Below are 54728 nucleotides of genomic sequence, written 5' to 3' on the forward strand. Positions count from 1 at the left end.
CTACCCGGATGATATTGAGGCTGGCTTGGCTAGGTGCAATGGACTTTGAGATCAGAAAATTTCTGACGCCCTTCCGTATCAGAGGCTCCACATAGTCATGACCATCATGATTGCTGCCGGGTAGAGCAATGAACAGCTCATCCGGTGCTCCTGTTGCCTTTCTGGAGTCATATACGATCGTTTGGATCTCCAGATCATCTGAGCTTTGGAGCAATCTTCCGTTTACGATGGTAGCGATCTGGCTTATGTGCATAACGCTAAATTATCAATTCCAACTCAAACTGATCGATCTCATTGACAAACCCAATAGCAGCTAATGCATCCAAGGTATTTACCTCTGCTTCCGGAATATTAAGAATCGTCAGGAAGGGATTTCTGGAACGTTGCTGGCATGCCATGACCAGTGATGTACCCACACCAATGTGTCTATACTCAGGATGGACGGCTAACTGTGAAATTCTGCCCAGGTCTGGCTGAAAAATCAAGTGACCCGCTGGTTGATTATCGACTTTGGCTTCTAAAATTAGCTCATGCTCCAGATTATGTACTAACTGGGGTGTGCTGTCCATAAAACATGGCTCAAAACTCATGTTTTCTGAAAACCGTTCGCACCATCCTGTATGTTGTTCAATAGCACAGCCAGGCTTGCCATCAAGCTCCTTGGTGAGTTTAAAGCATTTCATCACTCTGGTAAAGGCAAATCCCAGGTTTTCATAGAGCCGCTGGGCTCTCTTATTTTTGTCTATTACTTCCAGCAATATCCGTTCGGCACCCGTTTTCTTAAGGTTAGGAAACAGGTATTCATACAGTTGAAATGCCAGGTTCATCCCCTGATGGCTCATTCGAGTCCCGGTTCCTCCGTTATAGATGGTTTGCTTCCCTTCATACGTGTTGAAGGTGTGAAGAATAAAGGAGACCACCTGATGGTCCTCCAAGGCTAGCCCACTGAGCGATTGGTGGAGATTCAGTTTGGAGTAAATCCTTCGCTTGAATGCGGCCTGATCTGGTTTGAACGTGACTAGGTAATCGGAAAAGGCATCGATAAAAGCATCATGAAGTTGCTGGAAGTGCTCTTCCTGGTAAGCGCTAAATACAATGCTCATTAAGGCTTATTCATGAAAACTTAGTAGTGGGATGTCAATATCAATGGCAATGTTTTTGGTCACTGATTTTCTAAACAATTTTTGGAAAAATGAGTACTCTCTTGGGATCATCGCGAGCATGTCCAGATCATGTGATTTAGAAAAATCGACAATTCCTCTTGTAATGGAGTCAGCCTGAACGGTACGTGCTGAGCACTCATGCTCTTTAAATCTGGCAGCTATATCTTTCAATAGTTTCTGGTCCTGAGCGCTTAACTTGTCTGGGTCATCTACTATGGAGAACACATAGATTTTGGCGTCAAACATCGCAGCTATCATACCGATAAGATCTAGTCTTTTGGTGTTTTTGATCTCAGAAAGATCTGAAGCAAAGCCGATTTTTTTAGGGTTGAAATCATGCACATTTTCCGGGATCACAATCACTGGCACTTTGCTGGTTTCAATGATGTCAGTGGCCCTTGTACCGATGAGGTGCTCAATGGAATCGTGTTCGGCGCGTGTTCCCATCACGATCAAGTCAATGTTTTTTTGTTCAGACTCAGAGTAGATCGCATCAGTCAGATAAGAGATAAATCGATCCGCCTCGTGGGGCACTTCTTTGAGTTCAATGATTTCCGATTCTAATTCCTCAAAACTCTCCTTTACCTGACTTTCATAGTCCATCATGATTGAGTCTATAAGACTGCCGCCCACAAAGTCTGGGTGCGGGTGATGAACGTGCACCGCATTAACCATATGAATCTTGGCGTCAAATGATTTAGCCAGCTTGATCGCAGATTTCAAGGCGTTCTTTGAGCAAGTTGAAAAATCAATTGGTACGAGAATATTTTTGATGTTCATCTTTCTTAGACTTGTTGTTGTTAATAAAAGTAACCTTCCTCGGCCAATTTCCCAACGAAATTGGAGGTTCATGTGCATGACTTTTTTCAGTTGAAACGAGGCCTGACGACTTGCTGACTATTTTTCAGTTTCTTATTCAAATGAAACCTGTTATCTTCACCTTCTAATTCGAAATATTTTTAGTCATGCCAATTGAGATAGGTAGCTTCGAGGAGTTCCAGCAGTACATCGGTAAGGATTTAGGAACTTCAGAACCACTAGAAATCACCCAGGAACAAATCAACAAGTTTGCTGATGCAACTCTAGATCATCAGTGGATTCATGTGGATTTAGAAAAAGCAAAGGAAGGCCCATTCGGACAGCCAATCGCACATGGCTACCTTACTTTGTCACTTGTGCCACACATGTGGGAGCAGATTCTTAAAGCTAAAAATCTGAAAATGATGGTTAACTACGGGATGAATAATCTCAAGTTCAATCAACCTGTTCCCGTTGGTAGCAAGCTGTTACTTTCTGCACATCTGGAAAACCTGACCAATCTACGAGGTATTTGCAAGGCAGAGGTTGGAGCTAAAATGGAGATTGAAGGTCAGAAAAAACCGGCTTTTACTGCCACTATGATTCTCCTATATCACTTCGAATCTTAATAAGCACGTTTTTTGAAGAGCAAGGCATCTATAGAGTATTTGCCGGTGCCCAGAATGAAGATGGCAAGATAGGCCGTAAGGTACATTAGAGAGTGTTCTTTGTCACTCAAAGGATCGTCTGCATGTGCTACAAAAGCTGCTGTGATCATGGTGATGATCAGTGGAATGATGATCGCTCGAGTACAAAACCCAAGCACCAGTAGAATGGAGCAGACTAGTTCTGCGAAAATAGCGAGTATCAGAGAAGTAGAACTCCCTAGTCCCATAAAGTCCATAAATCGCGTGCTCAACCCCTCAAAACGTTCCAGTTTTCCATATCCATGTGGAATCATTAGAACTCCCATCCCGACACGGAGAATGAGAGAAGCCCAGTTAACCGATGAAGACTTGATAGCTGGTGTAAGTAGGTTGTATAGCATAGCGTTGGGTTGTTTTTCTAAAAGCGAAATTAGTCATACACGAATTTCCATTCCCCATTTTTCTGTTTTTTCCAGACTGTGTGGAAGATGCCCGTTGCGTTGATGGTGTCTCCTGAAATCTCCAATGCCTGGAATTCATACGAACCATAAGTGTAGGCCAGGTCCCCACTTGAGGAACATTCCACGAAAGTTGGTTCCCAGATGAGTTGAACACCGACCAACGAGGATGAATCAAAATAAGATGCTATGGCTTCATGTCCTTGGTAAACCTTATTGTTGCGAACAATCACAGCATCATCGGCTGCAAAATGAAGGAAAGCCGCTTTTACCCCATGTTCATGAGCATAGTCATTAAAAGCTTTTTCTACTGAAAGCACCTCCTGAATGATTTTTTCTCTTGGAGGATTGGAACAAGCACCAATAAAAGCGAGAATAAGGGCTATTAAAACGCGATGCATAGAAGTAAGTTTTTAAAGAGCAAAGGACACCCTCCAATCTAACGAAACAAAAAGGTGTTCTTACAGTAAACGGATAAATATCAAAAAGGCGAGTTAGATTCTCCCTTAGGAATGCCAGAGGCAGAACCGGAATGGTTCTTTAAGAACTAAAAAGTATAAGGTAAAAAAGTGGAGTGTATTGGATTTGATCGGAGTGGCGTACACCCAACAACCCTTGTCCTGAATCACTAACTAAAATAGGAATTGTAGAGGAGAGCATTGGAAACTCTCCCATGGGGATGCCTTTGTCAGAACCAATGGGTATCGACATAAAGCTCAAAGGGGGGAGATATGTGGGATATACTGGATTCTCCCTTAGGGATGCCTACGGCAGAACCAGGGAATATGATTCAGAAAAAAGTACAGGATTTAAAAAAAGTGGAGTGTATTGGATTCTCCCATGGGGATGCCTTTGGCAGAACCAACGGGTATCGACATAAAACTCAAAGGTGGGAATATGTGGGATATACTGGATTCGAACCAGTGACCTCTGCCCTGTCAAGGCAGCGCTCTAAACCAACTGAGCTAATATCCCTGCTGCAGGTCAAAATTATATTAACTATTGCCAATAAAAAAGTCCGGCTCTGCCGGACTTTAATCATTCGTCTACTTTCATCTTAAAGAACAACCTCTCCTTTAAAGAATAGGTACGTATATTCTTCAGAGCTCGAAGTTTTGATCTTGATGTTCTTTTTAAACACTCCTTCTTTCTTCGATAAGAAAGTGGCAGTGATGGAGGCTGTTTCTCCCGGTGAGATAGCTTCTTTTGGGAATTTTACATTGGTGCATCCACATGACCCTTTTGCTTCGAGTATGGTGAGCGGTTGATCCCCATTGTTGGTGAACTCAAAAGCTATGTCTTGGCTGATTCCGGCTTTGACTTCACCAAGATCCAGCAAGGTAGTTTTCCAAGTGATTGATGGGCTAATCGCTGCTAAAGCGGCTACCGCTATACCCAGCATAATAATTAGAGAGACTTTTTTCATTTTATTAGAAATTTAGTTGAGTCCAAAGCTGATCATCTACACACCAAATCACTGTTAATAGCTTCCAAATGAATGTTAATGAGATGTTAAAGATTCCTGAAAGGCTGAAATATCTGCTTATTTTAGACTGATGAAAAACTTACCCATCAGAATACTGGTGATAGTTGGCGCCTTGTCCATGGCTGCTATAGTGGTAGTCCAGATATTCTGGATCACCCAGGTGATGGACCGACAGGAGGAGATGTTTGATAGGTCAGTCCAGATGGCCCTGCGTAACGTGGTGGAATCTCTATGTGAAATCAACGGAAATGACATTCCAAGCAACGACCCCATTGATCAACTTTCTAAGAATTACTTCATTGCTCGCACCAACTATAAGATAGACCTGAGCTCCTTAGACTATCTGTTGAAGGCCGAACTCCAGAAACGGAGCATTGATCTGGACTATGAATATGGCGTGTATGATTGCCAGTCGGACCGAATGGTGTATGGGGATTTTGTGGAGCTCAACAGCAAACAGGGCAAAGTACAGCCAGCCGGGAAGCTCCCGAAACTGGTGAACGATGAATATTACTTTGGGATCTTTTTTCCGGGAAAAACGGCTGGATTGGTGAATATGCTGGGAATCTGGAAAGTCACATCAGTCCTAATTCTCATCATTCTCATAGTTTTTTCCTATGCACTTTTTGTGATCTTGAAGCAGAAACGCCTCAGTGAAATTCAGCGAGACTTTGTCAACAATATGACCCACGAGTTTAAAACACCATTGGCAACTCTACAAGTGTCAGCTGAGGTGCTGGGTAACGAAGTGAAAGAGCCTCGTCAGCAGAAGTATACGGAGATCATCAAATCGGAACTGGTGCGGTTAGAACAGCATGTGCATCAGCTACTGAAGACTTCCATGCTTGATCACCAGGTCATGGCTAATGAGCAGATAGAAGTGATCAATTGTTTGGAGACAATGGGTCAGAAGTTCGAACGGCTTCATCCTGGGAAGCTCCATGTACAAATCGACTTACCTCCTAAAACGGCTGTCAGAGGTGACCGGGTAGTTTTTGAGACCATGGTTTACAACTTGCTCGACAATGCTTTTAAGTATGGAACGGCTGCTGTCGGTTTCACCGTGAGACGGGAGGGAAGATCGGTGCTGATAGCCATAACCAATCATGGCCCTACTATACCTCCTCAGGAACGAAAGAAAATCTTCCATAAATTCTATCGCATACATCAAGGCGACCTTCATGACGTAAAGGGATTCGGTCTTGGCTTGTACTTTGTAAAGCAGGGAGCCAGGTCGATGAAAGGAAAAGTGACCCTCGTCAGTCAAAATAATGAAACAACATTCACACTAAAGATACCAATCGATGAAGCATAATGTCAAAGTGTTGCTAGTGGAGGATGATCAGAATCTTTCATTTGTCATTGCTGACCACCTGGCTCATGAGGGTTTTGAAGTGATCACAGCGGCTAACGGTGAAGAAGGGCTGCAGAAATTTCAACTCTTCGAGATTAGCTTGTGCCTGGTAGATGTGATGATGCCAAGAATGGATGGGTTTACACTGGCTAGAGAGATACGTGATCGAGATGAGTTTGTACCGATACTTTTTTTAACTGCCCGATCCATGGAGGAGGATCGACTGAAAGGATTTGAAATAGGTGGGGATGATTACATCACCAAGCCTTTTTCCATTGCGGAGTTGACCCATCGGATTCAAGTATTTATCAGGAGGAGTCAGCCTGTTGTTGGGTCCACCGCACCATCCGGTAGTATTTCCATTGGTCAGTTGGTATTTCATCCGATAAATCTCCAGATCATGTCTGGTGATAAAGTCACTAGCCTCACTCAAATGGAAGCAGACCTGCTTAAACTGCTTCTCCAAAAGAAGAATAAACTCGTTCGGAGGGAAGATATCCTGATTGAAATATGGGGCGAAAATGACTACTTCAAAGGAAGAAGCCTGGATGTATTCATCTCCAGGCTACGCAAGTATTTAAAAGACGATCCCGCACTGGAATTACGCAACCATCATGGTGTAGGCTTTTCCTTAATTGATGGCGATTTTGCGGGTTAGTCGCTTTCCATCCATCTGGATTTCGAGCAAATAGACTCCTTCAGATTGCCTGGACAGGTCTATCGTCTCAGAATACAGCCCACCGTACGACTCGAAATACCGGTTGAAAACTTCCTTACCATCCAGGTTGTAGATTTTGATAGATAATTCTCCTTCATTCGCAGTGTTGAAACGAAGATTGAATTTGCCATTGGGAGCTGGGTTTGGGAAGTAAGAAAGGTCTTCCAGCTCCAGCTTGTTCGATGCACTGACTTTTCCTTTTTGGCCAAACTCTTCGGTATCATCACTGATTTTCACTGTCTTTTTGATAATTACTTCCACTCTGTTCTCGTGCTTGTCATCATCCATCATGTCAGATAGACTGATCACATAAGCGTCCTCTATAGAATCTCCGAAAGCAAAGTTAAAGTTGGGTCCTGTTGCGATTTTGATGGCCATGTTTTCCTGCATGTCCTTCAGGTGTTCCGAGATGTCTATATCCAATTTTTTCATGTGCTCGTCGAGTTGTCTCATCTGCACTTCAAACTGCCGAGTAAACGCCGAATCTCCAGAGCTGATAAACGAAAATGCGTGGTTGCTTTCCTCATCATCATTCATTTGGAAAAATAGTTGCTGTGTTTTCTTGAGGTTATCTATGCTGAACGCATGGTCATCACCCCCAAACCAAAAGTTGATCTTCTGGTCCTCACCCATAAACTTTGAAAGCTCCTCATCATCACGCATGGCTTCTTTGGAGTCATAGGTCTTTTTGAAAGTTTGCTTCTCTCCATCCACTTCGCGGGAGATCTCCACTTTCACTTGGTCTTGGGCCCATGCAGCTGTGGTGAGCATCAGCAGTAACCCCATCAGTAGTGTAAAATTCTTTTTCATCAGATTGATCATTTAAATGCTAGATGAGGATACCAACGAGGACGGGGTAATTGCATCTGTTAAAACGCGGTTAATCAATGTTAAAAAAGGTTAATAGGGAACTGTAGGGCTACTTTTGGCGTAAATTTGACACCAGTTGAATGATAATCCGACATGAATAGATCAACTATATTCTGGGTTGTAGGCATGATGAGTGCGGCGCTTTTGGGCCTGATTGGCTTCCAGTGGTATTGGATAGATTCTGTCATCAGGGCCAATGAAGAGCGTTTTAAGAAGGATGTAATAGAGGCACTTCATACCGTTTCTGATAAGTTGGAGCGTCAAGAAGCGCTTTATGCATTCAACCAGACCTGGGTATACAACAAGCCATTTGGTCAATCCCGACCACTACGTCTGCGACAAATTGATCCAAACAACCCCCAGACGCTCGCCTTTTCAGACACCGTCCGAAGTGACCAAATGGGGTTCAACATCATCTTTGATTTCCAGGCAACTACCTCTGGCGGATACATGGAGCTAGTTACTGAGTCTCAAGTGCATGAGGTGAGACCGAAAAATAATAATCAGAAGCCAGAAAAGGAGTTGGAGTTACTAGAAGAGCGAATGGAAAAGGCAACTAAGAAATCAGAGATGGTGGTTCAGGTTATTGAAAACGTCCTGTCTCCTGAGCGATCCATTACGGCTCGTTTCAATCCTGCGCAGTTGGATTCCTTATTGTCAAATGAGTTTAACGAGCGCGGTATAGATATCGCCTTTGACTATGGAGTGATCTCTCCAATGCGTCAGCGGTTTGAGTTGATCAACAACCAGCAATCCAAAACGGACCTGGAGAAAAGCGAGCTAAAAGCCAGTCTCTTCCCCAATGATCTGGTGGGAGATCAAAACTGGTTGGTCGTGGATTTCCCAAACAAGCAGCAGTTTCTTCTCCGAAAGATTTGGCTCACCATGGCTAGTTCGGGTTTATTAGTGCTGGTCATAGTGGGCTCTTTCGGTTACTCGATCCATACCATCTTACGTCAGAAGAAACTGTCAGAGATGAAAAATGACTTTATCAACAACATGACCCACGAGTTGAAGACTCCTATAGCTACTATTTCTCTAGCGTGTGAGGCACTCAGTGACAAAGAAATAAAGCAGATGGAAGGCATGCGAGAGCGCTACCTGAAGATGATAGGCGAAGAAAACTCACGGTTGGGAGAGCAGGTAGAACGAGTGCTCCAGATGGCAGCCATTGATCGAAAGGATATTGAGCTGAAGGAAGAAGAATTGAACCTGAAAGAACTGGTGGACCGTGCTGTGGATAAAACAAGCCTACAGGTAGAATCCAAGAACGGCACGATCAAAGTAATCGACAATGCAGAAGATACCACAATTCAGGGGGATCGCACTCATTTAGTAAATATCCTTACCAACTTGCTGGACAATGCGAACAAGTATTCGGAAGAGTCACCTGATATCACCATTCGAGTATATAATCGCGGCAAAACCATCAATGTCAGCGTGCAGGATCGAGGTATAGGGATGACCAGAGAAGCAATCAGTCATATTTTTCAGAAGTTCTACCGGGTACCTACTGGCAATGTTCATAATGTGAAGGGATTTGGTCTGGGCCTGGCGTATGTGAAGAATATGGTGGAACTGCATCACGGAACCATCCAGGTAAGCAGTGAACCCGGAAATGGAAGTAAATTTACAATCACCTTACCTTTAAAAAATGGATAAGCCTAGAATACTGGTAGCAGAAGATGACGAAAACCTGGGACAGATATTGAATGAATACCTGGGTCTCAAAGGGTTCGAGACAGTACTGTGCCGCGACGGAGAGCAGGGGTCCGAGACTTTCAAACCGGGAAAGTTTGATCTGTGTATTTTGGACTTGATGATGCCAAAAAAAGACGGGTTTCAGTTGGCTACCGAGATCAAGGAAATTGAGCCCGATATTCCCATCATTTTCCTTACTGCCAAGTCACTGAAGGAAGATGTGCTCAAAGGATTTAAAATTGGAGCGGATGATTACATCACCAAGCCTTTCAGCATGGAAGTGTTACTTATGCGGATCAAGGCGGTGCTGAAACGCACGATGAAGTCTGAGTCGGATAAGTCCTTACCAGAGGAGGTCGTCATTGGCCAATTGAAATACCAGTATGCCTCCAACATGCTGGAGCTACCTTCAGGCAAGGTCAAATTAACAACCAAGGAGAACGAGCTGTTAAAGCTCTTTGTGGAGAACCTAAATCAGACAGTCACCCGCAGCATTGCATTGAAGAAAATCTGGAGGGATGATTCCTATTTTAATGCGCGAAGCATGGACGTGTACATTGCCAAACTCCGCAAATACCTCAAGGAAGAAGAGTCTCTTCAACTCCTTACTGTCCATGGTGAAGGATTTAAGTTGGTGCATTTAAATTAATCCACCCTTCTTATATCTTTGCTCGGCTTCATCCCCTATATTTAGTAGAAGCATAGACAATAATTGACCTAAACTATTTCTTTTATGCTATTAGTACCCTCTATTTCTGTAATCAAGGGCAGGACCATTCGTCTCTCTCAGGGTGACTACACCAAGGAGAAGCATTACGACAAGAGTCCGCTTGATGTGGCAGAGCAGTTTGCCGATCATGGCATATCCAGAATTCACTTAATTGATCTGGAGGGGGCTAAAAAAGGGACTCCAGTTAACTATCCGACACTGGAAATGATCGCAGGTCACACAGATCTTCGCGTCAATTTTGCCGGAGGTCTACACACCGATGGAGATATTCTCAAGGCGTTTGAGTACGGTGCCGAGAGTGTAGCCGCAGCAACTATTGCCGTATACAACAAAGAGCTCTTTGCCAATTGGATCATGTCTTATGGTCGTGAGAAGATCTCACTTAGTGCGGATGCTTTGGATGGAATGATCAAAGTGGGCGGCTGGCAAAAAGACACCAAAATCGAGTTGGAAGATCACATTGAGTTTTTCTATGACAGAGGCTTGAAGTATCTAAAGACCACCGACATTTCGAAAGATGGCGTGCTGGAAGGTCCTGCTTTTAAGCTTTACGAGCGTCTCACTCAGCGATTCCCAGAGTTGTGCATTTTCGCTAGTGGGGGCGTTCGACATATGGACGATATCAAAAAATTACAGGATATCGGAGTCTATGGAGTTATCTTCGGGAAAGCCTTCTATGAGGGCCAAATCACGCTACAGGAGCTGGCTCAGTTTCACCAATAGGTTTTAAAATTCGTAGTTGAGGTGCCCAATAGAATTGGGGTCTTCATCGTACTTTAGTTTGTAGATGAAGTAAAAGATGAAGTTAAACTTGCTCACGGAATTGATGCTGGTGCTGTCTGGTTTTTGACCAATAAACATGGCGCCATCATTGGCTTGCTGTACCTCTGTCTCTATTGGAGCTTCCAACTGGGACGACTCCTCTACGGCAGGCTCTGTAGCTTCTTTTTTGTCTTCCGTATTGTTATTGGTAGAGGTCGTACTGTTAGTGGATTCTGTAGAATTCGTGACTTTATCCGAGTTGGTGTTGGAGCCATTGGTAGACGCCAAGACATCACTGCTCAGCATGAACAGGCCCAGTAGAGTTAGTGATATGGTGAATAACCGCTTCAGAAAAGTGATTGATTTAGGTAAAAGTAACGAAAAACATCTGGAAAGGTTTAAAAATCCTAAAAAGATGTAGGTACCGATAGTTAACCAGGATCTCACATGCCGCAAGGATCAATTAAAGTATCCCATTTTCACCAGTACCAAACCAATGATAACCCCTACAATAGCCATAACTATCATAAAGATTAAATAACTGCTGATCCAGACTAATAAGCCCTTTAGAAACCCCCAGACATTGTTTTTCTGTGGATAAGTTCTCATGATTGCCCAACCGATGTAAGTGGTAGAAATAGCCATACCCCAGCCGGTGAACAATTGGCCAGTAAAATAATATATGGTAACCATTGCCATCGTGAACCATACACCATTGGCCTGAATGTAGGTAAACCGAATGAGGTGGTGTAGGTATGTATGCCTTTTGCGATAGTAGATCTTGCCGGTGAGCGCTAGAAAGGGGATCAGCACACCAGCAAACATTCTGAAGTGATCAGCGACCCACTGCATGTATTGGGCTTGAAATGCCACTTGTTTTTCAGAGGGTTTTTCGGGTACGAATCCCATTGATTTGCTACTTTCTTCCATGAATTCGTTAACGGTAATTCCAAGGAATTCAAAGAGTAAGAGCATCAGTGCTGTCATCACCAGGTAGTAGCCCAGAGGCCCAATGTATCGAATGGAATTACCCTGAAGGTAGGTTTCAATTACTTGCTCAGGGCGTCTAAACAAGTCTACGATTGTCCTGCCATATTTGGTGTCCATTCCCAACCAGCGATCCGCAAAATCTGAAAGAGCATACTTCCAGGTGATTTTTTGGAGGTGGAGTTTTTGTCCGCAATTCCAGCAAAAATTGCCGGTTGCTTCTACTTCACAGTTGATACATTGGTTAGGTTGATCCGCCATGAGATAAAGCTAATCAAAACCAGATTATTTCTGATCCTCCAGCATGACGCGCTGCACAGGCAAACTTTCAGGAAATTCTGATTGAAGATACTCCAGTAGCTTTTCTCTCACACTGCAGCGAAGGTCCCAGGCTGTAGGGGAGTTTTTGGCGGACATCAGCGCACGGACCATCATGGTGTACTCTTTGGTATCTACCACCTGTAGTGAGTCCACTGCTCCATCCCAGCGTGGTTCAGAATGAAGTATTTCGGTGAGTTTAGCTCTGAGTGGTGCTATGGGTGTACGATAGTCTAGATGAAGGATGACCGAGCCGATGATTTCTCCTTTGTTTCTTGTCCAGTTTTGGAACGGTTTTTCTACGAAATAGGTGATCGGAAGTATCAACCGCCTCCAATCCCAAATTCGCACCACCACATAGGTCAGATTGATTTCTTCTATCCAGCCCCACTCACCTTCCACTACTACAGCATCATCTATTTTGATAGGCTGGGTGAACGCTATCTGGATTCCGGCAAAGAAATTGGCGATGGATTTTTGAGCAGCCAAACCAATGATAATACTGGCCACCCCAGCTGAGGTAAGCAAGGTTTGCCCATAGCGTCTGCCTTCATCAAAACTCAGCAAGATAATAGCAAGGCCTATGAGCACCAGGGAAACGATCACTACCCGCTTCAGAAAGTTGAGTTGCGTGATGATTTTACGTTCCTTACGGTTGTCCTCCTTGTCTATGTTGTATCGGTCCAGAAAGATGTCCTCCAGAGTGTAGACCAGTCTGACCAGCAAGTTGATCACTGCAATGATCAATAGGATTCGAATGGTCATGATCAAAGCCTCTCGGTATATGGACTCATCTGCATACATCAATCCTATGAAAATGGTGAGGACTGGGACCATGAAATTGAAAGCTGACTTGCATTGCTTTCTCAGCATCAGCAGATCGTTGGACCGGGATCTTCTGACTGTTATGCTCAGACTGATGTGTACCAGCCAGTTGATGGCCAAGCCTACCACTAGGCCTATTATCAGATTAATAGCGGGAAAAGGAAGCTCTATCAGTTTGTTGATCCAGTCGTTTAGCATAAAAAAGTGGCTTAAATAATAGCAACAGCAGGAGGGATGAATTGTTGGGAAGTCCCGGTAAGTTCTCTAAATCCGTTAGGTTTATATGTATGAAAAGATTTGTGATGCTTTGTTGGCTTGTTATTGGTCTCTCTATTTCCGGATGGACTCAACAGAAGCTGACCGCCGAAGACGTGATTGGGCGGTTTTTAGAAGCTACAGGTGGAAAGGAAAGGTGGCTCAATTTGGACTCCAGAGTTGAAAAGTGTTTGATTACCAAATACGAAACTGATGGATCCTTTGGGGTAAACCAAAGCATCAAAGCTCAAACTATCTATTACCAATCTCCCGATCAATTTTTGGAGCATACGTTTTCCACAAAGAATCTGTATCATTCTGAATCGATACTCTTCAAGATAAGAACATGTGCATGGTATTATACCAGCAATACCAACTCCGTTGTTTTCTTCGAACCAGAACCGATTACGTTTGCGAAAGAATTTCCGAGAACATATCTGATGGAAGCATTGAATCTGGAACCCATAAAAAAAGTGAAAGAGGAAGATGGGATGTATCGTGTGGATTTTAAGGATGATCGACAGGATGGAGGTGTACAGAGTTTGTTTTTTGACAAAGAGACTTTCCTGATCAAAAGGAGAAGCTATGTAACCAAATCTACCATGACTCCCTGGACGTTTACATTTGAGGAATACCAGAGTTCTGGAGGGTTTAAGGAGCCGAGAAAGGTAGAATTGAAAGGAGGTGGCGAGCCTTTCATGACCATTGCGGTGAGTGAAATTAGCTATGACGTAATCCTCAACCCTGATTTGTTCAAACCTCCAGTTCCCTGTGATGGAGGAGGTAAAATGGTTTCATTGGATGCTCCTTATCAATTGCCGCAGGCAGTTGTGGATTAACGAAGTTGAATGAACTAATCGATCAACACCTATAACGGATTTTACAAATTGCGGATATGACTAATTTCAATAAGTTCAGTACTCTCATTATTCTTTTTCTGGGGTTTTCTTTTTCAATTTTTGCTCAAAGAAAAGGTTACATCATTACAATGGATAAGGATACGATTCAAGGGGAATTTGAGGCGCCTAAAAATCCTGATATTCTTTATCGATATGTAAAGTTCAAATCAAATGACTCGAAGTATAAGAAGTTCAAGGCCAATAAAATCAAAGGATATACCATTGGAACTGATCGATACTTTTCAGGTCAAAATGTCCTAGATGATTTATTGTTTGTGAAAATTGAATTGGAAGGTAGGGTCAATCTGTTCACTTCACTCGTTAAGTCATACATTGTGACACCAAATGGTAGTGCCCCTAAGTTTGATAAAGTGTACTTCTGGTCTAAGGATAAGGGTTTAGTAAGGGTTTATTCACGAGATAAAAAGTCCTTGCTGGAAGTAATTGGAGATAATCAGCGCTGTATGGAGATCATCCAATCTTCGAAAAAAAAGGATATTGATATTCCTCAGCTTGTTAAAATCTACAATCAATAAAGGGCTTATTGAGTTAAAATCCCTGATTAACTTCTACATTGATCAAATGAGTTTATGAAAGATTCATTTCCACTCTGGTTAGTTGTTAGTTTCATCATTTGCATCAGTTCGTGTAAAGAACAAAGTGAGCCAGCAAAGTGTGGGTCATGCGATGGAGAAGTACTAGAAGTGCTCGATTCTGGAGTCTATTCCGTCCAAGGTGTGAAGCCTCTGAGGTTAATTGGCAAGGAAGAATTAGTAGCATGTGATACAGCGTTTGAGAACAACCTTGAGGTGGGTAAACGAGTGGTAATTCAAGGTCAAATCCTAGAAAGTTGCGTGGACACGTTTTCTTACCGAAGAATTAGAATCGATGATTTAAGCGTAATAGACTTCTGTTTGCCACCTATTGACACGTTGGCCAATGCGCAGTTTGAAATCTTTGGGAAGTGGAATCTCTTCGGAATAAAGAATGAGCAAATGATCTATCCTCCATGTGAAGCGGGTCAGCCATTTATCGAGATTTTCTATTCTGATGGTGTTTTGATGATCAATGCTTTTTTGGGTGATAATTCTTGTCTGGGACAGCTATCAATTGATGGACAAACTATGTTGATTTCCACAGATAAGATTTGTACACTTTCACTTCCTCAGACCGAAGCGTTACGCGAATTTGAATCCTTGTTTGGTTCATTTTTATATTGCCATGAAGAGCAGTGCTCATTGACTTATGCTATAGAAGAGAACTTTCTGACTTTGGAGAAAGCAGATGGTTTGACGGCTACTTTCTTCGCATATTGACTTGGAGATCAGTTAATAAAAAAGCAGTTACATTTCTGCAACTGCTTCCAAATTTTTGGGCCTGTCAAGACCGTAGTGTCTTGATGGAAGATCGGTTGCTGACGCTGCGGTCAGCATCAAAGCTTTCGTCTTGACTCGAACCTAAGAATACTTATCTATGAAGGATTTCAGTTTTAGCCTGTTCATATTCTTCAACTTCTTCTCCAGAATTATAGCTTCACTTCTAGATTCCTTTTCAGTGGACCACACCACTTTCCAGGGTCTTCCTTTGACGGTCGCCACCTCAGCTCCGGCATTATGTCTTTTCAGACGATCTTCCAGATTGTTAGTCTGTCCTTTGTAGTATTTGTCAGCGGATTCAGAGTATAGGATGTAGACGAAGAAAGGCATTGCTATGAATTTAGCAAGATGCGTTTGAAACAAAAAGCCCTGACGAAGACAAGCTTGTCAGGGTAAAAATTTGTTCCAAATTTTTGGGCCTGTCAAGACCGAAGCGTCTTGATGGGAGATCGGTTGCTGACGCTGCGGTCAGCATCAAAGCTTTCGTCTTGACTCGAACCTAAGAATACTTATCTATGAAGGATTTCAGTTTTAGCCTGTTCATATTCTTCAACTTCTTCTCCAGAATTATAGCTTCATTTCTAGATTCCTTTTCAGTGGACCACACCACTTTCCAGGGTCTTCCTTTGACGGTCGCCACCTCAGCTCCGGCATTATGTCTTTTCAGACGATCTTCCAGATTGTTAGTCTGTCCTTTGTGGTATTTGTCAGCGGATTCAGAGTATAGGATGTAGACGAAGAAAGGCATTGCTATGAATTTAGCAAGATGCGTTTGAAACAAAAAGCCCTGACGAAGACAAGCTTGTCAGGGCAAAAATTTGTTCCAAATTTTTGGGCCTGTCAAGACCGTAGTGTCTTGATGGAAGATCGGTTGCTGACGCTGCGGTCAGCATCAAAGCTTTCGTCTTGACTCGAACCTAAGAATACTTATCTATGAAGGATTTCAGTTTTAGCCTGTTCATATTCTTCAACTTCTTCTCCAGAATTATAGCTTCACTTCTAGATTCCTTTTCAGTGGACCACACCACTTTCCAGGGTCTTCCTTTGACGGTCGCCACCTCAGCTCCGGCATTATGTTTTTTCAGACGATCTTCCAGATTGTTAGTCTGTCCTTTGTAGTATTTGTCAGCGGATTCAGAGTATAGGATGTAGACGAAGAAAGGCATTGCTATGAATTTAGCATGATGCGTTTGAAACAAAAAGCCCTGACGAAGACAAGCTTGTCAGGGCAAAAATTTGTTCCAAATTTTTGGGTGGAAGATCGGTCTCGAACCGACGACCTCCTGAACCACAATCAGGCGCTCTAACCAACTGAGCTACAACCACCGTTTGTTGGGTTGTGGCGCTCTAACCTCCCGAAACTTCGGGATGAGCTACAACCACTGTTTCCCATCTCAGATCTCAAGGCTCTGATTTGGGAATGCAAAGTTAACTGCATTCATGAATTTTGCAAAAAATTAATTGCGATCAAAAGTAAGTCTTTCACCTTTTTTAGACTCGTCAAATTTCCCCTCATTGAAAGCCAGGTGGCCAGAGACCCAAACTTTCTCTACCGAGGATTTGAATTGGTGTCCTTCGAATGGTGACCAGCCGCACTTCGCCAAAATATTTTCCTTGGAGACCGTCCATGGTTTATTCAGGTCTATCAATACTAAATCCGCGAAATATCCCTCACGGATGTAGCCTCTTTTTTCTATTTCGAAGCATCTGGCTACTGCATGACAAGCCTTCTCTACAATTCGCTCGAGTGAAATCTTGCCTTCGTGGTAGAAGTCCAATAATGCTGTAAGCGAGTGCTGAATTAATGGTCCACCAGAAGGTGCACTGGTGTATGGACCTTGCTTTTCTTCGATAGTGTGTGGGGCGTGATCCGTGGCGATCACGTCTATTCGGTCATCCAATAGGGCTTTCCAAATGCCATCACGATCTGCGGCTGTTTTTACTGCTGGGTTCCATTTGATCCACTGCTGCTTTTCTTTATAGTCTTCATCGCTAAACCATAAGTGATGAATGCAGGCCTCTGATGTGATCCGCTTTTGCTCCAGCGGGATGTCGTTGGTGAAGAGGTTCGTTTCTTTGGCGGTGGAGATGTGCAAGATGTGAAGTCTGGTGTTATGCTTTTTCGCCAGTTCTACTGCCATAGAGGAGGATAGATAACACGCCTCTTCGCTTCGGATGATTGGATGCATCTCAAAGGGAATGTTATCCCCATACTTCTCCTGGTAGATCGCCAGGTTTTTGCGAACTGTTTCCTCATCTTCACAGTGGGTTGCCAGTAAAATGGGTGCATTCGCATACAATTTATCGAGCGTGTCCTTGTCATCTACCAGCATGTTTCCAGTGGATGATCCCATAAATACTTTGATACCGCAGACATCTTTCGGATTGGTTTTGAGCACTTCATCCAGGTTATCATTCGTGGCTCCCATGAAGAAACTGTAGTTGGCCAGGGATTTGGCTTTGCCAATCTCGTATTTAGCTTCCAGCAGTTCCTGAGTGACTGTTTGAGGAACTACATTGGGCATTTCCATGTAGGAGGTCACTCCTCCAGCTACCGCCGCTTTGGCTTCTGTGTAGATTTCTGCTTTGTGTGTGAGACCTGGCTCTCTGAAATGTACCTGATCATCAATTAGGCCAGGAATCAAGTGTTTTCCATTGGCGTCTATTTCTTCAGCTGCAGGATCTGACAATCCCGAACCTATTTTAGCGATTAGTCCATCTGAGATTAAAACATCTGAAGAGATGATTTTCCCCTCATTGACAATCTGTGCATTTTTTATCAGGTATTTTTTGGTAGACATGGCTATCTGTTTTGCATAAAAAAGGGGTTGACAGCTTGGTGTCAACCCCTCAAAATTAAGGATGTTTTGCTGATCAATCTAGCTTCACGCGGTTTTCACGATTAGCCAATTCCCACGCGGTGTAGTAAACCAATAGTGCTCGCTTTTCCATCGTCTTGAAATCGATCTTTTCTATGGTGTCTGTGGGTTTGTGATAATCTGCATGCGTACCGTTGAAGTAGAAAATGATCGGAATGTTCTTTTTTGCAAAATTGTAATGATCTGATCGGTAGTAGTATCTGTTCGGGTCATTCTCATCGTTGTAGGTATAATCCAGATCTAAATTAACCGTTTGCTTGTTGACCATTTCTGAAATCTCGTTCAACTCAGATGATAGCTTGTCTGCTCCAATAACGTAGACGTAATTTGGATTTTCCTCATGGTCAGGATCGATTCGTCCTACCATGTCCACGTTTAGGTTGGTGACAGTGTTTTCTAGTGGGAAGATCGGGTTGTTGGAATAGTATTCGCTACCAAGCAATCCTTTTTCCTCACCTGAAACAGTCATGAAAAGGATACTTCTTCTCGGCTTACTGCCTTTTTTAGCTGCTGTAGAGAATGCCTGAGCCAACTCAATTACAGTGGAAGTGCCTGATCCATCGTCATCTGCTCCATTATTTACCTGACCGTCAGAGCCAATACCAATGTGGTCATAGTGTGCAGTGACTACCAGTACTTCTTCTGGTTTTTCTGTCCCTTCCAAGAATCCCAACACGTTTTCCACTTCAATGTCCTCTATCAGTAGGTCAGAGTTCAGGATCAAATCTTTAGAAGCCGTTCCTGGTTCCAATTGGTCATATTCTGTGTTGAACATCCAGGTAGCTAGTTTCGGATTACCGATGATCACTTTGGTTCCAGAATCATTTGATTTTGTGGAAAGACGTGTGCCACTGAGGTATCGAGAAAAGCGTTGTTTCACGAAATCGTACGAAGACGAATCTTCCACGATCAACACAATGCCTTCCGTTTCAATGTCACCAAGATCGGCTAATACTTTACGCCAGTTGGACATGTCCTTCTGAGGAATAGCGATGAACTTTCCTGCCAGGTCTTTTTCCTTTAAGGATTCGATGGTCTCATCGCCAGCGTAGACAATGTTCACATACTCTTCACCTTTAGTCTCAGTGCGTGAGAAGTAAACAAAGTCTTCAAAGTTGACCATTTTCTCATCTCCTTTTTTCAAATAAGCAGTTCGGTAAGTCGACTTCTGCAAAGGGTATTTTTGAAAATAAGAGTTTCCAGTAGCGGTTTCAACCGGTGGCTCCAGGCCAAACTCCTTGAACTTGCCAGCAATGTAAGCTGCTGCCATTTTTTGTCCGCGTTCACCCGTTTCTCTACCTTCCAGACTATCAGATGCCAGTACGGACAGGTATCCTTTCAGGTCATCCGCTGAAATGGTTTTGGCAAACTTTTGTGCCTTTTTGTCCTGGGCGAAACCCGAAAGGACTACTGCCAAAAGCAGTGTTAATGTTGTTGTATGCTTCATATCAAAAGAAATTTCAAGCTCGCAAATTAATGGATTTCATTTGGTTGCCATGAACGATCCATTTAATCGGTCGATTCTGTGTTTTATTGGTCATAAAAGTGGACCGGTTTCATTGGCCTAAAACTTTGGTCTTCTGAGAATTATGGATCATTTGGAACTATCGTTTGTGGGCTTTTCATTATACATTTGCAGCTTCAAAAAATCGATTCAAATAAATACCCGGTATGACTGTTGATTTAAAAGAAAGAGTGGCATTCGAATCCCGCCACAATGGTCCTTCGCAAGCCGATATTCAAGACATGTTGGCGGCATTAGGTCAAAGCTCCATTGACAATCTGATTGCTGAAACCATCCCTAACAAAATCCGATTGAAAAATGGTTTGAAACTGAGTGAGCCGCTCAATGAATACGAATACATCAACAAGCTGAAAAAAACGGCTTCCAAAAATCACATCTTCAAGTCTTACATCGGTCAGGGATACTATCCATGTGTAGTCCCGGCTGTGATTCAAAGAAACATCCTGGAGAACCCAGGTTGGTATACTGCCTACACCCCGTATCAGGCAGAGATCGCTCAGGGTAGATTAGAAGCATTAATCAACTTTCAAACAGTGGTCATTGACCTGACCGGAATGGAGATTGCCAATGCTTCGCTACTAGATGAGGGAACGGCAGCTGCAGAGGCTATCTCCATGCTTCATGCCACTAGAAAGAAAGAAAAGAAAAGAGCCAACAAGTTCATCGTGGATGAGCGCACTTTTCCACAGACACTTGACATCATCAAGACCCGAACCAAGCCAATGGGAATCGAGTTGGAAGTGGCCAAAATAGAAGAAATTGACCTGACGGATCCAGAGCTATACGGAGTATTTTTCCAATACCCTGATAATTATGGGGAGGTTTTTGATCGAAAGAATTTTGTGGCTGCAGCCAAAGAAAACCATGTGACCATAGCTGTAGCCTCTGACCTACTAAGCCTATGTCTACTAACTCCTCCTGGAGAATGGGGAGCAGATGTAGTCGTGGGAACCTCACAGCGATTTGGTGTGCCGATGGGCTACGGTGGGCCACATGCAGCCTTCTTCGCCACTCGTGAGGAGTACAAGCGAAACGTACCGGGACGAATCATCGGTGTGTCTAAAGATGACGAAGGACATCCCGCCTATCGGATGGCTTTACAAACTCGTGAACAACACATTAAAAGAGAGCGAGCTACATCCAATATTTGTACGGCTCAGGTATTGCTAGCTGTCATGGCTTCTATGTACGCCGTTTATCATGGTCCTGAAGGGCTCAAACGCATTGCTTCTCGGGTAAGAGGTTTTGCTATTGCGGTGGATAAGGCTTTAGGAACAATTGGGTTGAGAAATAAAAACGAACAATACTTTGAAACCCTTCGCTATGAACTGGCAGCACCAACAGTGGCTGAGATCAGATCATTAGCTGAAGCCAACGGCATCAACTTCCGTTATCCAAACTCGGAGACCGTGATGATCTCATTTGACGAGACCACTACTCCTGCAGACATTCAGGAAGTGATCACCTTATTTACCAAGGCTTTGGATCATGAAGCAATCACCTTCGACTCGCAAGTGGATATATCTTACCCACAAGGGTTGAGCAGGACATCAGACTACCTGTCGCATGAAGTATTTCATGAGAACCAGAGTGAGCACGAGATCCTTCGCTACATGAAGCGATTGGAAAACAAAGACCTTTCCCTGGTTCACTCCATGATTTCACTTGGGTCATGTACCATGAAGCTCAATGCCACCACCGAGATGATTCCGGTGACCTGGCCCGAGTTTGGAAATATCCATCCGTTTGCACCTGGATCGCAAACAGAAGGGTATAAAGCAATGATCAGTGAGTTACATGATTGGCTCGCCGAGATCACAGGATTTCACTCAGTATCTTTCCAGCCCAACTCTGGTGCGCAAGGAGAATATGCCGGTTTGATGGTGATCAGAGCATACCATCAGGCAAACGGCAACCACAACAGGGATGTCGTTTTGATCCCTTCATCAGCCCATGGTACCAATCCAGCCAGCGCAGTGATGGCCGGTATGAAAGTCGTCATCGTGAACTGTGACGAAAATGGCAACATCGATGTGGATGACTTAAAAGAAAAGGCAAAAGCCAACAGTGAAAATCTGTCAGCCCTGATGGTCACTTACCCAAGTACACATGGCGTGTTCGAAGAGAGTATCATGGAGATCTGTGAGGTAATTCACCAGCACGGTGGTCAGGTCTATATGGATGGGGCGAATATGAACGCGCAGGTTGGCTTGACCTCACCGGCGATGATTGGTGCTGATGTATGTCACCTGAATCTGCACAAGACTTTCTGTATTCCTCACGGAGGAGGTGGACCAGGTATGGGTCCAATTGGGGTAGTAGAGCACCTGGCTCCGTACTTGCCGGGTCATGAAGTGGCGGATATCGATGAGGTGAATGTATCAAGCGCGCCTTATGGCAGTGCGAGTATCCTACCAATTTCTCATGCGTACATTGCCATGATGGGAGCGGAGGGCCTGACCAACGCAACGAAAATCGCGATCCTCAATGCGAATTACATTGGTGCGAAACTGAAGGATCACTTCCCGGTATTGTATGCCAATGAAAAAGGAAGAAATGCGCATGAGTTGATCATTGACTGCCGTGACTTTAAAAAGTTTGGAGTGGAAGTAGAAGATATAGCCAAGCGAATGATGGACTATGGCTATCACGCACCTACGGTATCGTTCCCGGTGGCAGGTACCATGATGATCGAGCCTACCGAAAGTGAGACCAAGTCGGAGATCGATCGGTTCTGTGAGGTGATGATCTCGATCAGAAAGGAGATCGAAGAAGTAGCCACTGGAGCTGCAGATAAGGAAAACAACGTGCTAAAGAATGCGCCGCATACACAGCGTGTGATCGTTTCCGATACCTGGGAGCTTCCTTACAGCAGGGAAAAAGCAGCCTTCCCGATGGCTGAGCTGAAGTACAACAAGTTCTGGCCATCTGTCAGTCGCATCGATAGTGCGTATGGTGACAGAAACCTGATGTGCAGCTGTGTGCCTGTGGAGGAATATCTGGAGGCTACTGAGTTGGCTTAAAAATTTGATAACTACATTAAATTAAATAGAATAGTCCGGCTGAGCAGTCGGACTTTTTTTATGGATTTTAGCTAATAGGGCTACCCTATTTCTGGTATTTTCTAGTTAACTGTATAATTATTCCGATTTGATACTTGCGAAAATGGTTATGAAGGAGGATTTTTCACTTGAAAGAAGTTGACTCTCAATGAACATTGTCTTTAATATTCTTTTTGTTGGAATGTCATATCTCTTGGGTCTATCAGTCCAAAACCCCTCGATTGTAGGTACATGGGTCAATGAATCTGACGCAAAAGACAAATATGTTTTTGAAAGTTCTGGTTTGGTTTATTCGTATTATGACAACCAATTAGTTGCAACTTACGATTACTCCATTTCGAATTCTAGCCCGCAGTGTGGGGTTAAGGTGCCAATTGACATGCACACAAGTTATTTGAAACTGACACCAAGCATCAAAAAGTTGGGTGACCACACAATTAGCAAATACGATGATCCAGAGCCGTTGTGTTATGAAATCAATGGAATTACAGAGGAGCATCTTTCTTTGAGGGTAGTAGATATGGGTGGATATACTTTATTTAGAAGGCAATAAGGCTGAGAAGTTGGACTTTTTAATTAATCAGTCGAAACTATTTCTTACAATTATGAAAATTGTAATGCTCACCATAATCCTCTTAGCTTTTCAGTCTTTTGCTTTTTCTCTAGACTCTTTAATTAAGCAGCAGACCTTTCTTCTGGATGAAATCCAGCTGATGCGGAATGACCAGTCTGTAAACTTTGGAGCCACCTACGAGGAGGTACTGGCGGCATTTGGTCCTCCTACTTCCAGCGAACCTTACGAATATGAAATGAAGGGCACGACCGGGTATCTTCTTCAGTATGGCAAGTGCAAGATTTACATTGAAGAGGATTCACTTTATTCATGGGAACTCCAAGACGGGAGTATTGCTCTAGGTAGATTTGATCAGTTTTTTCGAATAGGCGATGATGAACAAAAGATTCAAGAAGTTTTTCCTGAAATCCTTCAACGAGGTTCTGTCAGCATTAATCTAAAACTGAAAGACTTACCATTGGAATGCACTTCCATGGTCATCAGAAGCATAGATGGGAAGATATCGAAGGTGTCCAAGTTTGAATGTTAGCCTCTTAAGTATAGAGCTTCCAACCTAGTCACAAATCCGTACCAAAAAGCTGCCCTGCACATTGTTGTCTTCATCAAAATCTGCAGAGATAAAACCAATGATTTCAAAGCCGTTTACCTCTACAATTTCTAGGAAACCACTAGTTGCTGTGTAGATAGGACCACCATTTGGGGTGACGAATTTGATAAACCCGGTATTGTTGATGAACGGCAGGTTATAGTTGCCTCGCTCGGTGGGAAAGGCCACATCCAAATGAGCAAAGATGGTATTCACTCGAGCACAAGGATCTGTCAGGTTTTCATTGAAAATCTTTCCTACGGCCTGGTTGGAGAAGTTGCTGTAGTCCACTCTGCCGCCAGTATATTCCCATTCCACTCCATCGATCTTGCCTTTGAGCGGATCTTTGTCCAGATCAAACTGGTTGACTTTATCATCGCAGCTGCCGATGGTCACTAGTGAAATGATTGCTAACCCAAAAAGTAGTTTACTCATGCTATTTTGAAGCGAAAATGCGCTGTTCCTTCCTTTCGTTCCCCTACAGGGAAAGATTTCTCTGTAAAATTAACCACTCCGTCCCGATCTACAGTAATCACCGTGCTGCAGCAAGTGCCGTAGTTTTCCATCCGGATGCACATAGCTGAAAGTTGACGCTCCATTTCTTTGGGTACCCCCGTGTCTGGAAGCTGTTCGTCCGGCGCTATCGTGGTATTGGTCATCACTTCCAATAACTCTTCATGTGTAAAACTATTGTTGATCGCAGTTTCAAAGTTCATCTTAGCGAGCTCTACTTTGGGCCATGGAGTATCCAATAGTGCATTGCTCAGCCCATAAATGCCTGGCTTCAGGATGTTGATTTTGCGCTCATAGTTGGAGTAGTGACCCATTTCTCTAAGGTCCGAGACCAGCACATTGAATCCGTTGTAGTCTTCTGCATGCTCATGAAGTGTCTGAATGAATTTTTCAGGCCTTAGTTGGCCATTCACAAAATCCGTCGGTATTTCGCCACGAGATGCGGCATCTTCGCGGATATTAGCCAGATCCCGATAGTTAGTAACAGCTGCGAATCGTCCATTTTTGGTAATGGTCATCCAGGTGCCTCCAGCTTGGAGATCTCGTCCACCAAGTAAGTTGGGTTGGTCTTCCCAAAAAGCAGCTTTGGCAGTTGGTCGCTGGTAAAACTCGTCGCGGTTGGCGGCAAGGATCAGTTTATATTTGGGGTGCATGTCCCATGCAAGAGCGATTAAGCACATATTGGGGTCAACTAATAGCTATGAAAAAACTCTACGGTTACTTAATTGAGTTTCAAAGAAAACACTTTGATCTAAGACTCTACCTCTTAACGGCGCTGTTTATTAGTTGTTGGATAGCTTTCAACTATTTGCTGGATTTTGAAGATAGTTATCTGGATCCTCTGAGAGGTAGCTTCTATCACTGGCCAGCTATGTTCGGTTGGATGTTGATGCCTTTTTTATCGGTGGTGGGCATTCTGGCACTTTCGGGCAAGATTCCCAATGTGCTCGGTGATGCTCGTTTTTGGATGATGGCTATTCTGGGCTTTGCTATTTTGGCCGCCGATCGAACGTTTAATCTTCATCGACAGCTAGCCTACGTTCTGGACACCGTGGATTATCGATTTGCCTACCGCTGTGTCAATTGGTCCATGAGCTTGCTGGTCAACGTGTTACCGATCTTCATGGTTTACCGAATTTTTGAATCTGAGCAGCCAAGGAGTTATTACGGGTTGTCGGTTCAAAAAACGGATTTCAGGCCCTATTTTCAATTACTCTTGATCACAGTTGTGATCATAGGTATAGGGTCATTCTTTTCTGACATCCAGTCGTATTATCCTCGATATGCCAAATCCGGAGGTGACAAATTTGCCGAGGCACACGGTTTTCCTGTCTGGGTGTCAGTTCTCATCTACGAATTGGCCTATGGCAGTGATTTTGTAGCGGTGGAACTGTTCTTTCGTGGCTTTCTCATCCATGCGTTTGTGAAATGGCTCGGAGGGTATGCAGTGTTGCCTATGGTAGCCACTTATGTGTTCCTTCATTTCGGCAAGCCGCTCACAGAAACGATCAGTTCAGTGTTTGGTGGATATCTCCTTGGTGTGGTTTCCTATAAAACAGAGAATATCTGGGGAGGAATCATTATTCACCTGGGCGTGGCCTGGAGCATGGAAGTATTCGGGTATCTGCAAAGATTGATGTAAATTTAAGTTTATGGAGTTGGATTCAATAATGGTATTAGTGATTGGTTTGCTGGCAGGAGTTGCCATCGGATATTTGGTGGCCAAGTTGCAGACCAAACAACCAGAAGATCGAACTCCCGAGCTCAAAATGGAACTGCAACTAGAGCAGGAACGCACACAGAAATTATCAGAAGAATTTTCACAACTCAATCAGGAACTACGTCAGGAACGAGAGAAATTCATCGACCTCAGTAGTGCACATTCCAGCCTGAAGGCCAATTACCAAAACCTGCAGGAGCGACTGAACGAACAGAAGGAAGAGGTTAAAACCTTGCAGGATCGATTTGCAGCGGAATTCAAAAATCTGGCAAATGAAATCTTCGAAGAAAAGAGCAAGAAATTCACCGATCAGAATAAGACCAATCTGGATCATTTGCTTAAGCCTCTTGGTGACAAACTTCAGGAGTTTGAGCGTAAAGTAGAGCAGACCAACAAAGACAGTCTGGAGCGCAGCACCGCACTTCGCGAGCAACTACTGGCCCTTCGTGAGCTAAATCAAAAGATGTCTAAGGAAGCTGAGAACCTGACCAAGGCGTTGAAAGGCGATACCAAAGTGCAGGGTAATTGGGGAGAGATCATTCTGGAGGGAATCCTGGAGCGGTCTGGTTTGGAAAAAGATCGGGAGTATTTCTTACAAGAATCCTTTACCAGTGAAGAGGGTCGTCGTTTGCGACCGGATGTCATCATCAAGCTTCCTGACAACAAAAACCTGGTCATCGACTCCAAGGCATCCCTGACAGCTTATGAAAAGTATGCCAGTACGGATGACGAAAACGAACGGGAGCAATACCTTAAAGAACATCTCGTATCGCTCAAAGCACACGTGAAAGGTTTGAGTGAAAAGAATTACCATAAACTGTTCGATACTGGCACTCTGGACTATGTGCTGATGTTTGTGCCGATAGAGTCTGCTTTTGCGCTGCTCGTGAAGCATGGTGGGGAGCTCTACAATGAAGCGCACAACAAAAATATCATCATCGTGAGTCCAGCCACTTTGATCGCGACATTAAGAACGGTGGCTAGTATCTGGAAGCATGAGTACCAAAACAGAAATGCGCTGGAGATCGCCAAGCAAGGAGGTGCGCTTTATGACAAGTTCGTGTCATTTGCGGAAGATTTGCTAAAAGTGGGACAGAACCTGAAACAGACACAGGGGTCTTACCAGGAAGCCATGAAAAAGCTTTCTGAAGGAAACGGCAACCTCGTTCGTAGAACCGAAATACTCAAAGAGCTTGGTGCTAAGGCGAGTAAGAACATTGACCAGCGACTGTTGGATCGTTCACAAAACATCAAAGACGAGGAGAAGCAATTACCACAAAATCCATCGGCCAATCTTTTTGGTTGAAATTCTGAATCCATTCTAAATTTGCGATTCTTTTAATACCGGAGGACAAATGACCATGCAGTTGACAGCAGACAATAAACTGAAAAATATCATTGTAGTGGGTGATCGGGTGCTGATCAAGCCCAAGCAGCAGAATGAGAAAACCAGTAGTGGGATATACCTACCTCCTGGTGTGCAGGAAAAGGAGAAAGTACAGAGTGGCTACATCGTAAAAGCTGGTCCAGGCTATCCAATCCCTATGAGTAGTGATGGAGACGATGATTGGAAACCGGAGGAAGAAAAAATCAAATATATCCCGCTTCAGGCGAAGGAGGGGGATTTGGCACTATTTCTCCAGAAAGGAGCTTTTGAGATCATGTATGAAGGGGAAAAGTACTTCATCGTTCCTCAGAGTTCGATACTCATGTTGGAACGTGAAGATGACCTGTTTGACTAATCCAATTACTTAAAGACTGTCTATGGTGTTTAAATAATTGGTTTGGATGTGGTTGCTCATGTCGCTTAATCTTTTCACAAGCAAGGTGTCATGATGGTTTTTCATGATGTTTCTTTCCAGATGCATAGCTATTTTCAGTGCTATTGCTTCTTCTTGTGCTGTGGTTGGTTTGCTGTCGTTCATCTTGGTTGGTAATAGTAGCTGTTACTAATACTTCAAAACTGATGATAATCTCAGAGGAAGCAAATTCTGATTAGGTGAATGCCACCCACTTCTCGATGAATCGGTGAACGCCTTATTTCACCCGATGAGCCACTAAATATTCCTTAGCAAAATAGGTGAGTATCATGTCAGCACCGGCTCGCTTGATGGCCGTGAGCGTTTCATCTCTGGTACGGTCGGCATCCAACCAACCCTTTAATCCAGCAGCTTTGATCATGGAGTACTCTCCAGACACATTGTAAGCAGCAATTGGTAAGTCATAGTTGGCCTTCAGATCCGAGATAATGTCAAGGTAAACCATGGCAGGCTTCACCATGAGCACGTCCGCTCCCTCAATGTAGTCCAGCTCAGCTTCGATGAGCGCTTCCTTGCGGTTGGCTGGATTCATTTGGTAGGTTTTCTTATCTCCAAACTTCGGTGCAGAATCCAAAGCATCCCGAAATGGCCCATAAAAGGAGCTGGCATATTTGGCTGTGTAGGACATAATGCCCACATTGGAAAAGCCCGCATCATCTAAAGAATCTCTTAGGAAACCAACGCGACCATCCATCATGTCAGAAGGCCCAATCATGTCTATACCCGTTTCAGCCTGGGCAATTGCCATTTTGGCCAGTACTTCCAGTGTTTCATCGTTCAGGATTTTACCATCACGGACTATGCCATCATGTCCATCGGAGCTATACGGATCCATGGCTACATCGGTGATGATCAGAGCTTCTGGAAACTCCTCTTTGATCTTCTTCAGTGCTTGCAGGTAAAAGAAGGAGCTATCGTGGCTCTTGGTAGCCATTTGGTTTTTGTGGGATTCCTCCACCACTGGAAAAATATCAAAAGCCTGGATACCCAGCTTCATGCATTCCTCGATCTCTTTCAACATCAAGTCAAGACTTAAGCGAAAAATCCCCGGCATGGAGGCCACTTCCGTCTTTTGATTGGTTCCCTCAAGGAGGAACAATGGAAAGATCAGATCATTGGCGGTAACCAGTGTTTCCTGGCTTAGGTCTCTGATGGCTTTGGATGCTCGGTTTCGTCTGGGTCTTCGCTCCATGTTGTGTTATCTTGATTGGTAAACAGGTGTCTTAAGAATCGAATGCAAAAGTACATACAGATCAATGACAATGCGACCAAAATCGCTAATTCATAGCCATACCCAGTCAGATCAGTGATGCTCATCATAGCATCATCAAAATAAAGAAACCCTAAATAGGATAGCGCATTGTTAAAGAAATGCAGGAAGATACACACCCAAATATTTCTGGTTCGGAGAAATATCCACGCCAGGAAAACACCAATGAAAAATGCACCAATTCCCTGCCATGGGTTCAGGTGGAAAATGGCAAAGAAGAACGCTGACCAAAGAATGCCTTTTCGCTCCCCATAGTTAGCCACCAGTCCTGGGAGCATGATTCGTCTAAAGAGTAACTCTTCACCCACAGGCGCTATCAAAGCTACGGTGATGAACGTATAAATGTCTTTTTCAAACATCTGCTCAAACATTTCCACGAAAATGTCTGGCATGGGTATGAGCTCTACAATAGGATCATTGACGCATAGAAAAGCCAGGTTGAATACGATTAGAATTGGAAAAACCAGGAAACTAACCTTCTTCTTCTCACGGAAGAGATAGCCAACGGATGCATTCTTGAACCTTAATGCCATGGCGATTATTAGTGCCGAGGACAAGATCTGGCCTAACAGGATACCAATACTGCCGGGCATCTGGGTGATGGTAAGTCCAGCGATTATCTGGGTCACGATGCTCAGTCCAAATAAGCCCCAGGATTGCTTGAGGTTAGGATAGGAAATGTTCATGGGTGCAATGATAGCTATTCCTGATATTCCAGCAGGTCACCGGGCTGGCAATCCAGTGCTTTGCAAAGAGCCTCTAATGTGGAAAACCGAACCGCCTTTGCCTTACCTGTTTTTAAGATTGACAGATTCGCTTCAGTGATGCCTAGCTGCTCAGCCAGTTCTTTGGAGCGGATCTTGCGCTTGGCCATCATTACATCCAAATTGACAATTATCGGCATCAGACAGTTAGTTCTTGTTCTTCTTTCAATTTAATTCCGTGCTCGAATATTTTGCCTATGGTAATGAGCAAAGTGCCAAAAAGCACGTAGATTCCGGTATTGTTGGCGTTGGTTTCAACTAGTAAACCCGTCAGTTGGAAATTGCTTTCAATCCACTGCTTAGCGAAAAAGAAGTAGATCCATCTCAAAACTGGAATACAGCATATCAACGTGGCTAAAATGTAGATTCGCCATACGTTTTCACGAATGAATGGGTCACCAGACTCCAGGCTCGCGATCATCCGGTTGAGCTGCTCCAGGCCATATAGACTACCTGCAGTCAAGATCAACAGCATGAGCGCAGCAAAATAGCCAATGCCATCACCGTTCAATGGGTACTCCAGTATCAGTTCGTTGATAGATACGTCAGGAGCGGACTTGTTGCCCAATGGATTGATGGATATCCCGGCAAGTTGAGATACATCTATCGGGTCTTTTAGCTGTAATGGTCCTACAGAAAATTCATAGTTGGTGTCATTGACAAATACCACGACGAATAGCCCAAACAGGCAGACTAGTAGGAGCACTGCCTGAAAAGCCTTGATCATAAATTTGGAAGTATTGATAAAGGTGAGTTTCATAGCTATACAGTTAATTCATTTTCTTCTTGAAGTTTTCGACCCTGGTCAAAAGCAAAGCCAAGCGTGTAAATCAGTAAAGAGATATTAAACAGTGACCAATCGAAGCTACCGCTACTTTCCAGGTTCATATATTTCATTGAGTACTGTGTTGAGTAGTATTGAAGGATCAGCCAGTCAAAAACCCACTCCAATAAGGGAATGCATAATAGGACTACTCCAAGTAACTTGATGTGTTGGATATTCCTGTAGGAGAATGATTGTTGGTTTGCGATATTGGAAATAATCTTTTTGACAAAATGGAAGGTGCCAAGTACAATCGCTGAGTAAAGAGCAATAAAAGTGATCATCCCCCACTTCCAACCAGTAGTAACTTCTGTTGCTAAAGAAATCCTCGAAACTTCTAATACTACAGATTCTGGCCCGGAGTATTTCATGCTCGATTCACTATTAAGAAAATTAGTGAGCTCGCTTTGCAAGAGGTTTCTTCCATGTTCGAATTCAAAATGAGGGTTGAGAAGATCCACATAAGTGCCGTTCTCCATATTGAATACCAGGAAAAAGCCTATTAACCCTGCCACAAGCACTGAAACTTGAACAAGAGTGAGGAAGTTCTTTATATAGTTAAGTTTATTCATTGTTCTTCAATTAATAATTATTGAAAAACAATAATAAAGCATTCTTATTTAATAATCAACTATTTCGAGTTTAATCACTTTCCCCTCCGTGCCGGCTGCATAGCCAAAACCTGCTTCATGCATGTTTACTGCCCAGTAGTTTAGCGTATCCAGGTTGCTGAAAGTCTTTCCCAGGTCAAAGCTGTAATCAATCCCTTTTGGTCCCGAAGAGATCAGGAAGTAGCCATCTTTCCAGGGGATCACATCACTTCCGTAAAAAGCTCCTTTGGTTTGAGGTTGGCTGGTCAGTGTCCAGTTCTTTCCTCCATCCTGCGTGATGGCTACATTATCAGTGTATTGGTCAGAGATGGCCAGGTCTCCTCCTGCAATCACTCCCACTAGATCAGTGGCCATATTGATTGAAGCAATACCTGCGGCGTCTCCAGTGATAATAGGCACCTGACTTTCATTCCAGCTATCACCGTAATCTTCTGTATACAGTACTCGAGCATTGCCTCCTGCTCCGGTGCCAATCCAAGCCTTACCTCCAGGTCGGGTGCTGATGCATGTGCCACTCGCTGCAAATCCTCCTTCACCTTTTCCAGCAGGTGGAAGCAATGATGGGTCTATCCGGTCCCAGTTCGTGCCTCCGTCGGTGGTTTTTAAGACGAATAGTTCACCATTGAAACTGTCACCAAAAGCCAGACCATTTTGGTCATCCCAAAACTCGATGGTATTGAGAAAGCCCTCTTCATGAGGCATCACATAGGTCTCTGTGAAGCCCGAATCCAGATTGACCAGCAGAATTCTAGACATGCTGCCCGGGCCTGCGCTCATGAGCACAGCATTCTTATCATCAAAAGCGTGGATGTCACGAAACTGAAGGGAGTCGATTTGATCATATCCATATGCTTTCCAGCTCATTCCTCCATCAGTTGTCTGAATGAATGTGGCACGATGACCGCTGATCCAGGCAATGTTCTCATCGACAATACTGATGGCTTGCATCAATCGATTGGTATTGGAGTCAAGAGTGGTTGAAGTCACTGATGGAGACTGAGGTTGATTACAGGAGATCAACCATAGGAAAGCAACCATTAGTAGTTGGTTGAGTAGCGTTTTTAGCATGTTGAGTTAGGTTTTTCAGTTTTTTCAAATCAAAAATACGGTTTCTATAGTTCATGGCATGAACTCTTTTTTAACGCAGAAGCATGAGGTTATTTTTACTGGGAATAGCACTATTCCTATCAGTTCAACTACTGGCACAATCTGGTCAGATAGCAGGTGAGGTACGTGATGCAAAGACAGAAGAAGCGCTCATTGGAGTGACGATTCTAATTGAAGGCACAAGTGATGGAGCCACCACGGACATTAATGGTAAATACCTTATTGCTGGTTTGGAACCAGGGAGTTACAACCTGACAGCTTCCTATGTGGGCTATGAGTCCAAGACTACTTATAACGTGGTAGTCAAGTCTGGAGGTAACCCCAATGTGAATTTCGAGCTGAGCGAAACGGTGGAAGAACTGGAAGGGGTCACTGTGACTGCTAACCCATTTGAAAAATCCATGGAAACACCGCTATCTATTCAGAAGCTTTCGCAGGAAGAGGTGGCTACCTATCCGGGTGGTAACAATGACATAGCCAAAGTGGTCCAGTCGCTTCCCGGTGTTTCCGGATCAGTCGGTGGCTTTCGCAATGATGTGATCATCAGAGGAGGTGCCCCGAATGAAAATGTGTATTATCTGGACGGTATCGAAATCCCGAACATCAACCACTTCGCCACACAAGGCAGTGCGGGAGGACCAGTGGGATTGCTCAACGTCTCCTTTTTTGAAGGAGTGACTTTAAGCACTTCAGCATTCGAGTCGCAATATGACAATGCACTTTCTGGCGTGCTGCAGTTCGACCAGCGTAATGGAAATGATCAGGAGCTCAAGACCAACTTACGTGTAAGTGGAAGTGAAACCGCGTTGACTATGGAAGGTCCTTTGTTTAAAGGGGAAAAGGAAGCTGCTAATACGACGTTTATTGCTTCTGTCAGGCGTTCTTACCTGCAGTTTTTATTTCAGCTGATCGATTTGCCATTTTTACCAGATTATTGGGATTATCAATACAAGATCAGTCACAAATTCTCCAAATACGATGAGCTGATTGTAACCGGAGTTGGTTCTATTGATGACCTCACCATCAATGCTCCAGACGATTTCAGTCCAGAACAGCAGGCTACTCTGGATCAGATCCCAATCATCCAGCAAAACACTTTTACTTCTGGAGTTAGCTGGAAACACCGCTTCAAGGATTTTAGTGGATATACTCAGACCACTTTGAGCACCAACATCCTTCAGAACAAGTTTCAGCAGTATGAAAACAACGTAGATCAAACCGGACTGTATCTCAACAATGATAGTCGGGAGTGGGAAACCAAGCTCCGCCACAACTACACCCGATTCGCCGGTGACTGGACCTTTGCTGCAGGAGGTACGGTACAGCTGGCAGATTACAGCAACATCACCACGGATGTGGTCAATGATTTTCAGTACGATATCGGATATTCGTTTATCAAGTATGGTGTCAATGGTCAGGCTTCTCGGGATTTCTTAAATGGAGCTTTGAGCTTTTCTGCTGGCTTCCGAGTGGATGGGAACACGTTTACGGATTCGGGTCATGATATATGGAGGACCTTTAGTCCCAGGGTTTCTGCCAGCTACAAATTAGACGAGGCACAAAAGTGGAGTCTGAATGCTTCTCTAGGAAGGTACTATAAGTTGCCGCCTTATACCATTTTAGGATTTACGGATTCTTTGGGATCTTTTGCTAATCGCTCGGCGGAGTACATCCGCTCAGACCATGCGGTTTTGGGATTGGAATATTTGCTGACCAAATCTTCGAGAATATCGGTGGAAGGATTTTACAAGAAGTATGGTAACTACCCTGTTTCTCTGGTGGACAGTGTTTCACTCGCCAATCTCGGTGGTGGCTTTGAAGTGTTGGGAAATGAACCGATTGCCAGTGTTGGCCTGGGGAGGACTTATGGAGTGGAGCTGCTCTATCAGCAGAAGTTCACCGGGAAGTTATACGGCATTTTGGCGATCACTTTATACAAGAGTGAATACACCGGATTTGATGAGGATGAGTACTTGCCAAGTGTCTGGGACAATGGCCAGCTGATCACGTTCACAGGTGGTTATAAGTTTGGGAACAACTGGGAGCTAGGCTTGCGAACGCGTTATTTGGGCAGAACTCCTTTCGCTCCGGTAGATCGACAGGCCACTCTTGATAATTATCCGGCGATCATCAAGGATTATTCTCAGCTTGGAACAGTAAGTCTGGATCCATTTTTCCAGGCGGATGTCCGTATCGATAAGAAGTTCAACTTTAAGAACTGGACATTGGACATCTTCCTCGATGTACAGAATGTGTTAGCCAGCAACCTGCCATCAGAGCCTTCTTATGGACTGGATCGGAATGAGCAGGGAGAAATCGTAGAGCCACGTAACTTGATTCGTATTCAAGAGGTCGACAATAGCAGCGTTTTGCCTACTTTGGGTATTGTGGTGGATTTTTGATGGGTTTTCCGTAGGGTGAGCGGCAGTCTTGCTGTCTTCATCACTTAATTACTTATACCGATCATTCAAGCCTACACCACTTTTGATCATTGGAGTGATTTTCTCTAGTCGGGTAAGTTTGGTTTTAGCTTGTTTGGCTTCATGGATGTATTCGGCGTATTCTTTCTGTTTGCCCGGAGTTAGTTCATCAAAGGCTTCAGCAAGCTGGCTGTCTGTACTGAGTGCTTCTTTGAGTTCGTCAGGTATGACCAGCTTCTTTTTTTCTGGCTTGATTTCTTTCCCCTGTTTTTGATTTTCAATGGCTTCCAGCAAATACTCCTTTACAATCCTTTCATCAATATGCTCGGCATTTTCGAACCGCATCTGACGCATGCCTTTGGTTTTACCTTCCTGGGCATTGATCAGCAGGTTTTGGGGATCTTTTAGAAACGAGCCCTGAAAAAACCATAGACCCGCATAGCTTTTGAAAGCTCCAATTCCTACTACGTTCTTGCCGTTAATGGTATAGGTTGGAATGCCCCATTTGACCGTTTCCACCAGCTCCGTTTTGTGAATAATCTCGCGCAGTTTGGTGAGTTCTTTGGTGTATTCAGGGTTCTTCTCAAGATACTCTTCTACGGTTTTGCTCATTTCCATAAGGTAAAAGTAATGTTTTCTGAGAATGGAATTATGTTTGTTCTATGTCCACCCAACTCGAAGTATGCATCGACTCAGTAGTCTCCGGTTTGGCCGCTCAGGCAGGAGGCGCTAATCGTGTGGAGCTGTGTGACAACCTAATGGAAGGCGGGACAACATTTTTTACAGGGGAACTCGGAATTCATTCGTAATCTCTGGGGACTACTTATCAAAAGTTGAAACACCAGAATCAGGGCTCTCAAAACCGGACTAAACAAACTAAATAGGCGGTAATAGAATAGGCGAAATCCAAGGTAAATTCAATCCATTTCGATCTAGATGAGTCCCGTTTCCTCCAACGAGGTTCTTAACCTGGATTGGTTTTCCCAGAACCGATCCTCAATCTTTTGCATGACATCATCAAATGCTGGATGATCTTCCAAAGGATTTACAAGCGGGTCAACCTTCAAAAATACGAGTATCCAATATTGAAAATTATCCTGAGTCGCAAAGATGTTTAGTTGTTCAATTGCCCGGTCTATTTTTCCCTCATTAGCAAATTTCATGGCTAGACTCGCACTTCTGTAGATGGATTGATCATTCTCACAGTAAACCGCATAAGACTTATAAAAATCCTTCGCCTGTTCATTCAAGCCCATTTTTTCATACACTTTACCAATTCTGATATCTTCCTGAGGAGCAAAATCCTGCCCATTTATTTCCCTGATAGTGACAAACTTTTGGTAGTAAAAAAATGCACTGTCATAGTCTTCCTCGTAGAAGTAGAATTTCGCCACTTCCTGTAAGATGTCTAATCGCGTGGTGTCCTTTTGCCATTCTTTTATTAGTGATTTTTTGGTCAGATCAATATTGGATTCTTTGGCAAACATGATCAATGCCTTTACATACGGTGCAAAATAGTTACCTGGAAATTGGTTAAGTGATTTATTGATATACACTATCGCCTCATCAACAAAACCATTCTGGATGAAGGCATTGCTAAGGTTTAAGTAGTGATAGCTCAGGGTAACAGAATCACGGGCTGGACCATCTAGCTGCACCCCTCTCAAGGCATACTCAAGATATTTACCAGAGTTTGGAATGATTCGAAAATAGAAATCCGCGAGCATCTGTATCGCAAAAGAGGAATTTGGATTATACTCCAGAGCTTTTTCGAGGTGTGGCAGGGCTTGTTGGTATTCCTTTGTTTGTAGGTAGTAAAAAGACTTGGCGATCAGACTCTCAGCAGATTTTGGATCATAAAGCATTGCCTTGTCTGCATTGCTATTAATCTTTTCGGTGTAGTGCTTCTCCATCTGGGTGATTTCAAGGAGGTAATAGGAAATAGCGATATTGGCATAAGCCAGGGCGAACTCAGGATCTTCTTCAATCGCTTTTTCAAGCAACCTGACAGCTTTAAGAAGTCCATCAGGCGTTCGTGAATTAATAAGGTCAAGCGCCTGAAGGTAATAATCATAGGCCACCAGGTTATCCGTAGGCTGTTTCTCTATACGTTCGAGTTCGGAAGGAGTGACAATAACTTCAATAGAGCTGACAATATTTCGAGCCACTTCATTCTGCAATTCAAAAATATCAACTACTTCCCGATTATACTGCTCGGCCCAGAGATGCCGATCAGTGGACGCCTCAATCAATTGAATATAAAGTAGAATTTTGTCTCCAATCTTCTGGCCGCTACCTTCCACAAAATAAGTGACCTGGAGTTCTTCAGCTATTTCGGGGATTGTCTTGTTGGTGTTTCTGAATTTTTCTACCGAAGATCTGCTAATTACCCTCAGGTTTTTAATCTTCTGAAGGTTATTCAGGGTTGATTCCATCAGGCCATTCACAAAATACAGGTTCGACGAATCACTACTCTCATTGATGAATGGCAACACGGCTATGGACTTATCACTAGAGCTTGCGACTGAACCGGATCTCGATTTTCCATTGAATAAACCAAGGGAGTATGCGATGAACCCAATAAGAAGAATAGCAGCAGCAAATAAAGGCCATTTCACCATTGGGTTTCCTTTTTCCAAGCTCGCACTAGACGTCTGCATACCACCAAGATGGTCATTGGAAACCGCATAAACTTCCATGGGTCTTGTAACATCTTTCAGTTTATGAACGCCCATGGATGCCGTTATAAAGTCATCTTGATTTTTAACCTGATCATACGCCTTATCGGAGATATAAACATTACCTGTCTTCGCAAGTGCTTCAATGCCGACAGCTACATTTACGCCATCCCCAATAATCTCTTCTTCTGTTACTGTGATATCTCCAGTATGAATTCCAATTCGAACCAGGATCTTCGGTTCCTCTCTAAAAGCAAGCTGCATGTCAATGCCGCATCGCACAGCATCAACTGCACTTGGGAAAGTACTCAATGTGCCTTCACCATCATACTGCAGAATGCGGCCGTTGTAGTTTTTGGTCGCAGATTCAAATACTTTTCTATGTCGATCTCGGTAGGCAGTGCCCTTCTTTTCATCTGTTTGCATGAGGGAGGTATATCCCTCCATTTCAGTAACCATAATGGCGATCAACTTTCTTTGACTGGAAGGTGGGTTTTTATCAACCTCTCCTCGTTTACCTACCTCACCTGGTGGATATCCATAGTATTCTCTGAAGCATTTTATAAAGTAGGAAGTACTGCCAAAGCCAACTTTGAAGGAAACTTCTGAAACAGTCAGGGACGTCTGCCCAAGTATCTCCATGCTTTTTTGTAACCGAACCTGACGAATGAACTGGCTCGCTGAAAGCTTGGTATGCTGCTTGATCTTTCTGAGCAGGTTGGAACGGCTCGTATTCATTGCATCAGCCAATTCCGAAACGCCGAATTGCTCATTGGAAATATTCTCAAGGATGGTCAATTCCGCCTGATCTACAAAGTTACCGGTATTTGAATACGTGTCTGACATAGCGTTTAGGCGGTTTAAAACTAACTAATATTTTCAGCAATACTACAGTGACGGATTCTTGTTATAAAGAGGAAGCATGCAGTTTTCGGCTGCATAATTTATATCTCGGCTGCATAGTTTTTATGACTTCCTTAAACCTTATGGATTTGGCTTCATAGCTCATAGGCCTCTCATTCACTCCTTCCTGAACTTTGTAAAAATCAATTAATCACTACAAACACTAAAAACTAACTTCATGAAAAATCTATTTGCAATTCTTTTATTTCTATGCACATTAGGTGCTTTTGCTCAAACTAACTCATCGAAGAGTGAAGAAACCGAAGTTACCCACAAGTGGAGGGTAAGCACACCTTATTTTATCATAACGGATCGTATCGGAAAGAACTTTGGAGACTGGGACGATCGAGGAAGTACACAAATGATAGAGCTTCATGTAAAGCGCAACCTGGATAATAAGAACATCATTGGGGTAAAGTTTGTCACCTGGAGATTATTTCAACCCATGGGAATCCTATGGTGGCAAGGCTTATTGGATAAGATCGAGTCAGGGAGTGAATATTATGATGGATACCTTAGAGAAACTGGAGTTGGTGTTTCCTATCAGCGTATGTTATGGAAAGGGCTCTTTGCCTCTATTGAAGTTGTACCGCAGATTCAAACATATACGGATTTAGATGGCAATAAAATCAAAAATGGTTTTAAGGTTTATAATTCGTATCACTTAGGTTATCATTTCGACTTTGGTAAGAAAAAGCATTTTTTCATCGAACCTCAGGTTCATGTTAACCAATGGATGTTTGACAACAATTCACCAGCAGGCTTCAAAGAACATGATGATAAATACGGAAACGTCTTTCTTTTTGAACCAAACCTTTACATAGGGTGGAAATTTTGAACTTAGTCTGACGAGCCAGGATTCACATCTTGGCTTGTTAGACTCAGAGTACAACTTCAAATATGTTTCACCTGACAATCGGATTCATTTAATATCAAGTAGCAATCGCTACCACCAATGAACTGACAAATGACTACACAGGCTACTAAGGCCTACAACCAATTTTAATCAACATGAATAAAGACATCTCACTTTCAAAAGCTGCTCTAATAGCCGGAATCGGATTGTTAATTATGACATTAACGGTTCCATTCGCTGAATTCAAAATAATTCCAGATTTAGTAAACCCAGATAGTGCATCCGAAACTGCATCTAATATCACCAATAATACATTCCTATTTAATGGAGCCATATTTCTGATCTTCATCACGATAGTTTGCGATATAGTTGTAGCCTGGGCACTTTACCTGTTTTTAAAGCCTGTAAATAAAGGTCTATCATTGCTTACGGCTTGGTTTCGGTTGCTATACACTGGAGTTTACCTTGTGGCTGTAACGAATTTGATAAAAGTATTTACCCTGACGAAAGGAGCCTCCTATTTTCATGCAAATTCTCCAGAAAGCATCTCAGAGCTCATCCTTTTTTATATCAAATCATATAAATACGAATGGTTCTTCGGATTAGTGCTCTTTGGTATTTATCTGCTTCTTCTTGGTTATTTGGTTTTGAAAGCAGGATATATACCGAAAATAATGGGTTGGTTATTGATCATTGCAGGTATGGGGTATGTCATTGGCCATTTAAAAGTGTTTTTGTTTCCCCAGCTCAATACCAGCTTCAGTATGTTTACCGCATTAGGCGAGTTAGTATTTATGCTTTGGCTTCTAATTAAAGGCTCAGCGATAAGGGATGTTAAACCCAGTTAAAGTAGAATTATCAAAGCATGGAAATAGGAAAGATTATTGGAATAGTATTCTTAGAAAATACATATACAAAAACCAACCTAAACATGAAAATCCAAAATGTAGTATTTATTTGCTTCTTGGCACTTTATGCTTGCAAAATCCAGCCTGATGCCACCTACCAACCGACTCAAAATGATTATCAAGTGGGTGAAAAATGGGTTTGGAAATACAAGGGCGTAACGACTGCTGGAGAAGTACGGTCGGATGGAAAGGACACAAGAATGATCGTGCGTATGAGTGATGGCTTAGGCATGACAATAGGTAATGACACTATTGCTCTTACTGAAATCGTGAAACCGGATGAAAGCGAAACACCTAAGTATGACTGGCCACTGGAAGTGGGTAAAAAATGGAAATACGAGAGTAGTTGGACCAGCCAGGACGGTACTACGGGAAAGCAAAGTCAGGATGCTGAGGTATTATCGTATCAAGAGGAGACGGTTGAAGCCGGAACCTTCATGGCTTACACCATCAAATATGCCGGCAAAACCACGAATTCGAGAGGATATATTTCTGATGAAGAGGAGATCTGGCTGTATGCTCCGGCTGTAAAAACCTTTATTAAACTGACTCAAAATCAAGGTGATTTCCATTACGTAGAGGAATTGATTGAATATTCAGTGCCTGATTAGAGAAAAATGGTATTTGTAATAGTACCTAAACAAAGGTTCCAGGATAAAGGAAGTCAAACCCAGTTAAAGTAAAATCATCAAAATATGGAAATAAGAAAGTTCATTGGACTAGTGTTCTTAGTGGTATCACTTATTAGTATCGGCATTTTCATTACCCAAACTGAATTCAGTAATCAAATCCAGGTATGGATTAGCTACGAATATTACATGCAGTTTGCCCCATATGTCATTAGCATTATGCTTTTTTATTGTGGCCTCTATTTGATTACGAATAATTCAAAATCGAATTTCGCCATGGCCATTTTTGGGTATACGATTTTCGAATTGGTCGCTCTGGAAAGGTTAGGAATACTATCCAATAACCTGGGCACCACTACAACATTATTGTTTGGATGCTCTGCCATTGCAGCTCTCTGGGTTGCTCATGCAAATTCATTTGGTCTAAAAAGACTATCCATTAAGGAAATACTTTTAAGCGTTTTTGTCGGAGCAATTGAAAGCACACTACTATATTATCTATGAAAAAGCGATTATTACCAACTATTCCATCAATGGCCTTCGCATGTGTTGCCATTATTTTATCGGGCTGTTCCTTTGGATTACAGCCATTGCCTGACAGTGTCCAGGAGCAGCTAAACGATGCGGTTGAACAAGGTATGGATGGTGTCATCGTGTGTGTCAATCGTCCCGGATGATATAGATCTATACGCCGCGGGGTGGAATAACCGTGAAGAACAGACTCCAGCAGACCCGCATGCGTTGTTCAAGATTGCAAGTATCAGCAAGCTCTATCTTGCCGCAGCTACAACCAAATTGATCGCTAGTGACCGATTAACATCAAATGCTAAGCTCTCTGACTTGCTGCCAGAGGTAGAAGGTAGAATTGAACATGCAAAAGAGATTACTTTAGAAATGATGTTGCAACATCGCAGCGGAATAAAAGACTGGTCTCGTGAGCCTGAGGTTGAAGGAGAAACATTTGATAACTATATGTCCTTTATGGCCAGAGTTTACGATAAGAATGCCGAGTTCAAACCCAATAAAAATTATAGCTATTCTAACTCTAACTATCTGTTGTTAGCAGAGATCATGGATAGAACATTGGGGTATTCCCATCAAGACTACATACAAGCGGAAATCTTAGACCCACTTGGCTTAATTAACACCTACAAGGATTACAATGCATCTGATACAAACAGGGTAATGAGTGGTTATTTAATCGGTTGGGATCCTGATTTAAAATCATGGGATTTTCCGCTACCAGGTGGAAATATGGTGGCAACTGCTGAAGATGTGAGTATCTTTTTAAGAGCACTTATTGATGGTTCGCTATTGTCTCCTGAAGAGCAGGCCATTTATACATCGGTATACACTTACGAACATACTGGCTGGTTGCCAGGCTATACCAGCATCGCTCGTTACCATCCGGACATTGACGCAGTAGTAGTCCAGTTTGTCAGTACCAGCGGTAAAGAAATCTACTGGCTCGAACTCAAAAGGCTCTACAAGCGCATTGTCCGAATCATCGAAATGAACCAATAACCACAAAATCAGATCATGATACGATTGATAGTATTTGTCATTTTTTATAATGCTAAGTTATCCCAACGAATTGATTTTGAAAATAGTATTTTGCATTCATGCCCACCCAACTAGAAGTATGCATCGACTCAGTAAAATCAGCTTTGGCCGCTCAGGAAGGAGGCGCTAATCGTGTGGAGCTGTGTGACAACCTGGTGGAAGGCGGAACAACTCCAAGCGCTGGCATGATCAGGTTGGTAAGAGAAAAAATCCAAATTGGGTTGCAGGTCATGATCCGTCCAAGAGGAGGAGACTTCTTGTACACCAAGGAAGAGTTTGAGGTGATGAAGCTGGACATCCAAATAGCCAAAGATCTGGGAGCGGACGGAGTGGTCTTCGGTCTCTTGAATCCAGATGGATCGGTAGACAAAGAGCGATGTGATGAACTCATCGCATTAGCAAGACCTATGAACATCACCTTTCATCGTGCTTTTGACATGGTGAAAGATCCTATAAAGTCTCTGGAAGATTTAATCGAACTGGGCATTGATAGAGTCCTTACGTCTGGACTGGAGCCGGATGTCATCTCTGGCAAGAGCATGCTTAAAAAACTAGTTGAGCAAGCTGATGGCCGCATCATCGTATTGGCAGGAGGGGGTGTTCGACTTCACAATGTCCAGGAGTTGATCGCAGCAACAGGTGTTCCTGAAATCCACGTGAGTGGCCGAAAAACACAAGAGAGTGCTATGACTTTTCGAAATGAGAAAGTACAAATGGGTGCATTAGCCAGTCAGGAGTACATCCATAAGGTAGCAGATGAAGGAGTGATCCGAGAGTTTGTGAGGCTGATCCAACGCTAATAGACAAGCAGTGCATTGACCAACAGATAAACCAAAATGATCATCAGGCTCTCCCAGCCTATTTTCCCAAATCCTTTTTTCTCACGGTGCAACATCCCGAGTAATAAAATACCTGTCATGAGTATGGTGGCGCCGATAATTAAGAATTGTTCGTTGGTGGCCGTATGAAGAATACTCCCTGGAGTGTAAGCGAAATCAGAGATGGACACAAACAATACATCAAATGAATTGCCTCCGATGATGTTGCCGACAGCCAGAGTCAGTGCACCCTGGCGCACAGCTGCTACTGACACAATCAGCTCAGGCAAAGAAGTTGCCACTGCCGTCATCAAGGTACCCACTAGTCCATCACTCAGAGGCGATTGCTCGGCGATTTGAATACCTGTGTAACCAACCATGTAGCCGGATCCAGCCACTAAAAGGGCATAAATGGTAAACTTGATGCCGACTTTGGTCAAACTTAGCTTTTGATTTTGCTCTTCAGGTTTGTCTTGTACGGTTTGTAAAGTGATCCTGGGTGACCACATTGGGCTCTTCTGAGCTTTGGAGATCATGCGCGAACCAACTACATAAACCACAATCATAAGGATAGAAAATGGATGGACACCCATCCAATCAATTTCAGGTCCAAAAGCACTCATTATAACAATAGCCAGTAGACATATGAGTAGTGCACCCTGCATCAAATTAGTCAGAGATGCTGCCGCATGCTCCAGGTTAACCCGCTTATAGGTAATATCAGCAATGGACAGGAAGAATGTTTGGGCAGCGATTCCGCCAATGGCATTACTGATGGCTAGTTGTGGGTGGTTGTTGCCAGCTGCCACCACAGAGGTAATAATACCGGGAAGTGAAGTGATACTACCTAAAAAAATAGCTCCAAACATTGCCTCGCCCATTCCGGTGATATCGGCCAGCTGATCTGCTGCTTTGGTCAGTCTGGTGCCGAATATGGCAATGAGCATTGTTGCCAGTAGGAAAAAAATGATTGCCTGCTGTAGATCCATTTGCAGTGGTGTCTACAGCGGTAAACAGAAGGTGCTGAGGAGTGTTTGGTATAATCCTAATTGCTTCTTTACAAGATCTTTGATTTCAGACCCAAGTCAAAGGTGGATTCAAAGTCTGAATACACCCCTGACTTCCTGGATGTGCTCACAGGAAGGTCTTTTATATCAAACCAACCAGCCTTCTTTCTGGCCTTTGCTGGAAAGCCAGATTTGATAAATACCAATTACCAGGATTACTAGAGGTAGGATCACAGATGTTGGTCCACTCACGCTCAGCATATCCAAGGCAAGGAAGCTATATCCAAACTGTACAATCACTCCCACAAGTGAGGCTATAAATAGCATTTTTGCCCAGGCTTTTTTCATCACCAATCCGATGCAGCCTAATAAAGCGCCGATGGTAGCCACGGCGTAGAATACGTTTATCCAACCTGGCGTGGAAGTGTACATTTCTTGCTGCTCTGGTGGCAAAGTGGCGATCATTTCATCAGTCATCATCAGGGACATCACGAAGCTAAATACGCCAATCGCATCCCATATGAGCAGGATAATTGCTACCACCATAAACCAGGTCGGGGCTTTTACTTTGTCTGTTGTCATTTTAAAAAGTAGTTAAAGGTTAGATTAATGTTATGAATCTAACTTTTTTATCTCAAAAGTGAAATAGTGTCGGGACCATTACTTCTGCAACATTTGTTACAATCAAAGGCAATTCCTAGCCGTACTATTACATAAACAAATGAAATTATGGCAACAGTAAAATTGACAACCGAGCTCTTCAAAGAGCAAGTGTTTGATTATACAAAAGGACAAGAATGGAACTTCAAAGGAGATAAACCAGCGATTATCGACTTCTATGCAGACTGGTGCGGACCATGTCAAATGGTAGCCCCAATCTTTGAGGAGCTGTCAGAAGAATATGCTGATGATGTGGTAATCTACAAACTCGATACAGAAGTAGAGCAAGAACTCTCAGCGGCATTTCGGATCAGAAGTATTCCAAGTATTCTATTCATACCTAAAGACGGTCAGCCAAAAATGCAAATGGGTGCGCTACCCAAAGAAGCTTTGAAGGAAATCATCGAAACAGAACTTCTTTCTACCAAAGAGGCCTAGTTTAACCAATCCTCAGTGAGGTCATGGTTAGGCTTCCCGCTACATACTTATCATTAAAGATCTCTACTTCCTCTTTATCACTTTGTAATCCAAGGGAGTAAATCAATGGATAATAGTGATCTGGAGTTGGTATGGCCAGTTTGGCTTCAGGACCTAAACTCATGTAGTCGATCAGTGCTTTGTGGTTTTTGTTAAGGATGTTGGTCTTGAACTTTTCGCTGATCACATGTGCCCAGTCAAACCCATAGTCTGGAGTATTCATATTGGCCCAATCCACCATGCGCAGGTTATGCACCATATTGCCACTACCCATGATGAGGACGCCTTTTTTACGTAAGGCAGCGAGTTCTTTAGCCAGCTCATAGTGATAGGAAGCCGGTTTGTGGTAATCGATGCTGAGTTGTAACACAGGGACGTTCGCATCTGGGTACATTTTCTTCACTACTGACCAGCATCCATGATCCAGACCCCAGTCATGGTCAAGTCCCACATCAGTTGATTGAATGAGACTGGCTGTTTCCTGCGCCAATTTGGGATCACCAGGAGCTGGATACTGCACCTCGAAGAGTGCCTGCGGAAACCCTCCAAAATCATGAATGGTCTTGGGTAGGTCCATGGCAGTGACGTGTGTGCCTCGAGTGAGCCAGTGAGCAGAAATGCACAATACTGCCGCTGGTGTCGGGATCTCTTGGGCGATCCGCTCCCATCCCGCAGTAAACTCATTATCTTCTATACCATTCATGGGCGATCCATGGCCCATAAACAAGACCGGCATCCTAACGTCACGGGTGGGCAATTCACGAGATAGACTTCCGAATGATTTCAACTTCAGTGCTGACATGGCTGCAACTCCTCCAAATAGTGTGGTTAAACCCAAATTATGCATTATAAAGCATAATTTGCCCTCCGGGCTGACGAAAGCTTTCGCTTTGTCAGGGTTACCCTGACAAATAATTCTGGAGTACAGAATTATTTCGTCAATATTCAATAGAATATTTGCTTTTTAAGCTATAAATATCCTATTGAATAATCCGGGTTAAAAATCTTTTCTGTTCATCTGTTGTTTCGAACATATGAATGTACGTACATACAAATTAAAAGTTTTTGTTGGATTCTCCTAATCTCGTGTACTTACTACAGAATATAAAAAACCCTGAAGGGCAATGCCTACAGGGTTTGATGCTGAAGAGGTGGCACTTGATTAGATCAAGTTCTTACTTGCCAGTTCGTCGGCTTTAGAGAGGATCATGATTTCCAGAATCATAGCAGGTGCAAACAGGATCAATGCGAAAGGAGAAAAAATTAGGGTAAGCAAGCATATCCCCATGATGATCTCGATGATCCCCGCGTACTTGGCACTCTTACCCATACCGTCTTGCAATCGTCTCAGCCCTACTCCGTAGAATAAAGCTGTCGCTCCATTAGTTAGTATTGCCAAAGCACCGACGATACCTTCAAACTCTTCCAGGCTAGGAAAGAAAATCATGAAAGTAATGTCACTAACATAGACTAGTGCAAGTGTCCCTATTGACAGATAGGAAGAGATCCGTAACACACGATTCTCAAACAGAATGGCCAAAGAAATGAAGCCCCGCATGAATAGTAAGTAAGCCCCCATGGTGGCTACTTTGATGGCTACATAGGCTATCTCACCGATGAGCAACCTATCTTCAGCAAGGATGAATTCCATTGCAGCATCTACAATAAACAGCAGCAGAAATAGTATCCCTGCTATCCATGCGTCGTGAAATGATTTTTTTAACTGGTTTTCTGGCAGATCTAATGCAAACATAGTTTTGAAGAGTTTAAAAGGTGAATGATTTGATTCGTCCTTCTTTGCAAACTCCTTCCACTCCTCAGTATCATAATCCAATGCCTCCAAAAGCAGGTTAATCGTGGAAGTGCGTGGTGTTACTTCACCAGACTCTATCCGCTGAATGGTACGCACACTGACGTGGCAAGCTTCCACCAGCTCTTCCTGAGTCCAGCCTTTTTTCTTACGCAGTTTTACCAGGAGTTCTCCCAGTGTTGGTTGTTGGATCATGATTTTAAAAGTAATAGAAGTTTTGTCAAAAGGACATGGCAAGGTTAACGCGACCCAAAAAAAGAAGACGTTAAAAGTGCCCGTCACTTACCCGTCATTTGTCCGTCAGGACCTTTGGCCAGCTTAGAATCGTTCCAAATTGGCTAAATAGACAGATCATCGAGAGATCATTTGAATGCTGATCGAGTTCTTTTGTCTAAATTTATTTGCTACTGACCCAACCATCTCTTCATTCCCTACGAACAGGCTCATAAAGTTTAAAGGAATTGTTCTTTCGAAAGACAAAGCATTCCGAAGAGGACATCATCAAAGAATGCCTCAAGCGGAAACCCTCTGGTCAGAAGGCCCTCTACGAGCTATACTTCAACTATAGTATGAGCATTGCTATGCGCTATGCTTCAGGCAAGGATGAAGCCATCGAAATCGTCAATGATTCCTTTCTTAAGGTATTTGATTCACTGGACCGATATGACCCAAAGCAGCCTTTGAAGGCTTGGTTAAGACAAATTGTGATCTATACTGCCATTGATGCGTTTCGAAAAAACCAGAGATACCAGCACAGCACATTGGAAAGCCATATGCATTTGGAAGTTTCTGAAGAAGAATCTGTTTTCAGTCAACTGCATGAAGCAGCAATTATGGAGTGTGTCCAGAAGTTGCCACCAAGTTACCGAACGGTTTTTGTACTATATGTAGTAGAAGGATACAAGCATCATGAGATAGCTACTTTGCTGAAAATATCAGAGGGCACCTCCAAATCCAACTTATCTGCGGCACGTGCCCAGCTGAAGAAAATGTTAGTCACCGACACCCAAACTGTTAAGCGCCATGGATAACGAATCTTTTGACCGACGTATTCGCGATGGACTTCTAGCCTATGAGGATTCCACACCGGCTTCAGTAGGATGGAACCAATTCAGCATTCCGACAGACCGCACCCGTGTGATCAGAAAGTGGCTGTGGAGCTCAGTCATTGTCAATGTGCTATTGCTTCTCATAGTGCCATTTCTCTATTATCAGATGCATCAGTTTGGTGAGCGCATTGAGGGGTTAGAAGCAACCAAGGAATCCACTGTAGAACCTTCGGTAATTTATTCAGATACGGTCTATCGGTATGTGACGATGCCTGCTGCGACCAATCCAAGTCTGCCTTCCAGTCCTATAAATCATGCTGGTAATGACCATTTACCGACAAGTTCAGTAGAACCCGAGCAACAAGTGATTCCTGATTATGATATCCTGTGGCATACACCCAGGCTGCTGGCTACGAACAACCTTGTTGATCCCATTTTCCCGTTGGTTCTGTCTCCAACTATCCGAATGAAGAAACCAGAAACAGAGCAGACCAGTAAATCAACCACCAATCATCAAATGAAACTTTCTACGGTGGCAGAAATGGAAAGAAACAGGTTTGGAAAGTCGGTCAAATGGGAATATGGTCTACAGCTTAATGGTGGCAGAAACATGAGTAATAATCTCTATCATGGAATCGGTTTGGGCTCTGATGCATTTGTCAATATGTGGCTCAATCCATTTTGGTCGATTCAATCAGGCCTTGGATTTTCGGTGAACCATTGGACCACCAATGATAGCACAACCATGCAAAATCAGTGGGATCTCTATGATGGAAGCCGACCTGCCAACAGTTTGATTGCCGATCATACATACAGAACCAGCACTATTTCTATTCCTTTGATTGCTCGATATCATTTACCGGTTAGTGATAAGACGCGCTGGTCATTAGGAGCCGGCCTGGTTTCGAACCTACGTATCATGCAATTGGCCCAGTTTGATCTTGAAGTACCTGAGCAGGAGCATCAGGAACCTGAATATGAAGTGGAGTACCACCACTATGAAGAATCCTTCAACAAACCCAAAGCTGGAATAAACAATTCACTCTATGCTGAGCTGGTTTACAGAAGGCGCATCAATAGGTCAAAATTCTTCTGGTCTACAGGTTTGAACTATCAGTACGGTTTGGGAGACACTGATCCAATTAAGAAACGGCAGCAGCTAGGATTCATGTTGCGTTTTTCCAGAAGTCAATTTTGAGCATTTCTTGATCGACAGGTTAACACAGCCTAATCACCCAGCATTAGGACGACTTTCCTGAAGTATTCAAAAAACTTTTTACCTGCGAACCAACCAATTGTTCGTCCCTTCCGAAAGGGTAAATGAAAGTAGGAGGCGGTGCTTCCTTTTGTCCACAAGCCATAAGATTACATGAAAACATATTATCTGTTAATTCTAATGAGTTGGTTCATGATGACTGCCTGCGAGCATGATAGCCTGGTTGACATCAATCAGGACCAACAAAACAATGAATACGAGGGAGAGGATCATTCTGATGAAGAGGATGATGATAATGAAGAGGATGATGACGATTCATCACCACAGAGTCCCTCGGATAGCACACAGACTGAGATCGTATCGTGTACTATTTCAGCGATATTCAGCCGATCCTTGATGCAAACTGTGCCTACTCTGGCTGTCACAATCCTGCCTCGCATGCCGATGGATATGATTTCAGTGAGTACTCCACCACCATCAAAGCAATAAAAAAAGGAAATGCAGGTGGAAGTAAACTATACAAAGTACTAGTGAAAACCTCGGGAGACAGGATGCCTCCATCGCCACTGGATAGACTGCCTACGGATCAAATCAACTTAATAACTGCTTGGATCAACCAGGTGGCAGAAAACAACTAATAACATGAATTCAAACCGAATGGTATTTGGGGCGCTAGGAATGCTATTGCTATTGGGCTCCTGCTACTGGGACAATGAAGAAACGCTCTATGGCAGCACAGATTCCACTTGTGATGTCAGTGCCGTTACACTTACGGCTAGTGTAATGCCCATCCTCGATTACAACTGCAACGGCTGTCATAGCACTGAGTCGGCTGCTGCAATCGGAGGCAATATTGTACTGGATCAGTATCCTCTACTCAAGAAATATGCGGATAATGGAAGTCTGCTAGGCAGTATCAAACACCAGTCGGGATATGATGCCATGCCTCGATCAGCCGCTAAGTTATCTACCTGCGACATCCTCACCATACAAACCTGGATCCAAAATGGAGCTCAAAATGATTAAGAAATACACGCTGATATTAGTGTTATTCATCTTTTGTAGTATACAGCTGCTAGCACAAGATGATTTGGTAGCACTCCTTGACGAAGTAGCTCCGGTAACTGTCCAGCCGGTGAAGGCAACTTTCAAGTCTGGTCGGGTGATCAACCTACACACCAACGAAAGAGTGGCAGCTGGCAATCTGGAATTGCGTATTTCCCACAGGTTTGGTCGATTGAATGGTGGAGCCTATCAGCTCTGGGGGTTGGATCAGAGCACCATCCGCATCGGGCTGGATTATGGACTATCCGACCGACTCAACGTGGGTATTGGAAGAAGCTCTTACAAGAAATACTACGACGGTTTTGTCAAGTACGCCTTTACAGAACAGAAATCGAACAATAGCATGCCAGTCAGTGTGGTGGGAATTTCTTCCATGGCCGTCAGCACACTGAAGTTTGCTGATCCTACGCGCGACAATCTGTTTAGTTCCAGAATGACTTTCGTGAACCAGCTCGTAATCGCCAGAAAGTTCAGTGACCAATTATCCCTTGAGCTGGTGCCCGGTTGGGTGCACTATAACCTGGTAGCCACAGCCGAAGATCAAAACGACATCCCAGTAATAAGCGCAGGTGGTAGAATGAAGGTATCTAAACGGGTTTCCATCAATGCCGAATACAGCTACCGGGTAAAAACCAAAACCAATGCAGCAAATCTGAATGATTTTACGAACAGCCTTTCTGTAGGAGTGGATATTGAAACCGGCGGGCACGTATTTCAATTTCAGCTGACCAATTCGCTACCTATGTTAGAGACCGGATTTCTGACAGAAACTACAGACCAGTGGAAAAAAGGAGGTATCCATCTGGGCTTTAATATCACGCGAGAATTTGTCCTTAAACACAAAAAATAATGAAACAATTATGGATTAAAGCAGCAAGTGTTGCACTAATTACACTTAGCCAATTACCGCTGATCGGGCAGAAGCTGATCTCTGATCAAATGGCTGTTGAGTTTTTTTCAGATGCTCCACTGGAGGACATCTCTGCCAGGTCTACAGAGGGTAAAGGGATGCTTGATTTAAGTTCAGGAGCGTTTTTCTTTCGAGTACCGATCACCTCATTTCATTTCGAAAATGAACTCATGGAGGAGCATTTCAATGAGAACTACATGGAAAGTGAGCAATATCCTCTGGCTACGTTCAAAGGGAATATTGATACTTCTACATGGTCCGAGACCTCTGTAGACACGCAGGTAGAAGGAGTCCTGAACATTCATGGAACAGAACAAGCTAGTACGTTGCCTTTACATATCATAAAAACGTCTGAGGAGTTTGAGATCGTTTCAAAATTTGATGTGGCACTGGAAGACTATCAAATAGAGGTACCTACACTCCTTTTTCAAAAAATAGCTGATACAATAAGTGTATCGGTATCTGTGCACCTGGTCCCATTTATTAAAAACTAAGATTTATTCAATATGAGTCAATTACAAAAAGCATCCAAAGAAGAGTTTATGAATAGAAAGGACTTCCTGAAGCGAATGGGTTTGTCAGGGAGCGCCATCATAGCCACCTACTGTCTGGGAGGACTGATGACTAGCTGTGGAGAAGATGTATCTCCTGCGGCCGATGTGGATTTTACATTAGATCTCACCGACTCCAAATATGCCAGTCTGACAACAGTGGGAGGATGGGTAAAAACGAACAATGTGGTGATTGCCTATGTGGATACAGATCTGTATGTAGCAGTCACACAAGTGTGCAGCCACGAGGGTCAAAAGCAGGTTACTTACAGATCTAGTAGCGAAGAATTTTACTGCACAGCACACGGCGCCCGTTTTTCACTGTCAGGCAAAGGGCTTAATGGGAATGGATCTAAAGGAATTCGGGTGTACCAAACGGAGCTCAATGGTACCGAATTACACGTTTTTTAAGTTGCATATTTAGTTGGTTAGGGTGAAAGAAGTGTGCGAAAGCATGCTTCTTTCTTTTAATAAATCTCAGGATTCCTGAATGGTACCAAAGCGAGCATGACGGCCTGCACATAGTATTCTGTGCGCCCCAAGACACCTCCAGTGAGTGATCCAACTGCTCCGCCTTTATGTTTGGAATTCTTTTCGCCAAAGACCTGATCGTTGGCATGACCAAGTTCGATTCCCTGATGAATAAGTTCCACGACTTTTGGTGGAAGGTAAAAGGTGCTGGTTCGTGATTGGCCGATTGTATCTTTTGACAAAACCACTACCCAGGCAAATGCAGCAATACCGCGATCGTCTTCATCGATTCCACCTTCTATCCCTACCCAGTAGCTGGCGTTAGGATTTTCTTTTTGAGCATTTTTTGCTCGATTAATTGCTCCCAGGTGCGTCTCTTCGTCGCTCATCGGCTGATCAGAAACATCGGAAGGAACCGAGACGCCCACAAACTCATAAGCTGTCTTGGGAAAGATTTTTTCAAACCCTTCGCGGGTACAGTTGATTTTGACCGGATTTTTAGAAGCGATGATGACTTGTTGCATGGCTCAAAATAAGAGCCCACATCTATCAATTCAAAATGTATGATTCACATGGAACCATACACTTTGAAGTAGTAATAGTGTGAGGTCGTAAGAACCCCCAATGCAATTAGCGGAAACATGGCAGTTCCGATCGGATCTCCAACCGCTAGATGAGCAATGAATGCCGAAATAAAGGTAATTACAAATCCGGCAAAGGTCCATTCTCTGATTCTGGTGGGTAGTGCAGGAATCAACAACACCAGGGCACCCACTATCTTGGCTATTCCCAGTTCAACCCGGAAGAAATCCTGGAAGCCCATTTTTTCAAGACCTGACGCAACCTCTGGACTAGTGAAATAGGCAACTCCACTAAATGCCATCATCAACGCGATGAGCCCAGTGGCAACCCAATAGATAATTTTTGATTTCATATGTGTAATAGTTTATTGATGAATAATTCGTGTACAAACATATACTTAGATGCTATACTTTAGTAAGTACTATACTAGAGTATAGTCCTATACTTTGGTATAGTTTAGCTCAGGATGTATCTTAGCTGCATGGAAAAGAGGTGTTCAGAATATGAATCTGGTGCTTGTAAACAAGTGATGCTCCCGGTGCAGGATTCATTGGAGTTGTTGAGTGGCAAATGGAAAATCCCGATAATCATAGCTTTGATGCATGGTGTCAAGCGGTTTTCGGACTTGTCTCGGGAGATACCAAAGATTACAGATCGCATGCTATCCAAAGAACTGCGGGATTTGGAAATGAATCAGCTGGTGAGCAGGCACGTCTATGATACCTTTCCGGTGACTGTGGAGTACACCATGACAGAGTATGGTCGTTCGCTTCGTCCCGTCATTGGTGCCCTGGCAGAATGGGGCATGAATCACCGTCAGCGCATCATGCAGGATTAATCACTTGATATTAATACCTATGCCACCACTGAGTAGGTTATTGAAATGATTTTCACCATCGTATTGTCCATATACAAAGCCATACTCCAGCATTAGAGAGAATTTACGGCCCACCTTGATGCCGAAGGAGGACCCCAGCCCCGGACCAGTGTTTTGAAATTCGTCTTCCTGGTCTCCATCTATAAAGTAAAGGGCTCTTGGGTTAGTGTAGAAAGTCCAAAGATTGTCGGCAGAATGTAAACTGAGATAATATGGAAGATGAATTGCCACCCCTTTGTCATCCGAGAAAATGAACCCTGCACCAAGGCCAACCGCATGATACACTGGCCCGTCGCCTGCACTCAGCTGCTTTTTCATATCGACCAAAGCCATGCTGCTGCCATAGTTGGTCACATTGAGTTTAGCACCTACATCCATGTCATCAGCCACACCGGTACGCAGGGCAATATCAACAAATGGCTCTTCCCCCAGGTAGTTATTGCCCAGTCCCACAGACCCGCTCAGTTCACCTTTCTCTAGCGTTTTTGCCGTTTGGAAACTAGAGTAAGAGGCACAATGCATCAAGGTGAGGGGAGCCAGTAAAACGAACAGAAGACGACAAGATATGGACAGTTGTTTCATGCCACTTTAGAGTAGAATTATATATGAATCTCGCCAAAATCCTTGAATCTGTCAAGTATCAATTATATCAGATCATCCTTTTCGTAGACGTGAAC

Annotated in this window: 66 protein-coding genes and 2 tRNA genes (2 of these 68 only partly in view); 32 read left to right on the forward strand and 36 right to left on the reverse strand. The window is 43.5% G+C overall.

Features of this window, described 5'->3' with window-relative positions:
• The 3 genes in view from ACO067_RS12795 to ACO067_RS12805 are tightly spaced (at most 6 nt apart) and all read right to left on the reverse strand, a layout consistent with a single transcriptional unit that may run on beyond the window.
• A protein-coding gene (locus tag ACO067_RS12795; protein ID WP_421874729.1) for a bifunctional UDP-N-acetylmuramoyl-tripeptide:D-alanyl-D-alanine ligase/alanine racemase crosses the window boundary here: on the reverse strand, positions 1-253 show its 5' end (the start). 2162 nt of this gene lie to the left of the window's left edge; only the first 253 of its 2415 coding nucleotides appear in the window; it begins with the start codon at positions 251-253; its stop codon lies beyond the left edge, outside the window.
• 4 nt (positions 254-257) lie between these two features.
• The gene (locus tag ACO067_RS12800) at positions 258-1103 is read right to left on the reverse strand and encodes a GNAT family N-acetyltransferase (RefSeq protein WP_421874730.1); all 846 of its coding nucleotides are present in this window, start codon (positions 1101-1103) and stop codon (positions 258-260) included.
• Positions 1104-1109: 6 nt separating this feature from the next.
• Complete coding sequence (locus tag ACO067_RS12805) at positions 1110-2021, reverse strand: universal stress protein (RefSeq protein WP_421874732.1); 912 nt, start codon at positions 2019-2021, stop codon at positions 1110-1112.
• 107 nt (positions 2022-2128) lie between these two features.
• Here ACO067_RS12805 and ACO067_RS12810 point away from each other — a divergent pair, with 107 nt between their 5' ends.
• Positions 2129-2590 (forward strand): MaoC family dehydratase, encoded by a 462-nt coding sequence (locus tag ACO067_RS12810; protein WP_421874733.1) that lies wholly within the window; start codon positions 2129-2131, stop codon positions 2588-2590.
• Here ACO067_RS12810 and ACO067_RS12815 read toward each other — a convergent pair.
• From ACO067_RS12815 to ACO067_RS12830, 4 genes are all read right to left on the reverse strand, one after another.
• Positions 2587-3009 carry a DoxX family protein gene (locus tag ACO067_RS12815; protein WP_421874734.1) on the reverse strand — a complete coding sequence of 141 codons (423 nt, stop codon included), beginning with the start codon at positions 3007-3009 and terminating at the stop codon, positions 2587-2589. The genes ACO067_RS12810 and ACO067_RS12815 overlap by 4 nt on opposite strands.
• 29 nt (positions 3010-3038) lie before the next feature.
• Positions 3039-3467 (reverse strand): YybH family protein, encoded by a 429-nt coding sequence (locus ACO067_RS12820; protein WP_421874735.1) that lies wholly within the window; start codon positions 3465-3467, stop codon positions 3039-3041.
• Between the two features lie 499 nt (positions 3468-3966).
• Positions 3967-4041: transfer RNA gene (locus tag ACO067_RS12825), tRNA-Val, on the reverse strand.
• 82 nt (positions 4042-4123) lie between these two features.
• Positions 4124-4492 carry a DUF1573 domain-containing protein gene (locus ACO067_RS12830; protein ID WP_421874736.1) on the reverse strand — a complete coding sequence of 123 codons (369 nt, stop codon included), beginning with the start codon at positions 4490-4492 and terminating at the stop codon, positions 4124-4126.
• Between the two features lie 130 nt (positions 4493-4622).
• Here ACO067_RS12830 and ACO067_RS12835 point away from each other — a divergent pair, with 130 nt between their 5' ends.
• Both ACO067_RS12835 and ACO067_RS12840 read left to right on the forward strand, forming a co-directional pair.
• Positions 4623-5867, forward strand: a complete 1245-nt coding sequence (locus ACO067_RS12835) for a sensor histidine kinase (protein WP_421874737.1) — start codon at positions 4623-4625, stop codon at positions 5865-5867.
• A complete protein-coding gene (locus tag ACO067_RS12840; RefSeq protein WP_421874738.1) occupies positions 5857-6564 on the forward strand; it encodes a response regulator transcription factor in 708 nt (235 codons plus the stop codon). The genes ACO067_RS12835 and ACO067_RS12840 overlap by 11 nt, the downstream gene beginning before the upstream one ends.
• Here the strand turns inward: ACO067_RS12840 and ACO067_RS12845 are convergent.
• On the reverse strand, positions 6538-7434 hold the full coding sequence (locus tag ACO067_RS12845; RefSeq protein ID WP_421874740.1) for a T9SS type A sorting domain-containing protein: 897 nt from the start codon (positions 7432-7434) through the stop codon (positions 6538-6540). The genes ACO067_RS12840 and ACO067_RS12845 overlap by 27 nt on opposite strands.
• Positions 7435-7587: 153 nt before the next feature.
• Here ACO067_RS12845 and ACO067_RS12850 point away from each other — a divergent pair, with 153 nt between their 5' ends.
• The 3 genes from ACO067_RS12850 to ACO067_RS12860 all read left to right on the forward strand — a co-directional run bounded on the left by ACO067_RS12850 (position 7588) and on the right by ACO067_RS12860 (position 10648).
• Entirely contained in the window at positions 7588-9156 is a 1569-nt protein-coding gene (locus tag ACO067_RS12850) for a sensor histidine kinase (RefSeq protein ID WP_421874741.1), read from the forward strand.
• Positions 9149-9844, forward strand: a complete 696-nt coding sequence (locus ACO067_RS12855) for a response regulator transcription factor (RefSeq protein ID WP_421874742.1) — start codon at positions 9149-9151, stop codon at positions 9842-9844. The genes ACO067_RS12850 and ACO067_RS12855 overlap by 8 nt, the downstream gene beginning before the upstream one ends.
• An 84-nt stretch (positions 9845-9928) precedes the next feature.
• Entirely contained in the window at positions 9929-10648 is a 720-nt protein-coding gene (locus ACO067_RS12860) for a HisA/HisF-related TIM barrel protein (RefSeq protein WP_421874743.1), read from the forward strand.
• Between the two features lie 3 nt (positions 10649-10651).
• Here the strand turns inward: ACO067_RS12860 and ACO067_RS12865 are convergent, their stop codons facing one another.
• The 3 genes from ACO067_RS12865 to ACO067_RS12875 are packed head-to-tail and all read right to left on the reverse strand — an operon-like array spanning position 10652 to position 13015.
• Positions 10652-11134, reverse strand: a complete 483-nt coding sequence (locus ACO067_RS12865) for a hypothetical protein (protein ID WP_421874744.1) — start codon at positions 11132-11134, stop codon at positions 10652-10654.
• Between the two features lie 12 nt (positions 11135-11146).
• Entirely contained in the window at positions 11147-11935 is a 789-nt protein-coding gene (locus ACO067_RS12870) for a DUF3667 domain-containing protein (protein ID WP_421874745.1), read from the reverse strand.
• Between the two features lie 24 nt (positions 11936-11959).
• Complete coding sequence (locus ACO067_RS12875) at positions 11960-13015, reverse strand: mechanosensitive ion channel family protein (RefSeq protein WP_421874746.1); 1056 nt, start codon at positions 13013-13015, stop codon at positions 11960-11962.
• Positions 13016-13104: 89 nt separating this feature from the next.
• On the opposite strand from ACO067_RS12875, the gene ACO067_RS12880 reads away from it, so the two are divergent.
• From ACO067_RS12880 to ACO067_RS12890, 3 genes are all read left to right on the forward strand, one after another.
• Positions 13105-13911 carry a hypothetical protein gene (locus tag ACO067_RS12880; protein WP_421874747.1) on the forward strand — a complete coding sequence of 269 codons (807 nt, stop codon included), beginning with the start codon at positions 13105-13107 and terminating at the stop codon, positions 13909-13911.
• Between the two features lie 149 nt (positions 13912-14060).
• Entirely contained in the window at positions 14061-14507 is a 447-nt protein-coding gene (locus ACO067_RS12885; protein ID WP_421874748.1) for a hypothetical protein, read from the forward strand.
• A 54-nt stretch (positions 14508-14561) separates the two neighbouring features.
• Positions 14562-15287, forward strand: coding sequence for a hypothetical protein (locus ACO067_RS12890; protein WP_421874749.1), 726 nt, complete (start codon positions 14562-14564; stop codon positions 15285-15287).
• Positions 15288-15428: 141 nt separating this feature from the next.
• On the opposite strand, the gene ACO067_RS12895 is transcribed toward ACO067_RS12890, so the two are convergent.
• The 6 genes from ACO067_RS12895 to ACO067_RS12920 form a co-directional block, all read right to left on the reverse strand.
• Positions 15429-15677: a GIY-YIG nuclease family protein gene (locus tag ACO067_RS12895; RefSeq protein ID WP_421874750.1), complete on the reverse strand. Its 249-nt coding sequence runs from the start codon at positions 15675-15677 to the stop codon at positions 15429-15431.
• Between the two features lie 169 nt (positions 15678-15846).
• Entirely contained in the window at positions 15847-16095 is a 249-nt protein-coding gene (locus tag ACO067_RS12900) for a GIY-YIG nuclease family protein (protein ID WP_421874751.1), read from the reverse strand.
• Between the two features lie 169 nt (positions 16096-16264).
• Complete coding sequence (locus ACO067_RS12905; protein WP_421874753.1) at positions 16265-16513, reverse strand: GIY-YIG nuclease family protein; 249 nt, start codon at positions 16511-16513, stop codon at positions 16265-16267.
• Positions 16514-16598: 85 nt separating this feature from the next.
• Positions 16599-16674, reverse strand: a tRNA-His gene (locus tag ACO067_RS12910).
• A gap of 130 nt (positions 16675-16804) precedes the next feature.
• Positions 16805-18148 (reverse strand): dihydroorotase, encoded by a 1344-nt coding sequence (locus ACO067_RS12915; RefSeq protein WP_421874754.1) that lies wholly within the window; start codon positions 18146-18148, stop codon positions 16805-16807.
• A 73-nt stretch (positions 18149-18221) separates the two neighbouring features.
• Positions 18222-19673 (reverse strand): M28 family peptidase, encoded by a 1452-nt coding sequence (locus tag ACO067_RS12920; protein ID WP_421874755.1) that lies wholly within the window; start codon positions 19671-19673, stop codon positions 18222-18224.
• A gap of 224 nt (positions 19674-19897) precedes the next feature.
• Between ACO067_RS12920 and gcvP the strand changes: the two genes are divergently transcribed.
• The 3 genes from gcvP (at position 19898) to ACO067_RS12935 (ending at position 23916) form a co-directional block, all read left to right on the forward strand.
• On the forward strand, positions 19898-22774 hold the full coding sequence (gcvP, locus tag ACO067_RS12925) for an aminomethyl-transferring glycine dehydrogenase (RefSeq protein WP_421874757.1): 2877 nt from the start codon (positions 19898-19900) through the stop codon (positions 22772-22774).
• A gap of 187 nt (positions 22775-22961) precedes the next feature.
• Positions 22962-23366 (forward strand): hypothetical protein, encoded by a 405-nt coding sequence (locus ACO067_RS12930; protein WP_421874758.1) that lies wholly within the window; start codon positions 22962-22964, stop codon positions 23364-23366.
• A gap of 52 nt (positions 23367-23418) precedes the next feature.
• On the forward strand, positions 23419-23916 hold the full coding sequence (locus tag ACO067_RS12935; protein WP_421874759.1) for a hypothetical protein: 498 nt from the start codon (positions 23419-23421) through the stop codon (positions 23914-23916).
• A 24-nt stretch (positions 23917-23940) separates the two neighbouring features.
• Here ACO067_RS12935 and ACO067_RS12940 read toward each other — a convergent pair whose 3' ends face one another.
• Both ACO067_RS12940 and ACO067_RS12945 read right to left on the reverse strand, forming a co-directional pair.
• Positions 23941-24408, reverse strand: a complete 468-nt coding sequence (locus ACO067_RS12940) for a hypothetical protein (protein ID WP_421874761.1) — start codon at positions 24406-24408, stop codon at positions 23941-23943.
• Positions 24405-25166: an NRDE family protein gene (locus tag ACO067_RS12945; RefSeq protein WP_421874762.1), complete on the reverse strand. Its 762-nt coding sequence runs from the start codon at positions 25164-25166 to the stop codon at positions 24405-24407. The genes ACO067_RS12940 and ACO067_RS12945 overlap by 4 nt, the downstream gene beginning before the upstream one ends.
• Positions 25167-25186: 20 nt before the next feature.
• Here ACO067_RS12945 and ACO067_RS12950 point away from each other — a divergent pair, with 20 nt between their 5' ends.
• From ACO067_RS12950 to ACO067_RS12960, 3 genes are read left to right on the forward strand one after another with little or no spacing between them, the layout of a single operon-like run.
• The gene (locus tag ACO067_RS12950) at positions 25187-26128 is read left to right on the forward strand and encodes a CPBP family intramembrane glutamic endopeptidase (protein WP_421874763.1); all 942 of its coding nucleotides are present in this window, start codon (positions 25187-25189) and stop codon (positions 26126-26128) included.
• A gap of 10 nt (positions 26129-26138) precedes the next feature.
• Positions 26139-27512 (forward strand): DNA recombination protein RmuC, encoded by a 1374-nt coding sequence (gene rmuC, locus ACO067_RS12955; RefSeq protein ID WP_421874764.1) that lies wholly within the window; start codon positions 26139-26141, stop codon positions 27510-27512.
• Positions 27513-27567: 55 nt separating this feature from the next.
• Positions 27568-27948, forward strand: a complete 381-nt coding sequence (locus tag ACO067_RS12960; protein ID WP_421878304.1) for a co-chaperone GroES — start codon at positions 27568-27570, stop codon at positions 27946-27948.
• Positions 27949-27957: 9 nt separating this feature from the next.
• On the opposite strand, the gene ACO067_RS12965 is transcribed toward ACO067_RS12960, so the two are convergent.
• From ACO067_RS12965 to ACO067_RS12995, 7 genes are all read right to left on the reverse strand, one after another.
• Complete coding sequence (locus ACO067_RS12965; protein WP_421874766.1) at positions 27958-28131, reverse strand: hypothetical protein; 174 nt, start codon at positions 28129-28131, stop codon at positions 27958-27960.
• Between the two features lie 112 nt (positions 28132-28243).
• Entirely contained in the window at positions 28244-29218 is a 975-nt protein-coding gene (hemB, locus tag ACO067_RS12970; RefSeq protein ID WP_421874767.1) for a porphobilinogen synthase, read from the reverse strand.
• On the reverse strand, positions 29167-29982 hold the full coding sequence (locus tag ACO067_RS12975) for a CPBP family intramembrane glutamic endopeptidase (protein WP_421874768.1): 816 nt from the start codon (positions 29980-29982) through the stop codon (positions 29167-29169). The genes hemB and ACO067_RS12975 overlap by 52 nt, the downstream gene beginning before the upstream one ends.
• Positions 29983-29996: 14 nt before the next feature.
• Complete coding sequence (locus ACO067_RS12980) at positions 29997-30200, reverse strand: helix-turn-helix domain-containing protein (RefSeq protein WP_421874769.1); 204 nt, start codon at positions 30198-30200, stop codon at positions 29997-29999.
• Positions 30200-30820, reverse strand: a complete 621-nt coding sequence (locus tag ACO067_RS12985; RefSeq protein ID WP_421874770.1) for a DUF2975 domain-containing protein — start codon at positions 30818-30820, stop codon at positions 30200-30202. Before ACO067_RS12985 ends, ACO067_RS12980 begins: the two co-directional genes overlap by 1 nt.
• Before the next feature lie 2 nt (positions 30821-30822).
• Positions 30823-31455, reverse strand: coding sequence for a DUF2975 domain-containing protein (locus tag ACO067_RS12990; RefSeq protein ID WP_421874771.1), 633 nt, complete (start codon positions 31453-31455; stop codon positions 30823-30825).
• Between the two features lie 48 nt (positions 31456-31503).
• Positions 31504-32562, reverse strand: a complete 1059-nt coding sequence (locus tag ACO067_RS12995) for a WD40/YVTN/BNR-like repeat-containing protein (protein WP_421874772.1) — start codon at positions 32560-32562, stop codon at positions 31504-31506.
• Positions 32563-32645: 83 nt separating this feature from the next.
• Between ACO067_RS12995 and ACO067_RS13000 the strand changes: the two genes are divergently transcribed.
• A complete protein-coding gene (locus ACO067_RS13000) occupies positions 32646-35003 on the forward strand; it encodes a TonB-dependent receptor (RefSeq protein WP_421874773.1) in 2358 nt (785 codons plus the stop codon).
• 48 nt (positions 35004-35051) lie between these two features.
• Here the strand turns inward: ACO067_RS13000 and ACO067_RS13005 are convergent, their stop codons facing one another.
• The gene (locus ACO067_RS13005) at positions 35052-35633 is read right to left on the reverse strand and encodes a YdeI/OmpD-associated family protein (RefSeq protein ID WP_421874774.1); all 582 of its coding nucleotides are present in this window, start codon (positions 35631-35633) and stop codon (positions 35052-35054) included.
• Between the two features lie 50 nt (positions 35634-35683).
• Between ACO067_RS13005 and ACO067_RS13010 the strand changes: the two genes are divergently transcribed.
• Positions 35684-35830 (forward strand): copper homeostasis protein CutC, encoded by a 147-nt coding sequence (locus ACO067_RS13010; protein WP_421874775.1) that lies wholly within the window; start codon positions 35684-35686, stop codon positions 35828-35830.
• 123 nt (positions 35831-35953) lie between these two features.
• Here ACO067_RS13010 and ACO067_RS13015 read toward each other — a convergent pair whose 3' ends face one another.
• Positions 35954-38545 carry a helix-turn-helix domain-containing protein gene (locus ACO067_RS13015; RefSeq protein WP_421874776.1) on the reverse strand — a complete coding sequence of 864 codons (2592 nt, stop codon included), beginning with the start codon at positions 38543-38545 and terminating at the stop codon, positions 35954-35956.
• A 235-nt stretch (positions 38546-38780) separates the two neighbouring features.
• Between ACO067_RS13015 and ACO067_RS13020 the strand changes: the two genes are divergently transcribed.
• The 6 genes from ACO067_RS13020 (at position 38781) to ACO067_RS13045 (ending at position 43358) form a co-directional block, all read left to right on the forward strand.
• Positions 38781-39440, forward strand: coding sequence for a hypothetical protein (locus tag ACO067_RS13020; RefSeq protein WP_421874777.1), 660 nt, complete (start codon positions 38781-38783; stop codon positions 39438-39440).
• Positions 39441-39613: 173 nt separating this feature from the next.
• The gene (locus ACO067_RS13025) at positions 39614-40306 is read left to right on the forward strand and encodes a DUF4386 domain-containing protein (RefSeq protein WP_421874778.1); all 693 of its coding nucleotides are present in this window, start codon (positions 39614-39616) and stop codon (positions 40304-40306) included.
• A gap of 83 nt (positions 40307-40389) precedes the next feature.
• The gene (locus tag ACO067_RS13030) at positions 40390-40977 is read left to right on the forward strand and encodes a hypothetical protein (protein WP_421874779.1); all 588 of its coding nucleotides are present in this window, start codon (positions 40390-40392) and stop codon (positions 40975-40977) included.
• Positions 40978-41061: 84 nt separating this feature from the next.
• Entirely contained in the window at positions 41062-41499 is a 438-nt protein-coding gene (locus ACO067_RS13035; RefSeq protein ID WP_421874780.1) for a hypothetical protein, read from the forward strand.
• 117 nt (positions 41500-41616) lie between these two features.
• Positions 41617-42519 carry a serine hydrolase domain-containing protein gene (locus ACO067_RS13040; RefSeq protein ID WP_421874781.1) on the forward strand — a complete coding sequence of 301 codons (903 nt, stop codon included), beginning with the start codon at positions 41617-41619 and terminating at the stop codon, positions 42517-42519.
• Between the two features lie 98 nt (positions 42520-42617).
• A complete protein-coding gene (locus tag ACO067_RS13045) occupies positions 42618-43358 on the forward strand; it encodes a copper homeostasis protein CutC (protein ID WP_421874782.1) in 741 nt (246 codons plus the stop codon).
• Here ACO067_RS13045 and ACO067_RS13050 read toward each other — a convergent pair.
• Positions 43355-44365, reverse strand: coding sequence for a sodium:calcium antiporter (locus ACO067_RS13050; protein WP_421874783.1), 1011 nt, complete (start codon positions 44363-44365; stop codon positions 43355-43357). The two genes, ACO067_RS13045 and ACO067_RS13050, sit on opposite strands and share 4 nt — an antisense overlap.
• A 165-nt stretch (positions 44366-44530) precedes the next feature.
• Positions 44531-44965 (reverse strand): hypothetical protein, encoded by a 435-nt coding sequence (locus ACO067_RS13055; protein ID WP_421874784.1) that lies wholly within the window; start codon positions 44963-44965, stop codon positions 44531-44533.
• Between the two features lie 147 nt (positions 44966-45112).
• Here ACO067_RS13055 and trxA point away from each other — a divergent pair, with 147 nt between their 5' ends.
• Positions 45113-45481: a thioredoxin gene (gene trxA / locus ACO067_RS13060; protein WP_421874786.1), complete on the forward strand. Its 369-nt coding sequence runs from the start codon at positions 45113-45115 to the stop codon at positions 45479-45481.
• A 1-nt stretch (position 45482) separates the two neighbouring features.
• Here the strand turns inward: trxA and ygiD are convergent, their stop codons facing one another.
• Together ygiD and ACO067_RS13070 are read right to left on the reverse strand one after the other, a co-directional pair.
• A complete protein-coding gene (gene ygiD / locus ACO067_RS13065) occupies positions 45483-46367 on the reverse strand; it encodes a 4,5-DOPA dioxygenase extradiol (RefSeq protein WP_421874788.1) in 885 nt (294 codons plus the stop codon).
• Between the two features lie 315 nt (positions 46368-46682).
• A complete protein-coding gene (locus tag ACO067_RS13070; protein ID WP_421874789.1) occupies positions 46683-47525 on the reverse strand; it encodes a helix-turn-helix domain-containing protein in 843 nt (280 codons plus the stop codon).
• Between the two features lie 266 nt (positions 47526-47791).
• On the opposite strand from ACO067_RS13070, the gene ACO067_RS13075 reads away from it, so the two are divergent.
• From ACO067_RS13075 to ACO067_RS13105, 7 genes are all read left to right on the forward strand, one after another.
• On the forward strand, positions 47792-48361 hold the full coding sequence (locus tag ACO067_RS13075; RefSeq protein ID WP_421874790.1) for an RNA polymerase sigma factor: 570 nt from the start codon (positions 47792-47794) through the stop codon (positions 48359-48361).
• On the forward strand, positions 48354-49577 hold the full coding sequence (locus tag ACO067_RS13080) for an outer membrane beta-barrel protein (RefSeq protein ID WP_421874791.1): 1224 nt from the start codon (positions 48354-48356) through the stop codon (positions 49575-49577). The genes ACO067_RS13075 and ACO067_RS13080 overlap by 8 nt, the downstream gene beginning before the upstream one ends.
• 171 nt (positions 49578-49748) lie before the next feature.
• The gene (locus tag ACO067_RS13085) at positions 49749-50084 is read left to right on the forward strand and encodes a hypothetical protein (protein ID WP_421874792.1); all 336 of its coding nucleotides are present in this window, start codon (positions 49749-49751) and stop codon (positions 50082-50084) included.
• Between the two features lie 153 nt (positions 50085-50237).
• Complete coding sequence (locus ACO067_RS13090) at positions 50238-50621, forward strand: hypothetical protein (protein WP_421874793.1); 384 nt, start codon at positions 50238-50240, stop codon at positions 50619-50621.
• The gene (locus ACO067_RS13095) at positions 50602-51510 is read left to right on the forward strand and encodes a DUF5777 family beta-barrel protein (protein WP_421874794.1); all 909 of its coding nucleotides are present in this window, start codon (positions 50602-50604) and stop codon (positions 51508-51510) included. The genes ACO067_RS13090 and ACO067_RS13095 overlap by 20 nt, the downstream gene beginning before the upstream one ends.
• On the forward strand, positions 51510-52064 hold the full coding sequence (locus ACO067_RS13100) for a YceI family protein (RefSeq protein ID WP_421874795.1): 555 nt from the start codon (positions 51510-51512) through the stop codon (positions 52062-52064). Before ACO067_RS13095 ends, ACO067_RS13100 begins: the two co-directional genes overlap by 1 nt.
• A gap of 12 nt (positions 52065-52076) precedes the next feature.
• Positions 52077-52532 (forward strand): ubiquinol-cytochrome c reductase iron-sulfur subunit, encoded by a 456-nt coding sequence (locus ACO067_RS13105; protein ID WP_421874796.1) that lies wholly within the window; start codon positions 52077-52079, stop codon positions 52530-52532.
• Positions 52533-52588: 56 nt separating this feature from the next.
• Here the strand turns inward: ACO067_RS13105 and yjjX are convergent, their stop codons facing one another.
• Entirely contained in the window at positions 52589-53116 is a 528-nt protein-coding gene (gene yjjX, locus ACO067_RS13110) for an inosine/xanthosine triphosphatase (RefSeq protein WP_421874797.1), read from the reverse strand.
• Positions 53117-53160: 44 nt separating this feature from the next.
• A complete protein-coding gene (locus tag ACO067_RS13115; protein ID WP_421874798.1) occupies positions 53161-53526 on the reverse strand; it encodes a DoxX family protein in 366 nt (121 codons plus the stop codon).
• A 129-nt stretch (positions 53527-53655) separates the two neighbouring features.
• Between ACO067_RS13115 and ACO067_RS13120 the strand changes: the two genes are divergently transcribed.
• A complete protein-coding gene (locus tag ACO067_RS13120) occupies positions 53656-54012 on the forward strand; it encodes a winged helix-turn-helix transcriptional regulator (RefSeq protein WP_421874799.1) in 357 nt (118 codons plus the stop codon).
• On the opposite strand, the gene ACO067_RS13125 is transcribed toward ACO067_RS13120, so the two are convergent.
• Both ACO067_RS13125 and ACO067_RS13130 read right to left on the reverse strand, forming a co-directional pair.
• Positions 54013-54633, reverse strand: a complete 621-nt coding sequence (locus tag ACO067_RS13125; protein ID WP_421874801.1) for a hypothetical protein — start codon at positions 54631-54633, stop codon at positions 54013-54015.
• Positions 54634-54695: 62 nt separating this feature from the next.
• Positions 54696-54728 carry the final stretch of a hypothetical protein gene (locus ACO067_RS13130; protein ID WP_421874802.1) on the reverse strand. Its footprint extends 339 nt past the window's final position, so only the last 33 of its 372 coding nucleotides appear in the window; its start codon lies beyond the right edge, outside the window; it ends in the stop codon at positions 54696-54698.

It is taken from the genome of Marinoscillum sp., from assembly GCF_965229915.1.
Lineage (GTDB): Bacteria > Bacteroidota > Bacteroidia > Cytophagales > Cyclobacteriaceae > Marinoscillum.

Coding starts and splice junctions, on each gene's coding strand:
- ACO067_RS12800 (WP_421874730.1), bottom strand. CDS start 1,103: ATGAGCATTGTATTTAGCGCTTACCAGGAAGAGCACTTCCAGCAACTT.
- ACO067_RS12805 (WP_421874732.1), bottom strand. CDS start 2,021: ATGCACATGAACCTCCAATTTCGTTGGGAAATTGGCCGAGGAAGGTTA.
- ACO067_RS12810 (WP_421874733.1), top strand. CDS start 2,129: ATGCCAATTGAGATAGGTAGCTTCGAGGAGTTCCAGCAGTACATCGGT.
- ACO067_RS12815 (WP_421874734.1), bottom strand. CDS start 3,009: ATGCTATACAACCTACTTACACCAGCTATCAAGTCTTCATCGGTTAAC.
- ACO067_RS12820 (WP_421874735.1), bottom strand. CDS start 3,467: ATGCATCGCGTTTTAATAGCCCTTATTCTCGCTTTTATTGGTGCTTGT.
- ACO067_RS12830 (WP_421874736.1), bottom strand. CDS start 4,492: ATGAAAAAAGTCTCTCTAATTATTATGCTGGGTATAGCGGTAGCCGCT.
- ACO067_RS12835 (WP_421874737.1), top strand. CDS start 4,623: ATGAAAAACTTACCCATCAGAATACTGGTGATAGTTGGCGCCTTGTCC.
- ACO067_RS12840 (WP_421874738.1), top strand. CDS start 5,857: ATGAAGCATAATGTCAAAGTGTTGCTAGTGGAGGATGATCAGAATCTT.
- ACO067_RS12845 (WP_421874740.1), bottom strand. CDS start 7,434: ATGAAAAAGAATTTTACACTACTGATGGGGTTACTGCTGATGCTCACC.
- ACO067_RS12850 (WP_421874741.1), top strand. CDS start 7,588: ATGAATAGATCAACTATATTCTGGGTTGTAGGCATGATGAGTGCGGCG.
- ACO067_RS12855 (WP_421874742.1), top strand. CDS start 9,149: ATGGATAAGCCTAGAATACTGGTAGCAGAAGATGACGAAAACCTGGGA.
- ACO067_RS12860 (WP_421874743.1), top strand. CDS start 9,929: ATGCTATTAGTACCCTCTATTTCTGTAATCAAGGGCAGGACCATTCGT.
- ACO067_RS12870 (WP_421874745.1), bottom strand. CDS start 11,935: ATGGCGGATCAACCTAACCAATGTATCAACTGTGAAGTAGAAGCAACC.
- ACO067_RS12875 (WP_421874746.1), bottom strand. CDS start 13,015: ATGCTAAACGACTGGATCAACAAACTGATAGAGCTTCCTTTTCCCGCT.
- ACO067_RS12880 (WP_421874747.1), top strand. CDS start 13,105: ATGAAAAGATTTGTGATGCTTTGTTGGCTTGTTATTGGTCTCTCTATT.
- ACO067_RS12885 (WP_421874748.1), top strand. CDS start 14,061: ATGGATAAGGATACGATTCAAGGGGAATTTGAGGCGCCTAAAAATCCT.
- ACO067_RS12890 (WP_421874749.1), top strand. CDS start 14,562: ATGAAAGATTCATTTCCACTCTGGTTAGTTGTTAGTTTCATCATTTGC.
- ACO067_RS12895 (WP_421874750.1), bottom strand. CDS start 15,677: ATGCCTTTCTTCGTCTACATCCTATACTCTGAATCCGCTGACAAATAC.
- ACO067_RS12900 (WP_421874751.1), bottom strand. CDS start 16,095: ATGCCTTTCTTCGTCTACATCCTATACTCTGAATCCGCTGACAAATAC.
- ACO067_RS12905 (WP_421874753.1), bottom strand. CDS start 16,513: ATGCCTTTCTTCGTCTACATCCTATACTCTGAATCCGCTGACAAATAC.
- ACO067_RS12915 (WP_421874754.1), bottom strand. CDS start 18,148: ATGTCTACCAAAAAATACCTGATAAAAAATGCACAGATTGTCAATGAG.
- ACO067_RS12920 (WP_421874755.1), bottom strand. CDS start 19,673: ATGAAGCATACAACAACATTAACACTGCTTTTGGCAGTAGTCCTTTCG.
- gcvP (WP_421874757.1), top strand. CDS start 19,898: ATGACTGTTGATTTAAAAGAAAGAGTGGCATTCGAATCCCGCCACAAT.
- ACO067_RS12930 (WP_421874758.1), top strand. CDS start 22,962: ATGAACATTGTCTTTAATATTCTTTTTGTTGGAATGTCATATCTCTTG.
- ACO067_RS12935 (WP_421874759.1), top strand. CDS start 23,419: ATGAAAATTGTAATGCTCACCATAATCCTCTTAGCTTTTCAGTCTTTT.
- ACO067_RS12940 (WP_421874761.1), bottom strand. CDS start 24,408: ATGAGTAAACTACTTTTTGGGTTAGCAATCATTTCACTAGTGACCATC.
- ACO067_RS12945 (WP_421874762.1), bottom strand. CDS start 25,166: ATGTGCTTAATCGCTCTTGCATGGGACATGCACCCCAAATATAAACTG.
- ACO067_RS12950 (WP_421874763.1), top strand. CDS start 25,187: ATGAAAAAACTCTACGGTTACTTAATTGAGTTTCAAAGAAAACACTTT.
- rmuC (WP_421874764.1), top strand. CDS start 26,139: ATGGAGTTGGATTCAATAATGGTATTAGTGATTGGTTTGCTGGCAGGA.
- ACO067_RS12960 (WP_421878304.1), top strand. CDS start 27,568: ATGCAGTTGACAGCAGACAATAAACTGAAAAATATCATTGTAGTGGGT.
- ACO067_RS12965 (WP_421874766.1), bottom strand. CDS start 28,131: ATGAACGACAGCAAACCAACCACAGCACAAGAAGAAGCAATAGCACTG.
- hemB (WP_421874767.1), bottom strand. CDS start 29,218: ATGGAGCGAAGACCCAGACGAAACCGAGCATCCAAAGCCATCAGAGAC.
- ACO067_RS12975 (WP_421874768.1), bottom strand. CDS start 29,982: ATGAACATTTCCTATCCTAACCTCAAGCAATCCTGGGGCTTATTTGGA.
- ACO067_RS12980 (WP_421874769.1), bottom strand. CDS start 30,200: ATGCCGATAATTGTCAATTTGGATGTAATGATGGCCAAGCGCAAGATC.
- ACO067_RS12985 (WP_421874770.1), bottom strand. CDS start 30,820: ATGAAACTCACCTTTATCAATACTTCCAAATTTATGATCAAGGCTTTT.
- ACO067_RS12990 (WP_421874771.1), bottom strand. CDS start 31,455: ATGAATAAACTTAACTATATAAAGAACTTCCTCACTCTTGTTCAAGTT.
- ACO067_RS12995 (WP_421874772.1), bottom strand. CDS start 32,562: ATGCTAAAAACGCTACTCAACCAACTACTAATGGTTGCTTTCCTATGG.
- ACO067_RS13000 (WP_421874773.1), top strand. CDS start 32,646: ATGAGGTTATTTTTACTGGGAATAGCACTATTCCTATCAGTTCAACTA.
- ACO067_RS13005 (WP_421874774.1), bottom strand. CDS start 35,633: ATGAGCAAAACCGTAGAAGAGTATCTTGAGAAGAACCCTGAATACACC.
- ACO067_RS13010 (WP_421874775.1), top strand. CDS start 35,684: ATGTCCACCCAACTCGAAGTATGCATCGACTCAGTAGTCTCCGGTTTG.
- ACO067_RS13015 (WP_421874776.1), bottom strand. CDS start 38,545: ATGTCAGACACGTATTCAAATACCGGTAACTTTGTAGATCAGGCGGAA.
- ACO067_RS13020 (WP_421874777.1), top strand. CDS start 38,781: ATGAAAAATCTATTTGCAATTCTTTTATTTCTATGCACATTAGGTGCT.
- ACO067_RS13025 (WP_421874778.1), top strand. CDS start 39,614: ATGAATAAAGACATCTCACTTTCAAAAGCTGCTCTAATAGCCGGAATC.
- ACO067_RS13030 (WP_421874779.1), top strand. CDS start 40,390: ATGAAAATCCAAAATGTAGTATTTATTTGCTTCTTGGCACTTTATGCT.
- ACO067_RS13035 (WP_421874780.1), top strand. CDS start 41,062: ATGGAAATAAGAAAGTTCATTGGACTAGTGTTCTTAGTGGTATCACTT.
- ACO067_RS13040 (WP_421874781.1), top strand. CDS start 41,617: ATGCGGTTGAACAAGGTATGGATGGTGTCATCGTGTGTGTCAATCGTC.
- ACO067_RS13045 (WP_421874782.1), top strand. CDS start 42,618: ATGCCCACCCAACTAGAAGTATGCATCGACTCAGTAAAATCAGCTTTG.
- ACO067_RS13050 (WP_421874783.1), bottom strand. CDS start 44,365: ATGGATCTACAGCAGGCAATCATTTTTTTCCTACTGGCAACAATGCTC.
- ACO067_RS13055 (WP_421874784.1), bottom strand. CDS start 44,965: ATGACAACAGACAAAGTAAAAGCCCCGACCTGGTTTATGGTGGTAGCA.
- trxA (WP_421874786.1), top strand. CDS start 45,113: ATGGCAACAGTAAAATTGACAACCGAGCTCTTCAAAGAGCAAGTGTTT.
- ygiD (WP_421874788.1), bottom strand. CDS start 46,367: ATGCATAATTTGGGTTTAACCACACTATTTGGAGGAGTTGCAGCCATG.
- ACO067_RS13070 (WP_421874789.1), bottom strand. CDS start 47,525: ATGATCCAACAACCAACACTGGGAGAACTCCTGGTAAAACTGCGTAAG.
- ACO067_RS13080 (WP_421874791.1), top strand. CDS start 48,354: ATGGATAACGAATCTTTTGACCGACGTATTCGCGATGGACTTCTAGCC.
- ACO067_RS13085 (WP_421874792.1), top strand. CDS start 49,749: ATGAAAACATATTATCTGTTAATTCTAATGAGTTGGTTCATGATGACT.
- ACO067_RS13090 (WP_421874793.1), top strand. CDS start 50,238: ATGAATTCAAACCGAATGGTATTTGGGGCGCTAGGAATGCTATTGCTA.
- ACO067_RS13095 (WP_421874794.1), top strand. CDS start 50,602: ATGGAGCTCAAAATGATTAAGAAATACACGCTGATATTAGTGTTATTC.
- ACO067_RS13100 (WP_421874795.1), top strand. CDS start 51,510: ATGAAACAATTATGGATTAAAGCAGCAAGTGTTGCACTAATTACACTT.
- ACO067_RS13105 (WP_421874796.1), top strand. CDS start 52,077: ATGAGTCAATTACAAAAAGCATCCAAAGAAGAGTTTATGAATAGAAAG.
- yjjX (WP_421874797.1), bottom strand. CDS start 53,116: ATGCAACAAGTCATCATCGCTTCTAAAAATCCGGTCAAAATCAACTGT.
- ACO067_RS13115 (WP_421874798.1), bottom strand. CDS start 53,526: ATGAAATCAAAAATTATCTATTGGGTTGCCACTGGGCTCATCGCGTTG.
- ACO067_RS13120 (WP_421874799.1), top strand. CDS start 53,656: ATGGAAAAGAGGTGTTCAGAATATGAATCTGGTGCTTGTAAACAAGTG.
- ACO067_RS13125 (WP_421874801.1), bottom strand. CDS start 54,633: ATGAAACAACTGTCCATATCTTGTCGTCTTCTGTTCGTTTTACTGGCT.